Raw genomic sequence first — 57,671 nt, 5'->3', positions numbered from 1 at the left:
TGCTCAAGCTGCGTCACGCCTTGATGCCAGCCGGTCAGGCTTTCTGGCGCCAGGGCAGAAGCATCCTTCTGCTGTTGCCACTGATGCGCCAGAGCTTTGCCCTCTTCGGGCGATAGCCTGAGTGCCTGCTGCACCAGGCTATCGCCATAGCTGAGAGCCCAGTCTGGCTTTAACTGCAATAACTGCTCTAACTGCTGCTGTGTCTGGCGAATATCTGTTTCAGATGTTGCGTGAAGCCGCCGATCGACAGAACGCGTTGCTGGCAAGGGAGAAAGAGTTACAGCAACCAGCTCCTGCGACGGGTCAGATTGGTGCATCGCCAGCCATCCCCCTGCGAGGATCCCGGCCAGCAGCAACATGGTCGCCATACCGCCAGCGAAAGGCTTCCAGGGATTCAAGGGCGGTGGGGATCCCTTCACTGCCTTCAGCAGCGGCTCAGGCTCATGCGCCCTTTTTACGCACCCGGCTGCCTCACCGGGATTCCCGCTGGCAGGGGTTTCCGCTTCAGCTGTTGCGGTAACCGGCTTCTCACCGATTTTATCGCTCTTACCCAGCCGCACCGTCGCGCTATTGATATGGCTGCGCAACGTGTCGAGTTGGCTGACAGGCGTTAATTCCAGACGTCTTAACGTCTCGTCCAGAACGAGCAGCTGTTCCCGGGCCTGGTTCAGTTGGCTGAGATCGGCAGACGTCAGGGGCCAGGATCGTAGAGCCTGTTTCAGCCGTTTACTGAGCGTAGCGAGGATTTCCATCCGGACAGGTACCTGTTGCGGCCACAGATTGCCCCAGTCCCGGGTGACCAGCGAGTTCATGATCGACAGTCCCTCGTTCAGGCCCGTCAGCCCGGACAGATGTGTGCGAGCAAGGGTGTACCAGGCGGCAGTCTGGAGTTCCGTGCCGTTTTGTTCAAAAGCGACAGGCAAAATTTTTCTGCCTGTTGCCAGTTCACATCCGGACGTGCCGGATGAATGAGTTTGTTCATTTCATTACGCAGAGCGACATAATCTGCGAGCGTGCGCGGGTCGCCGCCGGTTTTATGGTGGCGTTCAGAGAGTATTGTCATGAGGGTTCAGCCAGAATTAAAACTAAATCGCGGAACGGGCGTCCAGGTACTGCTGCTGTTTCAGGTGACGGATAAGCACCCGGCCTTCGGGCATAAATTCAGTGCCGTAGCGCACAAGGCCAATGCCTTTAAGTTCCGCATCGATAGCGTAACGCAGTTCGCCAGGCGTTTGCTGTTCAAGTAAGGTGACATTGAGTGACTGCAAACGGGGTTCGTATTTGAGCAGAACACCGGCCAGCGTATCGATCAGCTTGTGGGCTGTCCCAGGTATGCCTTGCAGAATTTTGGTCATATCGGGCAAACCATAATCTGGTAAATGGCTTATAGTTCCAGCACGGGCGTTCAAAATACGCTGGATATTATCTAGTACAGATAAAATGACCTGGTCTTCTTCGTTTACAACCTCAAGGGGAAGGTCTCCTGTAAAGTTGCCAGTAAGTATTTCATATAAGGAGGGCGCTTTTTGATTCATAATATATCGAATTATTTTAAATGATAGAGGCTTAGGTCCTAAGGGATAGAATTTATTCTATATTTCTTTTAAGTTTTTTTGCAAAAATAATTATTGCGTAACCGGACAATGAGTAACCAAACATCAATATTACTCGAAGTGGATTTGTTCCATACCATGTATAAAACATAAATACAAAAGCCAAGCCAAGCCAAGCCAAGCCAAGGAAGGACATTGAATATTTTAATTTAATGAAGATTGAAAGTAATATTATTAGGATTATAATATATCGCATATATAACATTACAAATCCAAGTCCGACACCTCTACTTCGAGGAGTGAAATATTCCATATAACATTTGTAGCCGAAATAATGAACAGTGACAACAAGAATGCACCCAAGGACTGCAATTAAAATATTCATTGCAACGATTGTATTTTTTCCAAATCCCATGTTTTTCCAACTCATTGTTTTTATTTGGGCACCAAGCGTTTCTGCTTTTACTGAGTTAATTGTTTCTTCAACTTCAACTGCTGGATAAGGTTTTCCCGTTGATGTTACTTTATATGTAAAATTCTTACTGCGCCTGTCAAAATTAAAACTCCGTCATCAATGGCAACAAGCCAAGATCCAGAAGCTTAATTTCAATATCGTTAGCTTTGCCTATGTGGTCTTTGTTATTTCCATCAAATACTTCTTCAGTTGAAACAACAATTGTTCCAATCTGTTTGTTATCCTTTAGAACAGGAATAACTTTGACTGCTTCTAGAATCAAGTCAGGTAAAATAATGGCAGGTATGAATAACATCCATCCGCAAGATATTCTATCGGGAAATACTTTTTTATATACTTCGTCATATCCATTCTCTTTAGGGATTATTTCGGAAAAACTATAACCGCCAGATTCCACACAAAAATAAGTACAGCCATCGGTTGAATGCAACAAAAAAGCTAAAAAAGCAACCATTTTTTCAACGCTAATACTTGTTTGATTCAACTCTATAGAAAAACTGACAACCAAGCTCAGAGGATTTTTCCTGCGGTGAGTATTAGAATATGACTGATAACAATCCACTCCTGCACTATCTTCATCAGACCCACCATCCCAAATACCAGCGGTCCAATTCGGATAGTCTTTTTTATACTCCTTCTCCCAACGGGCAAGAACATCTTCGGATAGCCCATCCTCAGTAAATATTATGTATTGCAGGGCCTGCTTTCTTGAATATCCTTGTTCATACCATGAACTTTTAGTCTCTAAAAGTTAATCCAATTGTTTTGCAACTCCTTGAAAAAGAGTTGCAAGTTCTACTGGTTTTATTGATTCACAGCGGTCAAACTCATGTTCTATTCGGTAATCTAACTTCATGGCTGATACCTTACAATTATGTCTTTAAATCCAATAAACATCCTTTGAAAGTAGGCAAAACTAATCGGATGCATAAAAACCCAAACCACTTTTAGTGGTTGATTTATTGTTGCAACAGCCTGATGTCGGCCAGCCTGTTTCACAGCATTCCTGTCCCCTTTCCACCAATGTTTTTTTGTCGAGAGCTGATCAAAAATTGATCATATCGCACCTTAGCCTCCCAGAACTGACACAACTTATCCTTCCAGCCATCAAACGATACGCCACAGTACTTATATTCCTGTAGCTACTTTCTTTTTGGGTTATAAAACGTGCCGCAGATACGCGTCTGGTAGTTGATTGTAACCATACTCCATCGCGAACAACGCCTGACCATCTGCATCACCTTCCCTTCCGGAGAACAGTTCTCACAGGTTTTTTCGTCCGTCTTCGCCTGTGCTCCTGCTCTGGTCTCGACGCCCTCATAACTTACCGTTTCTGAGTAATCCATATCATCTTCCCAGAAATCACCGAGCGTCTCTGCACTGGCCACCATGGGGTCATTCAGCATCGGATCATAAGGTTTTCCCTGATAGTCAAACCCTCCGGTCCCCTGACGCGACCCATTGCCTGAATTAGGATAAGACATATCCTCATCTTCCCAGCCGCCATGGCTGCCTACTGCTACGGGAAATGTTGCTGTTGCGGTTGAACCACCGGCCACACCGACACTTCCGGTTGCAGCCCCGCCCACTCCCCCTGTCACCACTGGTGGGATCATGACCATCAGAGTCCCCTCCTTTCCCTGTTTATCATCACATGCATATAATCTTCAACCCGCTGATCAACTGAATAACCATTTGGGGTTCTCAGCCATTTATCCACTTCGGGCTTCAGATAAAAACCCGGCCAGAACGCTTCCAGAAACAAAAAATCTCGCTTCACATTATCAGCGTCTGGTAATCGGCGGCATCAACCGCTTTACGATCCCTGAGCTGATAAACCCGCACCATTGTCGCCAGCGGCGTCTGTGCGCCATCGGCGTTAATGGCCGTGCGCGGGATAAGATCCAGATGCAGTATTTTAATTTTCTTGTAGAAGATGGATTTCGTGATGCTGACCGTACCGTCCGTGACGGTCTGAGTCAGTCCGCAGCCAGCGAGCAGGCTACAGGCAATAAGCGTCAGCGCCCACCTTTGGTCATGTCATTTTGCGGGAATGATGTTAGTTATGGAGAAGCAGGAATTCCTTAAGGTCGTTAGATATATTTCTTTGTTCAACATAATGTTTTTTCTCTTCTAGCGACAACCGCCCCCAGAAAGGAAACCAATATATATTCCACCACGTCTCTATATCTCCTTGTAAACTGCCGTAGGATTCAATATCCCGGTTAGGGAATACAGCGCCTGGTAATGGTGGTTCTAAAGCCAAAGCAGAAATATCATCAATGATGTTGTTATCATTGGTGATTATATCCACTATTATTTGTCCAAACTCTTTAAACTGGTAATAGTGAAGGGTTCTGTTTTTGAGCGACAAAATAGCCTCGTTGTCGTTTATTTTTTTGTTAAACCTTCCCTCTATTTTTTCAACTAGCTTTGGTAAATCATCGGATTTAATCATAAACCTAGTTGAGTATGCAAACACCTCACCCCCAACAAAAACAAATGAGGGATATCTTTTTTCTGATTCGGAGTTTGTGATAAAGATATTCTCAGGATAGATATCCTGAAGACTATTCTTTCTACTAAATAAACGACCAAAATTAATTTTCATCAATATAATCCGCAACCCAGTCCGCTCCATAATATCCAGCTGCTCCGAATATTATTCCCCCAACAAGTCCAGTTAGAAACGCTCCAGGACCAGTTTCTATGCCTACTGCTGCTCCTGCAACTGTTCCTATCTTCGCCCCTGCAACAAATCCTCCCCAGCCTCCCGCCTGACGTATAACTTCTGCGCTGACAGGCTTAACGCTTGCTGTAGCCACTGATTTTTCGGTTGCCTGCTCAAGATCATAAGCTGTCAATGCTATCCCAACAACCTTTACAACGCGCCCTACCTTTGACAGGCTTTTTACAATCGTTAACGACTCTGGGGTAAAAATTGCTTTTGCAGGTATTTTTTCACCTTTAACCAAGATCTCTTTGTCTATGTCTCTGACATATGAAGCAATTTTATCTACGCGTTTTGCTAAGTGAGGATTGTGCGATTTATATTCATCAAGGGTTTTAAGTATTTCATCAGTGGTTACCAGTTTGGCTCCTGATTTCAATGCTTTGTCTACATCAATATAAATAGTCTTGCCATCGAATCTTGGAGAGCCCCCGGGAAATATTGAACTAGTAGATATGTATGGTGACTTGTTATTCCCCATGACATGCTCAGCCACACTAGTTGATGAGTTAAAGTCTTTTGGGATTAATCCGTATCTTTCCGGGTCTGTTTCAGAAAGCATTCTGAAAGGTGATAAGTTCATTTTTGATAGGTATGGATTTGATGGTGAAGCATATATTTTCCTTACTAGAAAACCATCTTTTCCCGGTTCATCAACAATGATAAAGAAAAATGCGCGAGCAGGCATTAAAGAGCCTGTCACATCATAAATGGAATTTTGATTTTCATTTGTTACTGCTGTATGTTCACTCATTTACCATTTCTCCAGCGCATGCACTCCCAACCAAACAGTTAATTTTGATGGTTCGTTAGTGAACACTCGCTTACATAATCCTTGAGAATCTGTAAAACCTTTAAATATTTCCCCGCTTTCATTGCGAATAAAATATGGTATTTTACATATTGGTTTACCTTTATCATCAATTACGCGGAATTGTTCATCGTATAAACCCTCTTTTATTAAATCATCAACAAGTGGCATTGTTTTTGTGCTTAAAGGCGAACTACTAGAACTTGCTGCCATAGTCCGCTTCACCTTCCGTATATACGACGCTGTCGTGCCATACTCGACCTTCCCAGCCTCAAGTCGCAGATAGCTTTCCCCTCCGATGAGCGTTATACGTTTTTTCCCGGCAAACGAGATGTCACTCGCTGAGCTCAGCGTCAGCTTCTTCTCTGCAAACAGCCGCATACTGGCGTTCTGCGCCTGGACCTCCACCGGCCCCTCCCCGGATTTCAGGTTCAGTTGTCCGGTGCGGGCAAAGAGCCCCAGTTTCTCCCCGGTAAGCAGGGTCGCATTGCCCATTATTCTGGCGCTGATATCGCCCCCGGCGTTAATGGCAACGTTTTTTGTGGCCGTCATTTGCAGATGCTCACCGCTGGTCAGCGCCATCCCTTTCGGAGCGGACATCAGCAGCGCCTCATTGAGAGGCTTCAGCCGCTGCTCAAACATCTCTATCTGGCTGTCAACATCCGCCTTCAGCGCCTGAGCCTGCTCCGCCGCGATTTCCAGCTGCTGCAGTTGCTGGTTAAGCCTGTCGATTTCCTTCAGCGCGGCCTCCATGTCCAGTGCGTCGCCCTGCGCTTTGGCCTGGGCATCCGCGCTGACAAAGAGCCCCTTACCGGCACGCAGGGTTCCCCACTCATCGGTACGCAGCTCAGTTCCCTGACCGCGACGTTGCCCCTGGCTGTCCACCAGCAGCCCGCTGTTGAGCTGCGTTTTACCGTATTCTGTGGCGAGTTTGATGTGCTCCTCACCACGCCGGTCTTCCATCCGCAGCTTGTTGTTCGCCGGGGTACGCAGTATGTTGCGGGTGTGGTTGTCCCGGTTCACGAGGTCGGGATGTTCCGAGTCGTGCAGCGCATACGCGATGTACGGCAGGTCAATATCACCGTTGCTGTACGCAATCGCCACTTCGGTGCCATCGATGAGCGGCGTATGCCAGCCCAGCGTTTCTCCGGCATAAGGTTTCGCCATCCGCAGCCACAGGTAGCCGTAACCCGACTCTGTCCCTTCCCGGTCGAAGTCTAGTTTCACCCGGTAGCGCCCATGCTCGTCCAGGTGAGCGTAGATATCGTTCTTTTCTCTGCTCTCAATCCGGGCCGGAAGCGTGCCGTGAATTTCAGGACGCGGGATTTCCGCCGGGCGAAAACAGTAACGTTCGGTGTAGGGCATTCCCCAGACCGACACATGCAGACGGGAATCACGGGCTCCCCGGAAGGTCACCAGTGTAAGGATGACGCCCTCTTTCAGGGCCGTAATGACATCGCCCTGCGGCTCCAGCACCTGCCCGGGGGTAAGGTGTGAGGCGTTGCTGAACAGATGAATGCGGGCTGATTTATTGAGCTCCCGCTCATGGTGAAGCCGGGCATAAAATGCGCCGGATTCGGTTTCCGGCTCCGGGCTGGCGTCATTACCTGCGTCACGGTAAGGCGCTGCGTAGCGATAGTGCTCCCCGGTGGTGACCGCATCACTGCGCACGCTGACCATTGCATCCATCAGCGTGCTGGCTGTCCGGTAATTGTAATCCCGCGTGGCGACGCTCCCGGTGGCGATGTTGTGCCAGGTCCGCACATCCCACACCGATTCTGCCGCGCCGTCGAACAGGCCCGATGGCTCGCGGTACGGCAGACGAACATCAAACTGATAGTTAAGCTGGCTGTCGGCAAATATGTACGTATCCAGACCGCGCACATCGTCCATCTCCGTGCGCCAGTAAATTCCCACCTCAGACAAAATTCGCTGGATGAATTGCAGATCAGTTTCCTGCCACTGGGTGATAATTTCACGTGCCGGGTAGGTGCGCTCCAGTCTGAATTCAAAATCAGGTCCCTCCAGCCTGTGTTTGCGCAGCACCTGCTCCACCACTTCAGGGACGGACTGGTTCTGAAATACGGCGCACTGCCGGGTGTATCCCAGGAGCGCCAGGCGGGAACTGAGCGTGAGCCGGTAGTGGGACTGGTCTTTTGATGTGGACAGCCATTCCAGGCGGGTCACAATGCCGTGGACATTTTTACCGCTCCGCATCCGGAAAGAGGCATATTTCATCAGCACCTGTTCCGGGGGAATGTTCGCATGCAGGGAGGTGAACTCAATGTCCCATATGAATGGTTCGCTCAGGGCTTCCCTGCCGCGAAAGCGCAAGACATCCGGCTTCACTGTACTGTCATTAATATCCAGAAAGTAACGGGTCTGTCCGTCAAAAAGCGCTGACCAGTTATCCATCACGTCACTCCTTTACCGGCACAAGGCTGAGCCAGCCATCACCCAGTTCAATTGTGCGGGGTTTGTCCGGGTCAAGGTCGTCACGGGTCAGCACCAGGCGCCAGCGGTTGTCCTTCATATCGGGTCGGTTAAACAGTCCCACCACAGCCACAAACTGAGCGTCTTCGTCCATGGGCATATTGAGCGTCACGCTGCCGCCGGGCATCACCAGCAGCTCTTTCGATGCCAGCACGTCATCCTTAAGTACCGTATCGGCCCTGCGCAGCAGTGTCTGGTAATCAGCGGCATCAACCGCTTTACGATCCCTGAGCTGATAAACCCGCACCATTGTCGCCAGCGGCATCTGTGCGCCATCGGCGTTAATGGCCGTGCGCGGGGTAAGATCCAGATGCAGTATTTTAATTTTCTTGTAGAAGATGGATTTCGTGATGCTGACCGTACCGTCCGTGACGGTCTGAGTCAGTCCGCAGCCAGCGAGCAGGCTACAGGCAATAAGTGTCAGCGCCCACCAGCGGGTTACTGTTGCCATTCAAATGTTCCTTTAGTGAAAGTGGGAATATGTGATTATCGAAGCGATAAATTCCGTCTTCAGCGGACGGTAGCGCAGAACATTGCAGCCCTTCATAGCAGCCCAGACTGACGGTCAGAGTCTCCCGGTTATTGCTGAGTTTGCCCGATTTCAGACCCAGCAAACCGGTACGGCCCAGTTGGATACGCCTGCCTTTGCCAAGGCGGGGCTCAGGCAACAACCGCACGGGTACGGTGAGGCGCAATCGGGCGTCACTGCGGTAGCCGAGATAGACGCGCAACAGGACCAGCAAATCGGTATGGAGGACACCACCGGGTAACCAGCCTTCCGCCTCGTCCGGATCCGCTGTCTCCAGCGTCACCAGTACCCGGCTGCATGCTTCCTTTGCCGTTTTACCCAGGGTAGCCCGCTGCGAAAGATGGATGCGGTTTCTGGCCCCCAGTCCACTGCGATTATCGATATGGACCTTAACCGGATCGGGTTCGGTGATACTTGCCCGGGTATTCGGTACCAGCAGGCTCACCAGGGCCCGGATACCTTCGGCATTGCGGGTGGGTAATCGCATGGTGCCTAGCAGGGCCAGAAAACGGGAAACAGGTGTAGCCACCTGTTCCGCCGTGCCTGGTATACCGAGTCCGACCAGCCCCAGCAGACACTGTGATGTGGCGTCACGGCCACCTGCCTCGAAGGTCGCCGGATAGGCGTATTTTCGCCAGATCCGGTAATACTGCGTGATGATCCGGTGGCTGAAAATGTCCAGGAATGAGGTGACCGCCTCATGTCCTTCGCGGCGCTGCGCAATGTCATCCAGGTAAGATGTCGGCAGAGGGGAGTCCACGCCATACACCCCGAGAAATGTCGTGCGAACCGTTGGGGGTAATGTCGGATGGTCTTCGTCGGTCTCAACCGCTTTCAGGGTATTGACCGGGAATCCCATACCAGGCCATGGTCTGAATCGTACCGGATCGTCGCCCGGATTGCTGGTGGTGCCCAGTTTCGGCGCGTCCGGATTTTCCTGTTCCAGCAGCTGGCAAAAACGATAGAAATTGGCCCGCCAGATATCTTTGTTAAGGGCCAGCGTTAGCCCGGTACATGCTGGCTGTGATTCTCGCGCCATCTCAGTCGTTTCCCTGTCGGTTGCAGTACCAGCGTAAGCTGGTTAAAGAGGTGAATATCGGCATAGAGCGCGAAGAACCGATGCAGCATCTCCCCGAAGAGATTCACATCGCCCTCGCCTGCAAAATTATCCATATTCAGCGTGACCTCAATGTCCACGCCCCGGAGCATAAAGCCCTTTTCAAAACGCCGGATCAGTGTGTGCTTCACGGCAACGATTGCTTCAAGCCGACGGCGGTTCATTTCATCGTTGGTCCAGTCATAGAGCGCCAGCGTACCCCGCAGCACTTCCGGATTGTCCATCATGCTGAGGAAGTTTGATCCGAGGTGACTCATCACCCGCCAGTGAAATCGGTCGTTTGCCGGGGGATATAGCGGCATCGTCGGTGCTGTGACGTTCAGTACTCTGACGGGCACTTTGCCGGATTTGACCACCCTGTCCAGGAGCGTACTTTCCAGCGCTTTGCGCGGAAGCTGGCCATTGGTCCCGGTTATTCGCATCGAGAGGGATTCCGGTTTATCGGACAGCTGCTCCAGCTCGAACGAACGTCCCCCGAGAATTAACCAGGTGTCATACAGGCCAGAGGGGCCGCGTTTCACGCGGGTGTGGTAATAACGTTCAGGGGCATCGTGGCGCATCATACCGCCCCGGTGCCGGAAGCTGGTGAACGGTACATAGGGATGTTTGCCATTCTTCACCGCGCCATGAATATTATCGACGCTGTAAATCTCGGTATGTCCATCCTGAAGACGCAGCGGCCTGAGCAGGTATTCGTTATCCAGCGGGTTAAGGGTCAGCGGGTCGGCTTCCAGGGTAAAGAGATTGATGACCGGTGCACAGTGCAGCCGGAAGTTTTCTGTCTCAAAAGGCAGATCGGATGACCAGGCTTCACTGAGCACAATGTCGATTTCAAACCAGGTGCTGGCCGCAGTGAGCCCGATGGTATCGAGACCGCGCAGCTCAACAAACATAAACTTCGGACGGAAGCTGAAGTACTCTAGCAGCAGCTGGTAACCACTGAAGGCTGTATCGGCTTTTTTCCAAAGGCCGTCATTGTCGTCAAAGCCCATGGGTTTGCACCAGCCGTCAAACTGATGACGTTCAGAATGTGTACCGGCATGACGGGCATACATGGCGTGTACACGACGGGTCAATGCCAGATGTAGCGCTGAGCTAACTGGACTCTCTGCGTTAAGAAAAATGGCGACTTTGTCGATCCCGGCTTTAAGCCAATCCACTTTTTCTGGGCATTCGAAGCGCAGACGGATAGCAGAGCGGCCATCAGTTTCCGTGTGCAGGCGAGCATCTGCAAGGTACAGCGGCTGTAGCAGCACATCGCGGGTTGTCCGGTACTGACAGGCTGTTTTATGTGGCCCGACAGGACGTGACAGCACGGAGAAGCCTTCAGTCAGCATTTCGGCCTGACGAAGACTACGCCAGTCAGGCGAAAACTCGACGATGGCCAGCGACGGGATGGTCCGCATATAGTGTGGCCACAGCAGACTGACCAGCCCTTCAGTAAGCTCCGGCAGGTCATCATCCAGCTTTTCACGCAGACGGCCCATCAGGAAGGCAAAACCTTCGAACAGGCGTTCCACATAAGGATCGCGAGCGCCGGGTTTATCCAGATTAAGCATTGCTGCCCGGTCCGGGTGAGCCCGGGCAAATTCTTTACCGGCTTCACGCAGGTAGCGCATCTCTGCTTCGTAATAGCGCAGGGTTAAATCATCCATGCACGGCATTCCTGAAAATTATTAAAGAGAACATTATCCACAGAGCACCATGGCACGGGCCGGGTCAATGGCGATCAGCCCCGCCAGCAGCGTATCCATTTCGGGCATCAGACGGGCTTTATCAGATTCGCTGCGACTGGCTTTCATCCGCAGAAGCTTCAGGCGTCGGGCCTGGACCTCAAACAACAGAGCGGGTTCCCAGTCTCCCAGCGTCAGCTGTGGTGCACAGGTAGTCAGTTCGCCAAGCAGATGAAGCGCCATTTCGTTTCGGCCATACTGCTCAGCCACCCGGGCCATCAGCAGGCGTATCAGCCAGCGATGGCGTGGTGTGTCCATTCCCGGTCGGGACTGGAGCCAGGCAAGCGCCGCTTCGGGACCTTCCGTGTCTCCCTTTTCCATGGCTTCGGACTCAAGGAGCAGCACATCATCAGCCTGACCATTAACGACGGTAGCGGGTTCATCGCCGTACATCAGGCCCTCTTGATTCACTTTTTCAGCAATCCAGGCGGTGGTGACTTCGTCGGCAAAGGGGGTACCGTCATTCCAAGCCAGCCCTTCAAGACCTGGGAGGCGTTTAAGGAGCAACCGTAGATCGAACAGGATGCAGTCTGTCCAGGTATCCCATGGCTGACCGGCATAGCTGAGCCCCTGCCAGAGGTACCACTGAAGATCGAGCCAGAAATGGTTGACCCCTTCGCAATACATCTGGCTGGCCTGCTCAACCAGCTCGGTCCAATTTTTCTGAAGATATAGTCGCTTCAGTTGTGCGCGATACTCGGGTTTCGGCGGTACCAGACGGGTGCGACCGCTACTGTCGAGAGCGGGGATCTGATCGACCGTATCCCACCGCACAGTCTTAATCAGCCGGTGAGAAGCCAGCCAGCCCTGAGGTTGTTCGCTCAGCCAGCGGGAAAGTAGCTTTGCCTGGTCGAGTAAATCGCGGCCCGATTTCACTGCTGACAGTTGCGGTGAATCTGAATGGGCAGTTTCACGCCTGTGCTCCTGGACGCTGCTGTTCTGGGGAACCAGTGCTTCCATGCCACCTGAGCGTGCCAGGCGGTTTTCAAGAGCGGTACAGAGGCCTGCAAATGACGGTTTTTCAGATTCCGGCCAGTCTGCCAAGGCGGATTCAAGCAGGTTTATGGCGCCAGCCGTCAAACCGGCATCGTTGCTGTCCACCTCGGGCCATAACAGTAGTGCATCAATAACTTTTGCACTGTTCAGCCACTCCAGCGCAGCTTTACGGGCAGCGGGACGCTGGGGATGACATGCCTGCCCGTAGCGAGTCAACATCGCGACAAGAAGCAGTAAGCCTTCGGACAACCCTTTTTCGCCGTCGCGGCTGAGTCGGGCTTGTACGTACCAGGTCACCACACGAATATCTTTAGCGCATTCGCAAAGACACTTCTGGGCCAACTCGCACAACAGCGCTGAATCGGTCCCTGAAAGCTTATTAATCTCTTCACGCATCAGCTGAAAATTATCATCGTATGCGGGGTCGTCCCCGGTTTCAGCCCCGGAGGTGAACGGGTGCAGCCAGTTATCCCAGAGCGACAGGGCGTCATTTGCGCAAGAAATGAGGCGTTGCCTTTCTTCCTGGCTTGTGGCGCAGGCGGTTAACAGATCTTCCGGTGAACTCATTCTTTTTCCCGTTTGTTAGTCTCTTTCATAAATCTCACGACCGCTTCCAGAGAATCGTCGTCCTTGCCATTGACGATTTGCGGTGGCTTCCATTTCAGCAACATACTTTTCTCCTCCCCCTGGGTGGGTTTGCCCTTCCAGTAGCTTTGCCAGTGGGCTTTTCTGACATGGGGGCGAAGGCGCCGATGGGGCGTGGAGGGGTTGTCCCCTGAGGGACTGGCTTCCGGCGCTCGCGGTGCCTGCCTGAGCGCGGAACCGGCCCGGACGCATGCAAAAATCTGCACAGGCTTGTCCGGCGGGATGAGACGTTGATGCTTTCCGACACGTCTGGGTGCGGGTCTCACCGGTTTCCCCTCCCTTCCCCATTCGCCGCTCTCCGAGCAAAGCCAGAACAGCACCGGCAATACGGCGTGCTAAAGCCCACGGCTCCCCTCTTCCTGCTGGCTGATGGCCATGGAGGCAGGATTGGTTAACGCAAGATAATCTATCTCCATCGGATCGTACTCCCGGGAAAGCGGATCCTGAGCGAGCGTCAGGGCGAGCAGCGCATCCGTCTGGTTATCACGATCGACAAGGGTGGAAAATGCGTCCATCAGCGCACCCTGGCCTTCAGCAAAGGTTGTGTCAGCCGTAAAATCGAGCCAGAATTCCCAAAATGACAGGCGGTGAAACATTTATCCTGTCAGTGCGTTGGTCTGGCGGGTTTCTCCCGTGATCCGAAAGAGAGATTCATCGCAATGGAGGAGCGTTATACCGGTTCGCCAGGCCGCAAGCGTCATATAAAAGATATGTGGCGGGAAACGTTTTATGATCACGGGACAAAAGAATCCTTCCACTGGCGCTGGGTTATGCTTCAGCCAGTCACTGAGCCATGCCCGACACTGCCGAAAGGTCATAAATTGCCTGGGAGCCGATGATTCAGCCTCCCGCCATTTATCTACCTCGCTGAAAATACCTGGTGACCAGCCTTCAACCTGTTTTGCAAAAGCCAGTGCAGGGTGAGTTTTCCCGCACACCGTTACTGGCGCTCTTCTGCGCCAGCGGCGACGCTGAAGATAGTGTCGGGCAGCGTAAACCCCTTAAGCTTCAGTAAAGCAAGCGGACCGTCGCCCAGTTCGCTGCGTATAACAAACTTCAGTGGATTACCTTCAGGGGTGATCCATACCAACTGCGTGCGGCTCGCATCAAGAGATGTGTTCTGGGCCATATCCAGCAGACGAATGAAACCCCAGTTCCCTTGGTTGTTTGCGTAAAGCTGCATCCCGCTGCTGACACTACGCCAGCGGAGACTCACCCCTGGATAGTACGTGTTTCCCGGCCAGGTAAAGCTTTGCCAGCTTTCCATCTGGTTAAAGAAGTCCAGATTTTGCTCATCAAGCGTTAACTGCATACGGGCCACATCACGGGAAGGACGCGCCATTAATTCGAAATGTACGTTCGCATCCCCCTCTGCAAAAACGATATCCGACAATTCAGCCAGTTGGTTGATTGCCCGCAGGAAATCCGGGTTCACCTCCATCCCTTGGCTTGCTGAAGGGTCAACTACCCAGCGATTCCCTTCCTGATGAAGAATGCCGCCGAGGTTGGTTTGCAGGAACATAGCGATACGTCCTGAATCACTGCGCAGGAACTGAGCTAGCAAAGGTAGTGAGGCATCACTTCCGGTGGGTTTAAACGGATAGCGACCGGCAAAGGCTTTGTTCCATTGTTCGACAATGGTCGTCTGCCACCGGGTATTAAGGCTTCCCGCTGCCGGAGCCAGTATTTGTTGCCAGGCCAGATCCAACGGTTGCACAAACAGGGACTGACCGAAACCGTTCCACTCCTGCCCCAGGCTGGCTGCGACCAGACTGCTGTAATCACGCGTGTCGGTCAGATCGATAGCCTTACCCTGAAATACGGTCTGAGCTAGCATCTGAGACATGGCTTGCGGATCCGGCGCACTGGTAACCTGCTGAAGTTTAAGGCGTACTTGGGTGACGCGGGCAAGCCAGGACTGGAAACTCAGGTTACCGTTACGTCCCGTACCCTCTTTTCCTTCCATGAATCCCTTCAGCGGCCCAAAAACATCCTCCAGCGGTCCTTTTGGCCCCTGCGCCTGCTCAATGAACTGTCGGGCATATCTTTTTCGGCCAACCAGTTTTTTTGCTGAATCCACTATTGAATCCGCCAGAGCCTTGTCCTTATCTCCTGTTTTTCCCTGGTAGTTTAGGGTATTCATCAGCGCAACAAGTGGCGAACGGCGCACATCCCCGATCAGGTTGAGCTGGGCTATAGCTTCTGACAGCGAAGTCGCCTCCTGCCACTGAATGCTGTTAACCATATTCAGCCAGGCATTGCCAAAATCAGTAAAGTAACGCTCAGTCAGACGGGTCTTCAGTGCTTCAGGGGAGATATCGCTTCCCGGCTGGTGGGTCTTATCCGTCAGTACCCAGTCGATTTCATCCCGGCGGGTTTTAACCACCTCGTTAATGGCATCCTGTACCTGCTCTTCCCAGGCCTGGCGGGTAAACATTCCCGGCACCACTTCTTCCGTCCTGAACACTGTTGAGGCATCAGTATCGCCGGTCATATCCGCTAGCGTTAAATCCGGCCAATTGCTGGCTACACGCTTAAGCATGTCCTGATACAGACCGGATTCGGCGTTACGCTGGCCAATCTGTTTAAGCAGGATCTGGCGCACGGTCGCGACAAGTTCAGCATCCGGCTTAATTTTCCAGTCCGAATGCGAAGGGAGGTTCTGAGCATAAAAACCCAGCAGTTTCGGCGCCAGCGCCTGCCAGATGCCATCCGGCACGCCCTGTCGTTTCGGCCAGACCTTTAGCATATTTTTCGCCAGCCATCCGGCATCGGCTTTGTCCGGCCGGGCCATCATCAGATAACTTTTCAGCACATCGTAAGTACGCTGTGTACCCTGTGTGCGGGCATCACTTGCTGGAGGAAGTTGCACGAAGGCGTTCAGTTGATGCTGCAGGTTAGCTGCAACGGCATCACGCATTAGCAGGATATTGTTGCGGGCATACAACGGCCAGAGCGCCGCGAGCGTATCGCTGTCCTGATTGAGTCCAAAACGGGTATACCATGGCGCACCGGTCGCCTCGCGGTTTTGAAGACGGGCAATGACCTGCTGGAGTACAAGCTGGTTGTGCAGGCGTTCAGCCAGTGGTTTTGCAGTATCTGCTGCCTTCCTCGCCATTTCCTGCGCCTGATAAATTTGGGTACGGTTAACAATAAGGGACAGCAGTGTACCGGCCCCCCACAGGACAATCAGTGAAAGCAGAATTAACCGCAGCATCTTCAGCCAGTCGAAGCCTAGCTTCCTGCCGCTGACGGCATTACAGTCATCAATGACGGCTTTCCAAGTCGGTGTGTCGGCGTGTGTGTTTGGTACCGTTCCGGCAACGGTCAGTTCAGGGCTGAACATGACCCCACGTAAATGCAAGGCCGCAGATCCCTGCATCAGCTCGCAGAGCAAAACACCCAGACTGGCTTTCAGCTCCTGCCGCAGTCGGAAGGACAAGTGAAGTAGACCGTTATGAGCCGGATTATTCAGTATCTGTGCCATACCAGCTTTTTGCAGGTGTAGAGCCAGAGTAGAAAAGGCTTCACCCGCGCCTTTCACGGTGCCTTCCGGCCCGAATATGATCCCTGTCGCAGCCGTTTCCTCGTCCTGCTGAGCGCCAGTAGCGTTGTCAGTCAGCCACAGCCAGACAGGCGCCTGCCAGCCCAACTGGTGGTCGGCTTTCTGGCGACAACGCAAGAAGGCATCCCGTTCGCTATCCGTCGGGAGGGCTGAGGTACTGATTACATGAATGATGCCATCAACCGGTTGCCCGGATCGCAGGCGTTTCAGTTTTGAAAGGAAGACCTCATCCGGGAGGGACTGTGCATTACCTCCATAAATCAGCACGTTGCCGTCGCCTTCCTGCCAGAGATCATGGCACAGGCCCGGGGCTGCTTTATGGACGTCGTCCGGATTCCCCATTACCAGCAGGATTCGCACCTTACGCTGCCAGCGGCGCCCATAGCGAAAGCGCAGGTGTTCGGACACGGCGTCTTCGCTGAAGACCGGTTCTTCGTCATCTTCTTCACTGAGAATGGTGTTCGTCACCGGAGTGATACTCTCAGCCTTTTTCTGGCCCCACTGGAAATACAACCCGGATTTACCGGCGAAGTCGAAAGCCTTCTCTGTCAGCCAGCCGAGTAAAAACATCGCGGCAACCATAATGGCGCAGAATGTGAGTATTCGTTGACCGTCATACGGTCCGAAGCCGGTGGCTGAGGCCACATTTTCCGGAAAGGCATAAAACAAAAATGCCACGATGGCTGTCAGGAAAAAGGCGACAGTCACAACCGAGCCGATGAGTGTTTTGACTTTTACCTTAGACATTCTTAGGCGATTCCTTGCGAACTTCTTCTTTGGTGATGACGGCGACCCAGATGTCGTCCTTATCAGCGGCGGGTTGTGCGGCGATAACCTGCGCCCCTCGTTGTTCAACGTCAGCATTAGCAAGCGTGATGGCCAGCCATGGAGCAGCATGGCCGGTATATCCCAGCACGGGATCGATACTGGAATTGTCTTCTGAAAGACTAAATTCCACTTCGCTCTCTTCGCAGGCATTATTCCAGCCGCTGCCCGACGTCAATGTGGGACCGGAGATCCAGCTTCCTTTGAGTTCATTGGGCAGGATCTTCGACCAGAGCAGCGCCCGGGTGAGCGTCTTTGTGAGCGTTGTTTCTGTTCCCCTTTCGGGGCGATGGAGGCGGAGCGCATCCGGCAAGGCATTGGCTTTGCGGTTGCTCAATACCACCATTGAGACAGCATCAGCATATTCTTCCCGGGGAGACGCCGGTAACGACAGCGTGATGGCAACCAGAATGCCAGGGTTGTCCCATCGCTTGTCCAGCCAGGCATCAAACGCCCCCAGCCCTTTTCCGGCCATCAGGCGAAAAATCCTGCCCGTCTTGAGTGAGAGATCGGCTTTAAGCTGCTCTTCAATCAGGGGATACAGATCGTTATCACAATCCAGCATCAGCCAGCATGGCAGCTCGGGCGGAAGCGGCTTAACTATCCCCTCTACACGCGTGGTCAATTTATTAACCGCTGCTTTCAGGGCCTTCGTTAAATCTGTCTGATATTCTGGTAATGCCGCGTATCTGACCGGTTTGTCACATCCTCTTGGGCGATAGAAATCGATAACGGGAGCTGCGACTTTCATTGCCTTCAGCAGGTCATCGGCATTGTTTCCGGCCGGACTCTGAATATAAGTACCGAGGATCCAGGCGCAGCGCTGACCGCGCAGAATTTCACTGTTGATGAGTGCTTCCCGCTCGACATTCCGGGACTCGGCCCCCACCTGTTCGGCTTTATAGGCAAACCGGCGTAAACCGAAAATAAGCCCCCAGGTGCAAAATGGAAGACCCAGTGCGGTGAACCAGAAGACAAATCCGGTTCGCTCTGATGTCCAGTACCATAGCGTGAGTGTTATACCCCCCAGCATGATAAACGCCAGGAACAGCAGCCAGCGACGGGGGCCGGGACGCGCTATTTTTTGGGCCTTTTCAGGGATGGCATCCAGCCAGACGGGCATAATCAGGCAACCTTTGCTGCGGCAAATGAACTGATCAATGTGCAACCACAGGCACATTTGTGACCGTGAAAGGCAACCGGGATACCATGATCAAGGTAATCAGGGTTGCCTTCTACGATGGTTGTAGGGCCATGTCCCGGAACCGGGCAGGACACTTTGTCGCCTTTGCGGGCAACGCCGATACCACCGAATTTCATCGTTTCCGAAGCGGTCAGTACTGAGCCGCCGTGAGTGGTTTTATCGCCTTTGCGAATAATTTGAAGCATAAATTTACCTCATATCTGTGAGTTCCATGGAAAGATGCCTATGCCTTACATTTGCAATATGCGTTTCTTACCAGGTGCTCTTAAAGTCAATCTGTCTCAATGAGGCCAACTCAACCCAGCCTGTAACTGTAGTTCCTGACTTTGTTTGATAAGAAACTTGGGTATACGAGCCCTGCGTTTCTAATCGCTTAACATAATCTCCATTGACAATGAAAGTGTTTGTTTTTTCATGCCAGAGTCAGTTCTCGCAAAAAATTACACACGTTTCTTACTTTGAACCTGATAAATAACCTCACCTGAAAGACAATATTTTTGAGCTTTTTCGTATTCATTATTATAGGTCAGTTTAATTGGACTTTCCGGATCGATAGTTGTGTTAAGCAACTCTGCTTTGTTTTTGTCAAATAAAACCCATCCTATTGCGCCTGTGCCATCGGTATCAACCACTAATTTTGCCCTTATAATTGAATCATCATCTTCATCAATTATTAATTTTACTTTGTTGGGCTTTAGATTCCATTCATTAAATGGATAGTTGCTACTCCTCACTAACTCAGTAAAATATGAGTAGTACTGTTCCGGGCTTGCAGCAAAGGACATGGACAACGGCAACAACGAAAGTAATAGAGCCGTTATTCTTTTATAAGCCTTCATTTACTCTCCCTTTTGATTTCATCTACAAAAGTATGCCTCATTTTCGAAACGGCAGCTCTGTGGTTTTCTTGTGCAGTGAAGTTTTGTAAGCTCCAGGTTGCCCGTTTGCCTAAATGATCTATCGTAAATTCCATCATATCTAAGACTCATACAGGCGTATTATCTTCTCTCTATGAAAATCAGCATTTTATTCAATTGGGTGAAACTTATCTATTTCATCCCCTTGGTTTGTGTAAGTTTCTTGAGTCCCTTTTTTTACCAAGATGATAAAAGGAGTGAGTTGCACGTCTTTACATTCTTCAAGTACTTTTTTGGTTATAGCGAATTTGTAGTATTTATTGTCAGTGTCATCTCCACTGATGTTGATACATTCTTCAGGTGCTGTAGTTAGTTTGTTCTTCTTTATGATATCTGGAATAATATTAAAAACAGTTTGTTCGTCACTTGATGGACCACTTGTATATCCGGTATTTTTTAAATCTGATAGTTTGAGCCATCCATCGACCGAATCGCCATTTTTCTTGAAATATGATGCAAACAAATATCCATTGAGAGTGGTGTATCCTGAAACAACATCACCATTAACTAAAAATAAATTATTAATCTTGCATTGTTCACTTGGTGCGCTGTGGAAGTAAAGTCTTGTTTTCGATACAACCTTAAACATATTCATGGCATGATCTACATATGCTTGTTCCTTCTCGGCTGTTTTGGACAGTTCCGAACAAAAGTCGGTAGCATAGGAATAGCAACAAAAACCATATAATAAGATGGATAGCATGATCTTAATCATTTCAAACCTCTGCTTTTCATATAACTACCTTTCATTATAGCAATCAACTTTGAAGCATAATTAGGGTCTGTGGCATAGCCTTTATCCTGAAGACCATGAGCCCATTTTTCAGGATCATCGCTTTCAAATAGTGAGGCATATCTCTTGTTTTCAGTTAAGAATCTAGTTCTGTCGGAAATACTGTCTTCAAAAGAGTTATATGCTGCAAATTTATCCTTAATTTTAATGTTGCTTCCATTGATATGTTCAGTGGTCCATATCTCAACAAATTCCTGTCCGCTTTTAGCCTTTATTCCAAAGAGATTGAAACTATATGTCTTATTGTTTAAATCAACTGGGACCTTACGCCCATACCCCGATTCATCAATGGCCTGAGCAGTTGTTATTGCCGCAGGAATACCTGATTTTTCTTGTTCTTTAAGAGCGGCCTCATAAACAGCATCAGTAAACTGTTGTTTGGTCATCTTGCTCCAATCTATATCATTTCGTGGTTTTAGAGCACCAAGGAACATTATTGGATGCATATGCCATAACGAGGGGCCTAGCTTCTCCGTGGTGACATCCTGCATCCATGCCATTTTATCAAGAAAATCTTCGCTGTATTTCTTCCATTCCGGAGCGTCTTTCTTCAGAGCATTCAGGAATGGTTGCCAGATGGAATCACCTTTTTTGAAGTACCAGTCGCTGGGATGTTTTACGATTGTTTTCTGAATGACGTCACGATAGTCAGGATTATGAAGTGCTCTCCAGTATTCCATTGGAGAGTAACGGTCGCTTCCACTGTCAATTTTATCAAGAAGGCCCTGATAATTATGCTTCACCAGTGCATGGCTGGTTCGGGTATCACCGGTCGCTGCCTCGTAAAGTGCGTTGATAAGACTGCGGAAGAACCCAATAGGCTGGTTTTTCCCATCCAGGTAATCAAAGCTGGTTGGTTCAGCGGTTTCAGTCCTGAAACCCAACTTTGCCAGATCATACTGTGACAACAGTTGAGGCTCTGCCTGGCCTTTGGGGACGTAGGCATTCTCTGGCCGTAGCTGCCAGTATTCTTGTTTTGTTGATTTATCCGTTTCAGTTGTGACTTTGCTCAACGGAAGAATGCCTGTCCGCGTTGTCGACGTCGAGCCCTTTGAGAAGGTGCCTTTCGCGACATCTTTTGTGTACAGAGCAAGGCCAGGAGAATACTTCAGCCAGAGCGGGTTTTTCTCCCCCACTTTTTCTGGGTTGGTCAGGAATTTCTCCAGATTATCATCCATGCTGGTACATTCGATATGTACCTGGTATCGTGCCTCATAACCACCATCCTTTGGTGCCTGATAGTAGCCCATGTGCCCAATCGCGTCACCAGCCTTAATAGGGAGCGGTGAACTGAGACTAACTGTTTTATCGAGTACCATGACTTCTTTTGCTGGTGGAGCCAAATAATCCCACCAGCCAGGGCCACTTCCTGGCGCTGGTTTAATATTGTTATTGTCGACCAGCATCCAGACTCTTTGGCCCGATTTCAGTTTTCCGCTATCCGCGTTCAGGGTCGCCAGTACATAAGTACGTCCCCCTTGGGTGGCGGTGAGGGAAGTATTTGAGGCATCCCAGGTAACAGGAGTCCCTTTGTTTACATTGCCTGCACTCGCTGGCCTCTGGTCGCTGCGGCTCAAATCCATAATCAACCAGTCGGCTTCTGAATATCCAGAGAGCGTATCCTGAGTTATCCAGTGGATTTTTTTCGCACTTTCATAGGCTGAATACGGTGCAAGATGCATATAGAAGGTGTAGAAATGTAGTCCGCTGGACTCTTTCTCACCTGGTTGAATATAGTGTTTTACCAGGACAAATGACCCCGAAAAACTTAGTGGACCAGATTCCCAGCCTAGCGTCAGATAATCCTTGCAGACACGATAAGCAACGACTTCCCCATCAGCCATGCAACGTATAGCCTGCTCGCCTTTAAAAGCAACCGGGAAATCAAATGCCTCCAGAGGTGCTTTGCCACTGAGAGCACACCATGGCGTCGTTGCATGTGTGATATGTATACCGCCATGCCACATCCCGCTACGGCCAATCGCGTATTGTCCGGTTGACTCCCCCGCTAAATGGGAGAGAATGTCTTCCAGGTTACTAAATTCATTTCCCCGGTTATTAGAGGGGATCGGCCAGACAATTTTGATAGGCTGTTTTTTCCTGTCAATATTACTATCAGAAGCAGTATCTTCAGAGTAACGATAAAGAATATATGCGGGTTTTATATTTCGATATTGCTGCCCAGGATAAAATCCTCTAAGTTGTATGAAGTCTGAAATCCAGTGCGTACCATTAAATAAAGCAATGTGTCCATGAGGATGCCCGTCAATAGGTTGGATGACAACAACATCACCTACTTGTTGTCCGGGTATAGCTGCTGTGTCTGTAGGGCCTGAACCTGTATAAGAATAAACAGGTTTAAAACCTACGGCTTCAAAAGATGGGCCGTAATCACATGCTGACGCGGAGCCGCCGATCCTTGGCGGCGGAATCTTAATTTTGACACCTCCAGCCTCTACAGCCCTTCTAACATATGCAGCGCATTTCCCATGACTTTTTGATTCAACATGACTATTTATATAACTAACTGATGCACGATTATTCCACATGGATTCAGCCTTTTTATTCCGTTACGCTGATGATTTTCCAGCCAGTGTTGATTTTATTAAGGGAAACTCTGAGTATTTTTTTAGGTTCAGAATCATCCCCCAGAACAACCCCAACCACCGACTTGCTTCCATTTTCCGTAATAGTGTGGGTCTTAATGTTCAACTTCCAGGAGGGGTATATATCTTGAGACTTTGTAAAATAATTAACGTCAGACTCAATCCAAACACCGTACCAGTCACAAACATAGTTCCCTTTATACTGTTTGCACTTGTGTTTATGTGAGCATTTTTTTTGTAATTCTGATAAAGACATCGAATCGTCTGAATCATAATTACACATTGTAGAATCGCTAATGCTGTGTATTAGTTGGTTAGAGACGTATTTTTTGATCAAAGCATCATTATTCTTCGAGTCATCTTTAAGATACTCTGAGTAAAAGTCATGTACAATATCTTCCGGGCTTGTTGGTTCAGCAGCAAAAGCTAAATGAGAGCAAGTAAAGAGGAGTGCATAAATAAATTTATAAAATATATTATTGTTTGATAATTTCATTTTAAATTCTCAGCCGTTAAAATTTGCAGCTTTCAAAATCCATTTCATTTCCCATCGCAACAACTGCAGCATGTGCTTGTTTGAAAAAATCGCAAAAACTCAAAGCAATAACAGCAATAAATTTTTGAAATTCTATATCACAGTACATATTCTCTGTTTACTATCTTTTATTTCAATCATTAAAAGACTTGCTGCTCATTTTGTTTTCCTGAATGATATCCGTAAGGCTGAAATTGGGTGTTTCAATGGGTAGATTTGCACCGGCACTCGGTACAAGATAGTCCGAAGTTTTCATAATGAACTCACCAAATGAACCATGCTCAATACCGTTCTTACTCAGCCGCAGGTAAGACCCGCCACCGTTCAGCGTCAGCGTTTCGGGGGTGCTGATAACAATTTCGTCTTCACTGCTGGTCACCGTCAGTTGCTTTTCAGAAAACAGGGCCATCGTGTTGTGCTGAGCCTGAATTTCGATGTCACCCTGGTTGGCGACCAGTTTCGCCCCTTCTTTATGTACAAACAGACCGAGGGCCTTTTCTACCGTCACGGACAAATTCTTCATCGCACCGATATCAAGATGCTGACCTGCATTGATCATGGTGTTGCGGGTACTGCTGATCTGAAGGTGTTCACCTGAGGTCAGTGCAATCCCCTGTGGAGCGCTACCCAGCAGGACCGCAGACTGGAGATGTTTGATTTTGTCGGTTACAAGACTAATCTGGGTATTGATGTCACAGACCAGCGCTCCGGCGGCTTCGGCAGCGCTGTTCAGCGCCTGCATCTGGCGGTTGGCCTGGTTAATCTGGTTAATCGCTGGAGCCATTTCCAGCACCGGTTCCTGCGCTTTGGCCTGTCCATGCGCGGTCAGAAAAATTCCTTTTGCTGCACGGATCGCACCAAATTCATCCGTGCGCAGTTCAAAGCCGGTACCTCGGCGTTCCCGCTGCGCATCAACCAGATGGCCTAAATTGAGCTGGCTTTTGCCGTACTCCGTGGCGAGCTTAATATGCTCCTCACCACGCTTATCTTCCAGCCGCAGTTTGTTATTGGCCGGGGTACGCAGGACATTGCGCGTGTGGTTGTCGCTGGTGACATGGTCAGGATGTTCAGAATCATGCAAAGCATATGCGATATACGGCCGGTCAGGGTCACCGCTATCAAACATCACCGCCACTTCCGTGCCGTCAAGCAGCGGCGCATGCCAGCCGTAGGTATCTCCGGCATACGGTTTTGCCAACCGCAGCCACAAATAGGCATAGCCCTGTTCGGTGCTGTTACGGTCAAAGTCCAGCTTCACCCGGTAACGCCCCTGTGAGTCGAGCCAGGCGTAGGTGTCATCTTTTTGTGTGCTCTCAACCCGCGCCGGTAGCGAGCCGGAAATAACCGGACGGTTAAACTGCTGCGGACGGAAACAGACATTTTCGCTGTACGGGATACCCTGGAATGTCATCCTGAAGCTGTCCTCACGCGAGCCGCTGGCATTTACCGCGGTGATAACAATCCCATCCTTCACCACTGCTGGTAACCGTGCATCGCTTTCCAGCACCTGGCCTGGCGCCAGATGGGGACTGGAGGTATGCCCGCTCACGGTATACTGCTCATTCAAAATGCGCTCGTGGCGCAGTCGGGCAAAGAACGCGCCGGTCTCCGGACTATCCGTATCACCTGCTGTTAGAAATGGCTCTGCGTAGTGGTAAGTTTCACCCGTTGTGATACCTTCCTGCCCGCTGATGCTTACCGTGCTATCCTGTGGCGTCAGCGCTTCCCGGTAGTTGTAATCTCGGGTTGTTACCCCGCCGCTGACAACGTGGTACGCGGTGTGAATGTCCCAGACACTCTCCTTACCACTGTCACTCATTCCGGCTGGATTACGTAACGGGATGGTCACGCCAAACTGGTACTGTTCCTGAGAGTCCTGAAAGATGATGACATCCTGCTCAAGGCGGCTGTCCATTTCGAAACGCCAGAAAATACCCACTTCGGCCAGCAAACGCTGGATAAACTCCAGATCGGTTTCCCGCCACTGGGTGATCAGTTCCCGCGCCGGATACTCCCGGGACAGACGGAACTCAAAGTCTGCCCCTTCCAGCCCATGCTTACGTAGCACCTTTTCCACAACTTCCGTCACGGACTGGTTAAGGAAAATATCGCAGCCCTTCGTATGGCCTAACAGGGCGATACGCGGCACCAGCGCCAGGGCGTAAACGGTGTCCTCTTTCGAGGTGGAAATGCGTTCAAACGATGTCACCACACCATAAACATTACGAACAGGAACAGCCGGCATGCCGTCATACACAGGGGTCTGAAACGTAAAGGATGCGGGTTTTAACAGTACAGAATCACATGCGATATCCGGTGATGCGCAAGTCACGGAGATATCATACCGCCAGGGTTTGCTGAGGGACTCGACCGAACTGAATTTCAGCACATCAAGAAATTCAGCGCAGTTATGAATATCCAGCCGGTAACGGGACTGACCTGAGAGTTGCTGTACCAGGTTCGCCGAATCGTTTATCAATAAATCACTCATGGCTGCATTCCTTTATTCGTACTGTCAAACTCCAGCACAATCCCCCCCTCTTCATCCCAGCCCATCGTCAGGTGCTGCGGCTTTTGTCCTACCGCTATATGCGTCAGCAACTGCTGGCTCAGTACCGGCAGGATTTGCTGGTTAAGCAGGCTGTCGATATTGCGCGCCCCGGTGTCCGGCAGCAGGCAGGCGGCGGTCAACGCGTCATACAGGCTTTCGCCGATCTCTGTCGTCATTCCGTAGTGTCGTTGCAGACGTGTGCTCACCTGTGCCAGCTTCATACCGACGATGCTGCGCATGGCGGCTTGTGCCAGCGGACGGTAAATCACGGTCTGGAAGCGGGCCAGTAGGGCTGGCTGAAAGTGGTCGCGTAAAATCGGGCGCAGCAGTTCGTGCAGGTCACCTTCGGTGGCTTCCGGCTGTTCGTCCAGCATCTGCATGATGTGGTCGCTGCCGAGGTTGGAGGTCATCAGTATCACCGTGTTGCGGAAGTCAATTTCCCGCCCCTCGCCGTCGCGCATAAAGCCGCGGTCGAACACCTGGTAGAACAGGTTCATCACATCCCGGTGCGCCTTTTCCACTTCATCCAGCAGCACCACGCTGTATGGGCGCTTGCGTACCGCTTCGGTGAGAATGCCGCCCTGGCCGTAGCCGACGTAGCCCGGAGGCGACCCCTTGAGCTGGGAGACGGTGTGCGGCTCCTGGTATTCGGAAAGATTGATGGTGATAAGAGATTTCTCGCCGCCGAACAGTTCATCGGCAAGCGCCAGCGCGGTTTCGGTTTTGCCGGTGCCGCTTGGTCCGGTCAGCAGGAACACCCCCTGCGGGCCGTTCTCCGGCGCAAGACCTGTTTTTGAGGCGCGCAGGCGCTGCGCAATAGCGTTCAGCGCCGCATCCTGGCCCACCACACGTTTGCTCAAACTGGCTTCCAGACTCAGCAGTTCGGTCTGCTCGTCCTTCATTAATGATGAAAGCGGCACCCCGGTCCAGTCGGCAATCACCGTGGCGACAGTACGCGTGTCCACGTCCAGCCCAAGCAACGGGTTACCCTGCTGAACCTCTCTCAGTTGCTGTTGCAGGTCTGCAATCTCCGCCTGTCGCGAGATATCCGCGCGGCAGGCGAGCAGTTCTTCTGTAAGTTTCAGCTCCTGGCCGTACTGCGTTTCCAGCGCGTCGAGTTGCAGGATAATGTTGATTTCGTCCTGTTCGATGGCGGCCAGGCGCTCTCCGTGGGTGGCGTTACCCACCGCCATATCCTCCAGCAGCGCCTGCTTTTCCATCGCCAGGGCCGTGAGCTGCGCCTTCATCCGGGTTAGCGGTTCCGGCACAGTGTCAAGGCTCATGCGAATACGCGCCGAGGCGGTGTCCAGCAGGTCCACCGCCTTGTCCGGCAGTTGACGGCCGGTGAGGTAACGCCTGGAGAGAGTGACAGCAGCCTTCACCGCCTCATCCGTAATGTGCACCCCGTGGTGCTGTGCATAGCGGGATTTTAGCCCCCGAAGCATCAGGCAGGCGGTGTCGTCGTCCGGTTCGTCAACCTTAACCATCTGGAAGCGGCGCTCCAGTGCAGCGTCGCGCTCGAAGTACTGCTTGTACTCGCTCCAGGTGGTGGCGGCGATGGTGCGCAGTTCACCGCGAGCCAGGGCCGGTTTCAGCAGGTTGGCTGCATCCGCCCCGCCCGCCTGATTGCCTGCGCCGATAATGGTGTGGGCCTCGTCAATGAAAAGGAGAACCGGCAGTGGCGACTGCTGCACCGCGTCTATGATGTTTTTCAGACGCTGTTCGAACTCACCCTTCACACTCGCCCCCGCCTGCAGCAGGCCAAGGTCAAGGGTGCGCACGGAGACAGGTTTAAGCGCATCCGGCACATTGCCTTCCGCAATGCGCAGCGCCAGCCCCTCCACCAGCGCGGTCTTCCCGACACCCGGCTCGCCCACCAGAATCGGGTTGTTCTTGCGGCGTCTTGAGAGAATGTCCACCATCTGGCGGATTTCATTATCCCGGCCAAACACCGGGTCGATTTTACCCTCGCGAGCGCGGGCGGTGACGTCGAGGGTGAACTTATCCAGCGCGTTCTGCAGGGCCGGATTCAGTTCCCCTTCTTTTACACCGGCATCAACCGGCCGGCCGACAAATTCCACCTCACCGCCCTGCGTCATCTCAGCCTCCTGCTGCACCTCCGGACGCTCGTCCGACTGCGCATCCAGCAACGGACGTAAACGCTCCAGCTGGCTCTGGGCCAGCGTTAACAGCGGCCACAGACCATCGCAGCGGGCCAGGCTCTGTTTTTCCACCAGCGCCATCAGCAGGTGAATGCTGCGAATGTGTTCCTCCCCTGCCAGCGAGGCGCGCAGCCAGGCATCCTGCATTAACGACTGCACCGCGTCCGAAAGCTGCGGACGGCTGCGCACTGAGCGTGGCAGCGAATCCATGAACCCCAGCAAATCCTGCCAGATGGCGTCCATATCCCACTCATAACGGCGCGCCAGTACCGTGAGATCGCCCTCGCCCTGCTCCAGCAGTTTCAGCAGCCAGTGCTCCGGCAGGATTTCCGCGTGCGCGCGCGTCTGGCACAGGGAGGCAGCGCCCTCCATCGCACGGGCACAATAAGGATTAAGACGGCGTAACAGGATGGCTGGATTTTCCATGAGATTCTCTCTTTATCAGTTCCGGACACGCTACCGCCCGTCGCTTTTCCTCATTTAAGGAACCCAAAGCGCACAAGGTCAGGCAGGCAGATTGTGTTTTTTTGCTGAATACCCGGAGGGCCAGGTATTCAGCAAAAAAAGCAGACGGATAGCCGTCTGCTCAGGGAATCAGGCGGTAGCGCGTTCATTCCAGGAATCGGAATGAATGATGTTGCCGTCTTTATAGGTCCAGGTGATTTTTTCGTAGCGCAGCTCAATCTGTTCCAGATGGTTGTGCTTCTCTTTGGAGGGATCCTTGATGTCATGCATCAGCGGGTTGACCTTCACCACCTTCACGTTCTCAAGTTTCGTGTTGAAGTACTCCACTTCCTGACCCGCATCGTTGATTTTGTACCACTTGAATTCCGCAGACTTTAGGGTCTGACCAGTGGTCACCGCCTTGTACAGGTACGGGCTGGAGGAGTCGATTTCCTTGGTGAACAGGAACGGGGTGTGGATACGCGTGCCGGTCAGCTTGCCAGTGTTGTTATCGGTCGGGATGTACAGGTTGTGCTCCTGCGCCACCACCTCGATGCTGCCTTCACGTTCCTTCACGTCTACGGAACCTTTAATGTCCGCGCCGCCGTCATCCTTCAGCCACAGATAAACTGGAATTGCCATATTAATTACTCCATTTCATTTTTTGATACGTCATCATCCTGAGATGACGCAGGGGTGTTGCCCGGTAACTGACAGGCATTTGCCTGCGGTACCAGACTGATTTCGACACGGCGGTTAAGCGCGCGGCCTTCCGTAGTGTCGTTGGTGGCGACGGGTCGGCTTTCGCCGTAGCCCTGCACCGCAAAACAGCTCTCCGGCACGTCGCCGGTGTCGCGCATCCAGTCGCGAACAGATTCGGCGCGTTTCATTGAAAGCGCCTGATTGGATTTTTCATCGCCCACGCTGTCGGTATGGCCCGCCACCACGATCAGCCAGCCGGGCTTCGCCTTAATACCGACCAGCGAGTTCACTAGTAGCCTGGTAGAGCCGGGTTTCAGCGCCCATTTGCCAGTGTCAAACAGAGACATGCTGTCGAGGCGGATGATTTTTGGTTGTGGCTCTGGCTCAGGTGCCAAAGGGGGCACATACGTGTCAATGGCCTTCTGTAACGCCAGCCATAAACGCTGGCCAGGGTAATAACCCAGTGCATACCGGAGGGGTTCCCCCTGTCGCTGCCAGCGCTCCAGCAGAAGAGCATCCTGTTTCAGCGCCGCGAGGGACTGCGCCTTGGGCTCATAATGATTCATAGGAATGTCATACCAGCGCTGCAAATCCGTTCCGACGTGGCGAATCAACGCCGCGTTATTCAGAGCAGAAAAAGCCAATGCAATCAGAACACATACCAGAATCCATAAGGCGAGACGACGAGTGCGCTGCCCACCCTGCATGGGAGCACAGTAAGGCGCCAGCATCGGTAACACCGCATCAGGAAAACGTCCTGATGCTTTCGCAGCTCCGACTGCCTGCGGTAAAATCAGATGCGTCATGCGATACAAGTGGTGCGACCACAGTGAAGCCGCGTCAGCAGATGCCTTACCACTTCTTAAAAGGACAGCAAACGGATGAACCGCCGGAAACAGCCGATCGTCTTTTGCCAGTTCATCCATCAGAATGATGCGCATAAAAGTAAAAGCTTCCCGAATGACTGGCATCAGCACCAAAGGATTTTCTTGTTGCCAGTCATCCAAAGCCTGTGGCGTATCATCAACCGGATAAACAACTGATTTGTCGCCGCGCACAACAATCCATGGGGTTTCTGGGCCGGAAAACTCACCATTCAGCATCACCGGCACAGAAAATCCGGCAATCTGATTAAGTTGCTTCATTTGCTGGCGCAACGTTTTCAGTGACGCGCGCAACACGGCTTCATCCTGATGTTTGTCGGGCTGGCAGGAATACATAACAGAAAGTTGTCCGAGCTGACGCGGCTGTTGTTCATGAATGCCGCGAACAACGTCGCTTAGCCTGTTGACGTCATTAACCCGAAACCACCAGCCCTGTGCGGTTTTGCGCATTGTTTGTCCAGAAAATAATGCGTCCAGTTCATCCCCGCAGACGAGAACAACAGGACCTCCGGCATCAAACACAGGCAGCTCACAGAGAAATGCTTCATCCTCGGCTATCATCTTGCCAGTGCTGCTTTTTAAGCAGACCAGCCAGATCGCCAGCGCAGCAATGCACAGCGTTATCACGCCTTTAAACAGCGTACCTACAGGAATAAATCCCCACAGCAGCCATAAAAGTGCCGCGACACCCACCAGAACGTGAAAGGTCAGAGATACCAGGGCTGATTTACGCATTAGTGAGACAACTCCGGTAATTGCTCTGACAACAGAGCCTGGAGCCAGAGGTTCCCTCCCCACCACACAATGCCAGTGACCACAATAGCCGCAGCAATCCAGAACCAAACGGAGCGCAGCAGGCTATAGCGATGCTTGCCGGCCCCACGCACCACCAGCGAGATGTCTGCATCCAGAGGCGGGACTCGCTCAGCAAGCGCGTTAATCACTTCTTCACGCTGTAACTGGCTGACTGAACGGCTATACAATCCGCGGAACCCCAGTGCTATTACCCGGTGGTAACAGATCAGAACAGCCATAACCGGCGCAGGCTGGCGTAATATTTCAGCGATACGATCCCAGAGAGCTTCCCCTGCGTATAGCGAACCAAAATATCGCGCCTGCAGCGGCGCTTTTCGCCAGGCAGCCTGACCTGCCTCGACATCGTCGCCCTCACGCGGCGTTCTGCTCATTACCACTTCGTCAAGCAACGCACATTGTGCATAGGAAATATGCTCAATACTGACCTCGTCGTATCCGGCACGATCCAGCGCCTCGCGCACGCTTTCCACGTGTTTGCAGCAGGTGTCGTAGAGCACATTACCGTCGGACGTTATTGCGCCGTTTTTGAGCATAGTGACGGTCAGCCAGGTTTCCGCCATCAGTTCATCAATATCAATGTCTTTTCTCATGATCGCAGTACCGCAAACAGTTCAAGCTCAAGCCGACCCAACAAAGCTGGCACGTAGAACATGCAAACGCCCTGCTCCAGCATGTTTCCGGCCGCAGCACTCTCCATGTCCAGCGCGAAATACTGGTTTTCCATCCGCACCGGCAGCGCTGCCGGAACGCGGTTGACGGCAATAAGCGGGATCCCCCGCAGTGCGACGGTGGAAATAGCATTCACATCATCCGGTGAACCTGCCTTACATAATGCAGGGAATCTCTCCGCCAGCTGCCAAGCGGGAACGTCAGACCTGACAGACAAATAGAGATCAGCTTCTTCGCGCAGACGAATATCGTGCAGCGAGGCTTTCCAGGTCTGCTCGTCCGGTCGAAGCATGTCCAGCGCGATAACACGGGACGGCAGACTGGCTTCCAGCAATCCAGTAATTAGTTCAAACAGTGGGGGAAACGTTTTTTCTGGTTCGGTATGGTCATAGCCGGGAATGGCGTCCAGGTCGCTGTCGAGAGAAAACGTCAACATGCTGCCAGCCAGCCTCGCGAGTTCCGCCCAAACCTGTTCCGGAGGGCGGGCTGGAAAACGTTCGAATTCTGTCAGTACCCGCGCATGAGAGTTCAGCGCATTGAGCAGCCAGAAAAGAGAGACGTCTGCCACAGCAAAATCGGCCAGTCGCTCATTGCTTTCACGTCGCATGGACATCAAACGCTGACGACGGGAACGAAGCTGACGGTTCAATAACACCAGTCTTTCACGCATCGTCGGGCTTGCAGAGAACAATGCCATTGGCGGTATAAATGACGGGTCCTGACGCCATCCTTGTCCATCGCGAATCAAACGCGCAACGGGGCAGCACTGCCACGACGCGTTATCTTCGTGTTCAAAACGTATCGCCAGATTAAAGCGGGCGACAGCGACGGATTCTTCCTCGCTGCCAAAAGCATCCTGAACATTGACCCACTCTTCGCGGTAGCGAAGCGGCCGATCGGCCATCGCCGAGTCCTGCTGCACGTTATTCAGCCCGGACTGCATGAGTGGCAGGGCAATCACTACCGTGACCGCCTCGGCCTGCTGCGCCAGCTCCAGCTCGCGCGGTTCAGGTGGCAGATCGCTGACGGCTGTATCTACCAACGTACCATCGGGCAGCCAGAGCCGCAGTTGTGTAATCTGGATCAGGCCTGTGCCCAGCAGCCTGTCATCAAATTCAACCCGCTCCACGCCCCACGAAAACGTCGTGGCGAGCGCCGCAACGCCTGTGCTGCGGAAAGTTTCCCATTCTGACTGTTGCTGGAATTGCTGAGGGGACAACAGCGCCCCCTCGTTCCACAGCGGACGATAAATTTTCATCCCTGCTCCCGCCTTATGCTTTCGCTTTCGGCATCTGGCTCACCAGCGACAGATTCACGTCCATGCCTTCCACCTGGAAGTGTGGCACGGCGTACAGCCGCACGCGGAAGAAGCCCGGGTTGTCCTCGATGTCTTCCACCACTACCTTCGCGTCGCGCAGAGGATGCGATGCCTGCAGCTCGTCGCCCGGATCGGTCATTTCGGTTACCAGACCGCGTACCCAGGTGTTGAGTTCCAGCTCAAGCAGACGGCGATCTTTCGTCGTACCGATGTTTTCGCGCTGAATCAGCTTCAGGTAGTGAGCAATGCGTGACAACAGGAAGATATAGGGCAGTCGTGCGTTGATGCGGCTGTTGGCGGTCGCATCGGCGGTGTCGTACAGGGCCGGTTTCTGGGTGGAGTTCGCCGAGAAGAAGCAGGCGTAGTCGCGGTTTTTGTAGTACGACAGTGGGATAAAACCGAGATTCGCAAACTCAAATTCGCGGGTCTCGGGGATCATCACTTCAGACGGGATCTTCACCTGGTTGCCGGTGCCAAGATCGTACAGGTGGATCGGCAGATCTTTCACCGCCCCGCCCGCCTGTGGGCCACGGATCTGTACGCACCAGCCGTTGTTGATGAAGCTTTTCACCATATTGGAGGCGAAGGAGAATGACGCGCTGGTCCACAGGTATTTCTCGTGATCCGGGCCTTTCACCTGCTCAACATAGTTGAAACTGCGCACCGGCACGGTGTCCGGACCATACGGCAGACGCCCCAGCACCCGCGGCATTACCAGGCCGATATAGCGGGCATCGTCGGTGTCGCGAAACGATTTCCACTTGATGTACTCGGCGCGGTCGAAGTAGTTGCCGATATCTTTAATCGCAGCAACCTCTTCCATCGACTCTTTCAGGAAGAACTTCGGACCGACGGAGCCGATAAACGGCATATGCGCCGCGGCAGACACTGTGGAGATGTTGCGTAACAGCGCCACGTCCTGCGGGCTGGCGTCAAACTCATAAGCCGATATCACCGAGCCAATCGGTTCACCGCCCGGGGTGTCGTATTCGGCGGTATAGGTGTGCCAGTAAAGCCCGCTCTGAATGAGCTCCGGCGCGTCTTCAAAGTCCTGGCGCAGAGCGTCTTTTGAAACATCCAGAATTTCGGTTTTCACATTCTGGCGATAGTCGGTGTTATCCACCAGCTGCTTCAGGCCACGCCACAGGGATTCCACTTTCTGGAATTCTGTATGGTGCATCACAGCATCGAGCTGGCGGCTGATCTGAAAATCGAGTTCAGCGATATGGTGGTCAATCAGCGTTTTGTCGAGCTTTTCCACCTGTTGTCCGGAACGGCGGATGCAGTCCATAAACACCTGCATCGCCGCAGTCAGACGTTCACCTGCTGACGCATCAGCCAGCGCGGCGTCATCCAGAAACGCATTAATATCGCCCAGGCTGGAGGCTGGGGTCAGATTGATTTTTTCAAACAGAGAGGCATACACACCCTCTTTTTCCAGTACAGTAGTTTGCCCCTGAGCAGAGCCATTTTCAGTATTTAAAGACATCAGCATATTCCCGGTTAATCCATTAAAAGAGACATCCACACATTATTTCGGGGCAAGCACACTCATTTCGTTACGTAATTCCTGAGTCAGCGCCGGATCCTTAAGAATTTTCTCGAGCTCTTTTCTGAAAGTGGCGTTATCCAGCAGATTGGATTTGAGATCGCGTAATAAATTACGCATGGCCAGCATAGCGCGGAGTTGAGGAATCTGACGGGCGACCTGTTCAGGTTCGAAGTCTTTCATGCAGGAAAACTGCAGGCGGATATTTTCTTCTTCACCGTCGCCAGTGAGCGTATTTTGTATGGAGAGATTAATCTCCGGGTTAAATTCCGAAAGTAAGCTGTCAAAGTTGTTTTTATTGACGTTAATTTTTTCACGTTCAGATAACACACGGGTTTCTTTACCGTTACTGAAATCTCCAACCGTCAGAATCTTAAGGGGTAATTCAACTTTCTTCTGTGCGCCACCGGTGTGGAGAGCCAATTTTAAATTTATTCGTGCCTTCGGCACTTCATTCTGGAAAGAATCAGCCATAGCGGTCCCTTTTCCTTAAGGAATAGTTATAGAGTTAAATCATGTTTATTCGCGAGTGCGATAGTAGAACAAATAATTACAATGGATCAACTAACTATTACTCCAAAATTAGCGTTTATCTACAGAATTACAGGTACCGCTAATTGCAAGTACCATTATCTGACCACTGTATATTAAAAACAACACTTGCCGCCAGCCAATAAATAAAAACCATCCCCTAAGAGGATTGTATATTATATTTATATTCCATTATTCTTTTTTAGCAAATCAACGAGAATTATGAATCCCGCCGTTTTATAAGAATAGCAGGCAGACATTTCTATATGGCTTTAAATATCCATCAATATCAGAAATAACCATAATGAATAAAACTGAGACAGAGGCAGGCAGAATATGAAATTGCGGGCAAAAAAAATGGCGCCAGATGTCGCGCCATTTACTGAGAGAGCACTATCGTACGGTAACACTTAGTGCTTCACGATATACATCGTGCGGCTGTACGCCACATCTTCCGGGTTGTTAATCGGATAGCCTTTCACCCAGGGCTTGATTAACCGCCCGTTGGTGTACTGGTAGATCGGCGCAATCGGGGCTTTTTCCGCAATGATTTTTTCTGCGGTATTGTAATCCGCATTGCGGGCCTGCTCGGTGGTCTCCAGGGATGCCTGGTTAATCACCTTGTCATACGCCGGATCGTTGAAACGCGAAATGTTGCCAGTATGTGTTGAGGTCAGCAGGGAGAGGAAGGTCGACGGCTCATTGTAGTCACCTACCCACGAGGCTCGGATCACGTCGAAATTACCGGTATTACGGCTGTCGATATAGGTTTTCCACTCCTGGTTCTGCAGCTTCACATCCACTCCCAGGTTCTTTTTCCACATCGACGCCACCGCGATAGCAATCTTCTGGTGGTTCTCTGAGGTGTTATACAGCAGCGTCAGCTTCAGCGGTTTCTGCGCATTGTAGCCAGCCGCCTGCAACAGCGTTTTGGCCTGCGCGTTCATCTCTTCCTGGCTCATCTGCTCAAACGGCGATGGCTCAGGGGTAAACCCTGCGGTCACGTCCGGCGTGAAGTGCCATGCGGGTTTTTCGCCGGTACCCAGTACTTTTTCAGCCATGATGCGCCGGTCGATGGTCATGCTGAGTGCCAGACGCACTCTCGCATCCGCCGTCGGGCCTTTCTGGGTATTAAAGGCGTAATAGTAGGTGCCCAGTTGCGGCGGGGTATACACCTGGCCCGGAATGTCCTTCATTAGTTTCTGATAAAGATTTTTCGGGAATGACTCGGTGATGTCGATATCGTTCGCCAGATAGCGCTTGGTGGCAGACGACTCCTGGTTGATCGGGATAAAGATCACTTTCTGCAGAACGGTTTTGTCGTTATCCCAGTAATGGCTGTTGCGCTCAACCACCAGCTTCTCGTTGACCACCCGGTCTTTCAGGATATACGCACCGTTACCTACCAGCGCCCCAGGACGGGTCCACTCCGGGCTGCTCTCCACATTCGCTTTTTGTACCGGATAGAAGGCGAAGCTCGCCGTCAGATTGGCAAACCACGGCAGGGGTTTATCGAGCTGCACGCGCAGGGTTCGGTTATCCACTGCCGTTACGCCCAGTTTATCCGGCGTTGCCTTACCGTCGATGATCGCCTGCGCGTTAACGATTCCGGCCAGGGTCGCAAACCAGGCGAACGGCGAGGTGGTTTTCGGATCGACCAGGCGCTGCCAGCTGTAGACAAAATCCTGCGCGGTGACGGGGGTGCCGTCAGACCACCGGGCGTTCTCGCGCAGAGTGAAGGTCCAGGCGCGGTTATCATTACTCTGCCAGCGGGTCGCTACGCCTGGCACCAGTTCGCCCTTTTCGTTTTGATTCACGAGCCCCTCGAACAGATCGCGAATCACCTGAATTTCAGGCAGACCCACCGCTTTAGCGGGATCAAGCGAGGCAGGTTCATCTTTGATATGACGCACCAGCTCCTGTTTGGATGCCAGGGTTGTCCCGGGGGGAACATCCGCCGCGAAGGCGTAAGAAGAGAGGCCACACAACAATAAGGCAGAACAGATCAACGAAACCGGATGCTTCATGAGATCCCCTTTGAAATGATGGGTACGAGCAGATGGGTAATTATTTGTTTCAGAACAGTGAAATGCAAACAACTTCCGTTGGAAAGTTGATTTCTGCCGGTTTTATCCCCTGTGTGAAACTGTTTGATTAACCGTGTTTTTTGCACAACACTGCCAGTAATACAATCTGATTCAGGAACGTCTATGTCACTTACCCGCCCAAGAACGGAACGTGGCGCTTTCCCGCCCGGGACCGAACATTATGGCCGCTCATACCTCGGCGCCCCCTTAATCTGGTTCCCTGCCCCGCAGGCCGATCGCAACAGCGGCCTGATCATTGCCGGAACCCACGGAGATGAAAATTCATCGATTGTGACTCTCTCATGTGCCCTGCGCACCCTGTCCTCGGCGCTGCGCCGCCACCATGTGGTATTAACCGTTAACCCGGACGGCTGTCAGTTGGGATTACGTGCCAATGCCCGTGGCGTGGATTTAAACCGTAACTTCCCGGCGGCCAACTGGCGGGAAGGCGAGACGGTCTACCGCTGGAACAGCTCAGCCGAAGATCGGGACGTGGTGTTGCTGACGGGGGACAAGCCCGGTTCAGAGCCGGAAACCCAGGCACTGTGTCATCTGATCCACAAACTGCATCCGGCCTGGGTTGTCTCGTTTCACGATCCGCTGGCCTGCATTGAAGATCCCGCCCACACGGTACTTGGGCGCTGGCTGGCAGATGCCTTTTCACTGCCGCTGGTCACCAGCGTCGGCTATGAGACGCCAGGCTCATTCGGCAGCTGGTGTGCCGATTTAAGCCTGCACTGCATCACCGCTGAATTCCCGCCGATCTCCTCCGACGAGGCCAGCGAGAAATACCTGAAAGCGATGACCGATCTGTTGCGCTGGGAACCTCAGAGATGAACGACGCCGGTACTGTATTGCAGCGCCGGAGAGACATCCACGGCGAGCCAGGTAGGGCCATCGAGATCGGCAAACTTCACCTCATTCGCCAGCGGCAGTGCGGCACCGATCGCTCGCGAGGTGCAGAGCATACAGCCGAGCATCAGTGAAAAACCACGTTGACGCGCCTCGGCGGCAAGGGAGAGCGCTTCGGTGATGCCACCGGTTTTATCCAGCTTGATATTGACCATATCGTAACGCCCTTGCAGGTCCGCCAGACTCTCCCGGGTGTGGCAGCTCTCATCGGCGCAGATGGGCAGCGGATGAATAAAGTTCGCCAGTGCGGCGTCCTTACCCGCGGGCAAAGGTTGTTCAAGCATGGCGACATCCAGATCCGCCAGCAGCTGGCAGCGGGCTGCCAGTCCTTCGCTGCGCCAGGATTCGTTGGCGTCGACGATAAGCGTCGCCTGCGGCACGGCGCCGCGGATGGCGACCATCCGCTCGCTGATCAGACGATCGTCCAGCTTCACCTTCAGCAGACACGCCCCGGCGTCATAGAGCGCTTTGGCACTGGCGGCCATCTGCGCGGGCTCACCGATGACCACCGTTTGCGCGGTGACCAGCGTCTGCGGCAGCGTCACGCCCGCCAGCGCCGCCAGAGAGATCCCCTGTTGACGGGCGGCTAAATCCCACAGGGCGCTGTCCACCGCGTTGCGTGCGGCACCGGCAGGCAATAACGTCTGTAGCGCTTCCCGGGTAAGGCCGCGCTCCAGTTCAGGCGCCAGCGCCATGATCTGCGCCATTACCGAGGCGATGCTTTCGCCATACCGGGGATAAGGCGTGCACTCCCCCACCCCTTTGACACCCTCTTCCTCTATCTCAACCACCACCACACACGCCTCGCTCCGGGTTCCCCGGGAGATCACAAACGGCGTATGCAGTGGCCAGGCTTCTTCGTAAACCTTGAGGGTTCTCATCACTCACTCCTGTATAGCGGCTTCGCGCAAATAGGGTTTGCTGTGCTATCGGCTGATGACATACACTAACGGCGACGTTAACTATATGTAAACAGGAAGATAACTATGTCACAACTCGTTCATTTCCAGGGCAACCCGGTTTCTGTTGCAGGATCCATTCCTCAGAAAGGCAGCAAAGCGCAGGCGTTTACGCTCGTGGCAAAAGATCTGTCTGACGTCGTGCTGAGCCAGTTTGCCGGCAAGCGTAAAGTGCTGAACATTTTCCCAAGCATTGATACCGGCGTGTGCGCCGCGTCTGTACGTAAATTCAACCAGCTGGCGACCGAAGTGGACAACACCGTTGTGCTGTGCATCTCTGCCGACCTGCCGTTCGCTCAGTCCCGTTTCTGCGGTGCTGAAGGTCTGAGCAACGTTATCACTCTGTCTACCCTGCGCAACCCGGAATTCCTGGAGCAGTATGGCGTGGGCATCTCTGAAGGCGCACTGAAAGGCCTGGCTGCACGTGCAGTTGTGGTGATCGACGAAAATGACACCGTCGTATTCAGCCACCTGGTGAATGAAATCACCACCGAACCAGACTATGCTGCCGCGCTGGAATCGCTGAAGGCGTAACGGCAAAAATGACATGAGCCTGTACAGCATCGGCTCATGTCATTCATTTGACAAGTTCTCATATACCTCGTCACCTTCCTTTCGATACTCTACCGGCGTACACCCCATCTCCCGACGATAGACAGAATACATATACTGAAGTGACGTAAATCCGCTCTGCATAGCCACATCGGCATAACTCAGTTGCGTCTCCCGTAACAAATTTTTTGAGCGCTCGAGTCTGAAGCTCAGTAATTCGTCGTGCAACGTCTTTCCGAGGGTACGCATAAAGTGCATGTCCAGGGTCGCGCGGGAACAGCCTACGTGCTCAGCAACCTGGGCGGCCTTGATCCCCTGGGTTCCGAACTGACGGATGAAGTAGCGGGCGCGCAAAATATAGGTATTCATTATAACGCTGTGTCGGGTAGACGCCTGGGCATTCACGCCTTCAGGCCCGACCATGACATGTTTTTCACGCAGCGGTGTACCCGTCAGCTGCCGGTGCAGCATCTCCGCGGCGGTGCGTCCCATCTGATGAGTACCCTGCGCAACCGAACTGATTGCGATGCGACTGAGGCTGCGCAACAACGGATCATCATCTATGCCGATAATAGCGATCTCTTCCGGCACGGCATAACCCGCAATGGAACACGCCTGCAGCACTTGTCTGGCGCGTGAATCCGTTACTGCGATGATACCAACAGGCTTAGGAAGCGTACCCAACCACCGGGCCAGATCCTCAAGGATGTTTTGCCACACCAAAGCGTGTGTCGGAATGCCTTCAAAGATCTCGGCCTGATGCCCGTCCGCCTCTACAAACTGGCGAAAGGCGTTTGCCCGTTCCACCGCCCAGGGATTCATAATTGTCGGCTCAATGGAGTAACAGGCAAAGCGCGGAAGGCCCATGTCGATGAGATGTTGATACGCCAGCCTCACCAGCTCAACGTTATCCGACGCCACGTAAGGAAGAGAGCGGATCGTTGGGCTGCTCAACTGCCAGGAGCCGCCAATTCCCACCACCGGCATCTCTACCTTCGTCAGTAGCGATGTCAACAAAGGATCGTCGAAATCCGCAATGACGCCATCCCCTTTCCATTCGAGCAGGCTGCCCGGGGATGAGCGGAAATCCTCTTCCAGCAGGAAATCCCAGTGGATGCGGGTCGATTTCATGTACTCGCATATTCCTTCAATGATGCTCCTGCCATAGCGCCCTTTGGCCTTCAGCATCAGTGCCACCCGAAACATGTCATGCTTTCGCGACGCCATATCGTGATCCCTGAATATAGAGAGGAAATATCACCCTATCATAAGCCGAACGATGGCTGTAAAGATATTACTGCCCTTAACCTAATGTTATTAAAGAGTAATTTGACCATTTAGAAAAATCATAAACCGATTTTGCAGCAGAGTTATGCCAGGCTGTTTTCCGTTCCTGAAGTGCAAAAAAATAAAAACCTCTGGAGGAAATGACTCTGCTATGAAATTGCAAATAAACGGAAAACCTCTTTTCCTGTCGCTGACGTTGCTCTTACTGGTTGTCACGCATGTATCGTTCAACCAGGTCCGCGCCGCAGTCAGCCCGGAAAATAACATTGTGGCCGCTAAACCGCGGGTGATTGTCTCAACGGACATCGGCGGGACCGATTTTGACGATTACCAGTCGCTGGTCCACCTGCTGCTGTACGCAGATGCGATGCAGCTCGAAGGCCTACTCTCCTCGCCGTGGGGGCCTGTACGAAACCGTGCGACGGAAATTCTGAAGACTATCGAGCGGTATGAACAGGATTATCCGAATCTGAAAAGCTGGTCCAGTGATTACCCGACCCCGGATTACCTGCGTTCCATTACCCGACAAGGCGGGATGGATTCCGCGCCGCCCGAAGGCTTTAGTCAGCCCACTGATGCCTCAAAACTGATCATTGAAGCGGCAAAACGTCCCGATCCCCGGCCGCTGTGGATCCTGATCTGGGGAGGGATTGACGACCTGGCGCAGGCGCTTCACGACGACCCAACCATCAAGCAAAAAATCCGCGTCTACTATATCGGTGGCCCGAACAAGAAGTGGTCGACATCCGCATACAATTATATTGTTCGCCATCATCCGGACCTGCACATCATTGAAAACAACTCCACCTATCGGGGCTGGTTCACGGGAGGTGATCAAACCAACGGTCTCGACGGCGCGACCTTTGTGGCTACGCATGTAAAAGGCCACGGCGCGCTGGGCGATTTCTTTAATTCTTACGGAGAGGGTCAATTAAAGATGGGGGATACGCCGTCGGTGGCTTATATCCTTGGGCCCAATCCCGACGATCCTCAACAAGAAAGCAAAGGCGGTGGACGGTTTGTGCGGGCATGGGATCGCCCCCTGTACACCTTCAAAGGCAGGCCAACCGCCTCCGACGTGGTGGAAACCTATGGCCTGGTTGAGCTGATCGTTCATCCCAAAGGGCAGGCGCCGGCGGGGACCACCGCAAATCTGGTCGTGCCTGCCTCCGGGAACAAAAGCGATCGTTTCCCGGGCTTCGCAGCCGCTGACGGGACGTGGCACTTCCGTTTCGTCCCGAAAGCATCCCAGACGTGGAAGTACACCATTGAATCTAACTGGGCCGGTCTGCAAGACCCGGTTGGCGGCAGCTTTACCTCAGCGTCCCCTGCGGCTTTACGGGCCACGCAGCCCTCTGGCCGCTATCCAAACTGGTGGACCGACAATCCTGATCCCGCGTTAAGCGAGGACGTACCGCCTTTTGGCCCGCAGCAGGGTATCAAAACCATCAATCAGTGGCGCGCGACCTATCTGGCTGACTTTGCGTCTCGTATCGAACGGCTGAAGCCATCAACACCTGATGTAAAAGAGAGCAAACAACGTCTGTTCGTGTTAACCGATATCGGTGACGATCCCGATGACCAGATGTCAATGGTGCGCCTGATGACCTACGCTAACCAGGTGAACATTGAAGGCCTTGTCGCCACCTCTACCGGCAAAAATAAAGACCAGGTAGAACCACAACGCATCATCGATATCATCAAAGGTTACGGATTAGTCCGCGACAACCTGGAAAAACATGAGCCCGGTTTTCCGCTAGCGGACGATCTGCTTAAGGTCGTGGCTCAGGGCTTGCCAGTCCACAATATGGCCGCAGTGGGTGAAGGCAAAGACTCGACAGGATCGGAACTGCTCATTAAGGCCGTTGACCGTCAGGACGATCGTCCATTATGGGTGACGGTCTGGGGTGGTCCGAATGTGCTTGCGCAGGCGCTATGGAAAGTGCGTCAAACCCGTACGCCTGAAGAGCTTGAAAAGTTTGTTTCCAGACTTCGCGTCTACGCCATCTCCGATCAGGACGACAGCGGTCCGTGGATCCGCAAAATGTTCCCGTCGCTGTTTTACATCGTCTCCCCGGGGCAAAACGCCGGGGGCGGTTTTCACCACGCTACCTGGATTGGCATCGGCGGTGACTATTTCCATGGCCGTTTCGCCGGGGCGGATTATCAGCTGGTAACCAACGAATGGCTGGATAAAAATGTACGCAGCAAAGGCCCTTTAGGGGCAGAGTACCCGCGCTGGAAGTTTATGATGGAGGGGGACACGCCATCATTTTTGAATCTGATTCATAATGGTTTGTCCGATCCTGAACATCCTGACTGGGGTGGCTGGGGCGGTCGTTACGAGCTCTATACGCCGCATAAAGAGCGTTGGTTTATGGCCCAGGAGACGCGCCCGATTTGGACCAATGCGCAGGATGAAGTGCTGGGCTTTGATAATCGCTGGCACACCACTAACCATGCAACAATCTGGCGCTGGCGTGGGGCTTATCAAAATGATTTTGCCGCCCGAATGGACTGGACCATCAAGCCCTACAGTGAGGCCAATCATCCGCCGGTACCAAAACTCGATCACCCTGCCACCCTGACGGTGAAGAAAGGGCAACGGGTGGAGCTCAGCGCAATGGGCTCCACCGATCCCGACGGTGATGCCCTCTCCTATGAATGGTTTGTCTATGCAGAGGCGGGAACGCGCGTATTATCAAATGCGGCCACCGGGGTCATGTTAGACATTAAAAACGCTGACCAGCCAAAGGCCTGGTTCGATGTCACCGATGCCCGGGTGATGCCACCTGGAACAGGTACGATGCATATCATTCTGGCCGTGACCGATCATGGCACGCCGCGCTTAACCCGCTACAAGCGCGTGATTGTCAACGTGGTGCCATAACCCCTCAAGCGGCGGGCCGAATGCCTGCCGCTTCACTTATGTACTGACAGGCGCTACTCGTCACCTTTCTTCTGGCTCAGACCATATTCGCGCAGCTTGTTGGCGATGGCGGTATGAGACACGCCCAACCGTTTCGCCAGCTTGCGGGTGCTGGGATAGTTACGATACAGCTGTGTCAGCACCGAGCGTTCAAAGCGGCTGGTAATGTCATCCAGCGATCCTTCCATCGCCTCTTCCCCTACCGCCACCGTTCCGGCGTCGTAGTCCGGCAATAAGATATCCTGCGGCCGCAGCTCATAGCCTTCAAGCTGGGTCAGGGCACGATAGATCGCATTTTTCAGCTGACGAATATTCCCCGGCCAGCCGTAACGGGTAAGAACCGTATTCAGATCGGCTGAGAACTTCGGTCTTGGGATACCCTGCTCATCGGCAAAGCGCGCCACAAACAGCTCGGTCAACGGCATGATGTCCTGCGGACAATCGCGCAGCGGCGGAATATTGAGGGTCAGAACGTTCAGGCGATAATAGAGATCTTCCCGGAACATCCCCTTCTGCACCAGCTCCACCAGGTTCTTCTGGGTGGCGCAGATGACGCGCACGTCCACATGCACCTCATGATCTTCCCCTACCCGGCGGAAGGTGCCGTCATTGAGGAAACGCAGCAGTTTGGCCTGCATCCGCGGCGACATTTCGCCAATTTCATCCAGCAGCACCGAGCCGCCGTTGGCCTGCTCAAAGAAGCCTTTCTTGCCTTCCGGCGCGTGGCCAAACAGCTCGCTTTCGACGGCATCTTCAGGGATAGAGGCGCAGTTCAACGCCAGGTAAGGTTTGCTCGCCCGCGGCCCCGCCTGATGTACCGCATGGGCCAGCAGATCTTTGCCAGTGCCGGTGTCGCCGGTGATCAGCAGCGGCGCGGCAAGGTTTGCCAGCTTACGCGCCTGCTCCACCACGTGACGCATTTTCGGGCTGACGGCAATAATCTGGCTGAAGGCGCCAACATCCTGGCTCGACAGGTTTTGCAGCTGACGTCCCATGCGGACCGTGGAGCGCAGCATGATCACCGAGCCGGTCAGGGTGCGGTCATCGTTGTCGCCCTGCAGATAGACCGGAGTGATCTCCATCAGGAAGTTTTGCCCGTTGATGATCACATGCTCGCTGTGGGTCGATCGCGGGTTGCTCTCCAGCCAGCGCTGAAAGTTAAAGCCGGGGATCAGCTGGGCGGCATTTTGGCTGCTCAGCTTATCCTGCTCCTGGGCAAAGAGCTGGCAGCTCGCCTGGTTAGCGCGGTCAATTTTGCCCTTCAGATCCAGAGATAAGAACGGCTCGGGCATCGCTTCCAGCAGCGCGCTCAGGGCCAGATGCTCGCGCTCGGAGGGCATCCAGGGCACGGTACGCACGTCCGTAACGCCAGCGATACGGCGGATTTCAGCCATTAAGCTGCTGAATGTTTCAAAGGCAATTTCAGCAAAATTCAGGTAAATCTTCCCGATTGGGTCAATCTCAATTCCGCGCAGGTCAATACTCCGCAAAACAAGGAGATCGAGCAGCTCGCGAGTCAGGCCGAGACGGTCCTTACAAAACACTTCCAGACGCATGGGAAAATCACTCTATAAGCCATTAACTCTGAAATGATAAGCCAGATATCTGCAATCGGGAAGATGGCTGTCAACAAATATTGACAGCCTGTGACCATAGTGACGGAATTTTGTGCGAGGAAGCGAGCTTACTGCGGTTTTTTATTGAGGGTATCTTTCAACTGGCCGATTAATTCCCGACGGAAATCCCCCAGCCGAGGTTTATCATCAGCCGTCCACGGCAGTGGACGGCACAATTCCATCGCTTTGATCCCCAGCCGCGCGGTGAGTAATCCTGCACCAATCCCCTGCGCCGCACGGGCCGAAAGGCGAGCGGCCAGATCCTGCGACATCCAGTCCATCCCCACCTCGCGCACCAGCTCACTGGCCCCGGCGAAAGCCATGTTCAGCAGCACCAGGCGGAACAGACGCAAGCGGCTGTAATAGCCCAGTTCAATGCCGTACAGGGTGGCGATGCGGTTAATCAGGCGCAGGTTGCGCCAGGCAATAAAAGCCATATCCACCAGCGCCAGCGGGCTGACGGCAATCATCAGCGTTGATTCGGCTGCCGAGCGGCTGATCTCCCGCCGGGCCTGGCTGTCCAGCACTGGCTGAACCAGGTGGGCATACAGCGACACTACTTCGCGATCATTTTGCGTTTCGTGAATGGCGGCGTACCAGCGCTGCAGCGCCGGATGAGATTGATCGAGCCCGGCCTGTTTCGCCAGTTTTTCACAAAACGCCCGTCCGTTACCGGTGCCGTGGCTGTGCAGCAGATCCCGGGCTTCATCACGCTCGTGAGCACGCTGGCGCAGTCGCCATAAACGGCGCCATTCGGTGGCAACAGAGCCCACGCCCGCGCCAACGATAAGCGCACCTGCCGCGCATCCCCCCAGCGCCACCCAGTCCTGGGTTTGCCAGGCGTTGATTGCCCACTGCACGCCTTGCCCTACTACCGCAGCGCCCGCCAGCATCAGGCCCGCGCTGACCATTTTGCGCCACAGGCTACGTTTAGGTCGCAAAGCGGCCTCGACGACGGCTTCGGCTTGTCCTTCTTCGGCGGGGACCATATCGGTCATCACCGGCGCGAAGTTTCCGGCCTGAGCGTCATCAAACGTTTGTGCCGCTTTGAAGGCCTCGCGATCCTCCTCTTCCAGAGTGCCGGTAAAATCCATTCGCGGTTTTAAGGGTTCGGTCATCGCAATTTATCTCCGATTAAAAACTCCAGCGCGGCATCCAGGCGAATATGCGGCAGCGGCTGGTCTACATTCATCGTCTGCGGGCGGAAGGCTTCAAACTGAAACCCCTGCTTCTGCCAGAATGCCTGGCCCGGCAGCCGGGCGGGAACCTCGCCAGGGTAGACCGTCAGCGGGGCACCATCGCTCAGACGGTGGCCGCGCAGCGCCGGGATCTTATCGCCATTAACGTCAATCAGGCCACTCTGGGTGGCCTGTACCGAGGCCAGCCCCAGGCAGTCCATGCTAATCCCCTCAAAGGCGGCGTTCTGCCAGGCATCCTGCACCAGCTGCTGGAGGAGCGACACCATATTGGCATGCTGATCCACCGTCACGTGATCCGCCTTGGTGGCGGCAAACAGCAGTTTGTCGATCACCGGGGAGAAGAGACGCCGGAACAGCGTGCGCTGCCCATAGTGGAAGCTCTGCATCAGTTGGGTGAGCGCGAGGCGCATGTCATTGAAGGCCTGAGGGCCGCTGTTGAGCGGCTGGAGGCAATCCACCAGCACAATCTGGCGGTCAAAGCGTAAAAAGTGGTTGGTGTAAAACCCCTTCACCACTTTTTCGCAGTAGTAGTTGAAGCGCTCGCGCAACATCCCGGCGTTGGTCTGTTTGTCCGCCTGGGCAAGCTTCGATTCACCAAAAGCCTCCACGTCCGGCCAGGGGAAAAATTGCAGCGCCGGGGCACCCGCCATATCTCCCGGCAGCACAAAGCGACCCGGCTGGATAAAGTGCAGACCCTCTTTCTTACATTGATGCAGATAATCGGTCCAGGCTTCTGAAATGGCCGCCAGCCGGTTTTCATCGGCGGGTGCCAGCGGATCCAGCCCCTCACACAGGGAGCGCCAGCGGGCGGACCACGCCGCGCGGGGCCCCTGTAACAGGCCGGTCATCTGCCGCGACCAGCTGAGATAGTCCTGGGTCAGCATCGGCAGGTCGAGCAGCCATTCGCCGGGATAGTCGACAATCTCCAGATAGAGGGTGGAGGTCTCTTTAAAGTGACGAAGCAGCGAGTCGTTGGAGCGGTACCGTAACGCCAGGCGGATTTCACTCACCCCGCGGGTGGGCGTTGGCCAGGTTGGCGGCGTGCCGTAAAGCTGGGCCAGCCCTTCGTCGTAGGTGAAGCGAGGAATACCAAAATCACGCTGAGGAACGCGCTTTACGCCAAGCAGGCGCTCTTCGCGCACCGCGCTCAACAGCGGCAAGCGCGCCCCGGCATGCAGGTTAAGGAGTTGATTCACCATCGCCGTAATAAAGGCGGTTTTGCCGCTGCGGCTCAGTCCGGTGACCGCCAGGCGCAGATGACGGTCAACCCCACGATTCACCAGAGAATTAAGTTCATTTTTAAGTCGCTTCATCGCCGTCCTTCATTGCGTGGTCCGCTGAATTAGCTTGCTTCAGAATACAGTAAATGGGGGCAGATCGTTGATTATCAATTCATAATTATTGCTATTGCCGTTTTCTCTCCAGTAAGATGAGCCAAATTGCTGTCTTTCAGGAGCGAGTAAGGCGTATGTCACCCACCATTTATGATATTGCGCGAGTTGCTGGCGTTTCGAAATCAACCGTGTCCAGGGTTCTGAATAAGCAAACAAATATTTCGCCCGAAGCGCGCGAAAAGGTGCTCAAGGCGATTGCAGAATTAAATTATCAACCCAATAAACTTGCCCGCGCCCTCACCTCTTCTGGCTTCGATGCCATTATGGTTATTTCCACCCGTTCAACCAAAACCACTGCCGGTAATCCTTTTTTCTCTGATGTGCTACATGCCATTACGGCGAAAGCGGAGCAGGAAGGTTTTGACGTTATTTTGCAAACATCAAAAAGCAGTGAAGACGATCTGCTGAAATGTGAAAACAAAATAAAACAGAAAATGATTAAAGGCGTCATCATGCTGAGCTCGCCGGCAAATGAATCCTTTTTCTCCAGACTGGATACTTACGGTATTCCGGTTGTGGTCATTGGGAAAGTAGAGGGCGATTTCGAGAACATTTACTCTGTCGACACCGATAACTATCATGACAGCGCCATATTAACAGAGACCTTTATTAAAAAAGGTCGGCGTAATATTGCCTGCCTGCATGCGCCACTTGATTATCACGTCTCTATCGACCGACTTGCGGGATATAAAGCCAGCCTGGAAAAATATCAGATCGCCATTAACCCGGAGTGGATCATCGACGGCGGTTATACCCATGAGAGTGCGATCGCAGCGGCCATTCAATTATTGTCCTGCGCCACCCCGCCGGATGCGGTATTTGCTACCGACAGCATGAAGTTACTTAGTCTCTATCGCGCAGCGGATGTGTTAAACATCACGATCCCTGAACAGGTTGCGGTAGCAGGTTACAGCGACCCAATGTTATCTCTCATTTTGACCCCTGCGCCTGATGGATTCGATATCCCGACGCGTGAACTGGGTGAAGAGAGCTGCGATCTCTTGTTCAGGCGCATCGCGGGTAAGCCCGCCCCGCATAAGGTGCTGGTTGATACCCATTTAACCCGAGCGAATGCGCTTCGTTAAAACCAGGGGCGTTAACCCCTGGTGTACCACTCATCAGAAGGCGTAATTTACCCCTACGCCCGCGTAGTGGAAGCGGTCGTTCTCACCTTCGTCATGGTTTTCCCATTCATAAGCATATTCCAGCGTCATGGACAAACCATTACTGAAATCATAGGCATAGAGAAGACCCAGGCGGTTAAAATCGTGACCTTCACGCTCAGGATCGTCCTGCCAGTCCCAGTTTGACCAGCGATCAAGACCCAGGCGGGTATAAGGTGTCAGCGTGGTACTGCCTAAAGAAATCGGCAAATAAGCACGTATTTCCTGCGTAGAAAATTCGCCATTATTACGCGAACCATCCATATTAAAACCGCGCTCTAAATAGTAGTTAATTTTTGCAGAGATCGTTTCGTTGAGGATCCAGGTAAAGCCCGTTTCGGTTTCGACACGGCTGTCAGCATAACCGGTTTTTTCCAGATCGTTGGCAAATTGATACATGGCAAACCAGCCGCTAAAACGCCAGTCATCGGTTAATTTAAGATCCCAGTCCGGCTGAATTTTATAGCGCTGCATATTTGCGCTTCCGTCTTTGGCGCCATGTTCATCTTTAAAATGATATCCATAATTACGGAAGCCGCCGGTGAGTCCGAACGTGAAATCATCAGTACCAATAAAGCGATAGCGTAATTCAAATTCTGGACGATCGAAATAGGTTCCCCGGGTCATGCTGCTGTAATCAACCGGCCCCTCCTGATACATAGCCAGTGAGAGGGTCCAGGCGTCCCAGGTAGCATTAAACCACACCGAGGGTTCATATAATCCATCTTTATCGTCGCCCTGGCCTTCGACGTTTTCAATTTCATACATTGCCCCAATATTAAAATCCCAGTGTTGTGCGGTTTCCGTTGCCTGTACGCAGCTGACCCCTGCGCACAGAACAAGCGCAGCACTTTTTAGTAGAGTACTCATTAAAATATTCCCTATATAAGTTACAAACAAAAAAACCGGGAATGTCTATTCCCAGCGAACGCTCTTATTATCGGATGGCCACTTCAGTTTCCGCGTCGAAGAAATGGCACTTATTCATATCGAAGCGGATGCCGATATTGTCTCCTGCCGCATAGTCATTTGCCGCCCCGGCTCGAACCACCAGCTCATGCCCCCCAACGCTGGCGTAGAGCATAAATTCGGCGCCTGTCAGCTCCGCGACGCTGACTTTCGCAGCGATGTTTTCCTCCTCGCCCTGCGGAGTAATTATATCTTCCGGCCGGATCCCGAATACCACGGCTTTACGCTGGTAACCCCTGGAATTGAGGACCGCGAGCTGGTCTTGAGGGATCTCAAGACGCAGCGTTTCGGTGACAAAATAGCGGTCGTCTATCGCGCCGCGAATGAAATTCATCGCTGGCGAGCCGATAAATCCCGCGACAAACATATTGGCCGGTTCGTTATAGACCTGTTTTGGTGCCCCCACCTGCTGAATGATGCCGTCTTTGAGGATCACAATCCGGGTCGCCATGGTCATGGCTTCGGTCTGATCGTGCGTCACGTAGATCATAGTGGTGTTGAGCTTCTGATGCAGCTTGCTGATTTCAGCGCGCATCTGCACGCGAAGTTTGGCGTCGAGATTTGAGAGAGGTTCATCCATCAGGAATACACCCGCTTCCCGCACAATCGCTCTGCCTAACGCCACGCGCTGGCGCTGGCCGCCGGATAAGGCGCCCGGTTTGCGCTTGAGGTAGTCGCGCAGGCCCAGGATTTGCGCCGCCCAGTTAACGCGCTCTTCGATGACCGCTGGCGCAATTTTTTGCATCTTCAGCCCAAAGGCCATGTTGTCGTAGACCGTCATATGCGGATAGAGCGCATAGTTCTGGAACACCATGGCGATATCCCGGGATTTGGCCGGCACATCATTCATGCAGACACCGTCTATCACCAGTTCACCGGCACTGATCTCCTCCAGCCCGGCAATCATGCGCAGCGTCGTCGATTTACCGCACCCGGAAGGCCCCACAAAAACAATAAACTCTTTGTCCTCTATTTCAAGATTGAAATCCTTCACCACATGAACGTGGTTATCATAGATTTTCTGAATGTGTTTCAGAGACAGTTGCGCCATTGTTAGTTCCTTATCAATACCGTCCGGGAGGCCCAGAAATCGGTCAGGCATTTCCAGGTCAGCTCCCGCGTTGAATGAAGTTGTAGTCCCGCACGATCAAGGCCAGGCCCAATCCCCACCGACAACATCCCCGCTGCGTTGATGGCTTCGACACCTGCGGCCGCATCTTCAATGCCAATGGCCTCATCAGGATGGACCTGCAGGCCAGCGCAGGCCGCAAGGAAGATCTCCGGATGCGGTTTGGAACAGGTAATGCGGGAAGCATCGGCGCAAAAATCAAACGCCTGCTCTATCCCCAGGGCGTGCAAAATGCCTGGCGCATTAAGTGATACGGATGCCAGCCCAATCCTGACGTCCGCCGCACGGATGTCCTCCAGCACCTCGCGGATACCCGGAAGCAGGGATTCATGCGTCAGCGAGGCCAGAGACTGCACGTAGAGGTCGTTTTTTTTACTCGCCAGCGCCAGGCGCTGCTGATGGTCAAACGTCTGCTCTTTGCCACCGTGGCGCAGGATCCGCAGCAGGGAGTCCATGCGGCTTATCCCTTTCAACTCTTCATTGAAGGATTCGTCGATGGTGATGCCAATCTCCTGCGCCACCGCACGCCAGGCCAGAAAATGAAGATGCGCGGTATCAGTGATGACGCCATCAAGGTCGAAAATTATGGCTTTAAGCATCACTCCCCTCCGTGGTAGCGCTCCCAGATACAGGCGTAATAAAATCTGAGTAAGACCATACCTGCCGCCCCGAAACGTTTAACCTTCTCCCCAACAGGGTCAGGATGACGGGAGCGGAGGTTTCGATTGTTAAGCGATCATGCTCACAGGTGACGTTCATATGCGCGTTCCGCCAGCGCAGCGGGAAAGTGAGCTTACGCCAGTGGGCGGGCAGTTTTGGCGCCAGATGCAATTCACCGTCTATCACCTGCAGACCGGCAAATCCCTGGATAACCCCGGACCAGATAGCGCCCGTCGCGGCAGCATGGATCCCCTCATCACTGCTGTGAGGATCGTCGCCAAGGTCGATGGCAATACCATCACGCCAGAAGGTGTAAGCCCGTTCTGTATCGCCGCAACGCGCAAAAACAATCCCGTGAATGGCTTTACTGAGCGACGAGTCATGAATAGTGCGTGGCTCATAGAACGCCAGATTGGCGGAACATTGCTGATGCGTAAACCGTTCCGGCAGCAGGTAGTTGAGCATGACCACATCCGCCTGCTTAAGGATCTGCATCTCGTTCACTTCTGCGCGAGAGTAATCCAGCAGGATGGTCTGTTTGCCCGCTTTCGCTTTATAGCGACTCAGATCGATTGCCGGTTTCGCCATGAAGGTATCATCCTGAGGCAACACCCCTTCGGCGTTCGCTTCCGGTAGCCATAAACGTGTCAGGAAACGTGTGGCGTTTTCGGTAAAGCGCGCATCTTCCCGCCCGAACATCAACATAAACTGGCGTGCGCTGGCGACATTATGCCAGGCCAGATAGTTGGTATAGGCGTTGTTATTGACGTGCTCGGTATATTCATCCGGGCCAATCACATCATGGATTTCCAGTCGCCCGTTGGCTTCCGTGGCGCGCCCCATCCAGAACGATGCCGTTTCCATCAACAGCGTCAGCCCTTCATTACGCATAAAGGCGTCATCGTGCGTTGCCTGCCAGTAAGCAACCACAGCCCAGGCGATATCCGCCACGATGTGGTGCTCCGCCAGTGCGGAAGCCACCTTCTGGCGTACGCCGGTGCGAATGTTGATCGCCGCGAACTCCGGTGTCTCTTCCTGCCCGCTTGCCGCGCTCTCCCACGGAAATAGCGCGCCGGGCCAGCCGTTACGACGTGCCTTTTCTCGTGCTCCCGGCAGGTTCAGCCAACGATAACGCAGAAGCGTGCGGGCTACCTGCGGGCGGGTAAAGAGATGGAAAGGCAGCATGAATATTTCGGTATCCCAGAAGACATGCCCTTTATAGCCCTCCCCGGTAAGCCCCTTGGCCGCAATACTGCTTCGCTCATCATGGGCGGGCGTCATGGCGGTGAGATGCCAGACGGCATAATCCAGCGCCATCTGATCCTGCTCTTCCGTAGAAGAGACCTCCACCCGACAGTCACGCCAGATGTGCTCCCAGGCGCGAGCGGAACGCGCCAGCAAAGCGGCGTAACCGCTTGCTGCGCAGGCCTCGAGTTCGGCCAGGGCACGACGGGCAAAGGTCTCCCTGGAGAGAGCTCTGTCCCTGCGGTGAGTCACCCACACCAGCTTCTCCAGAGTGACGGTTTCCTCTTTCGAAACCGTCAGCGCATGGTGAACCATGATGCGGCGATTTTTGGCCGTAAAGCAGCTGTCGCTCTCCATCGAGAGGCGACAGCATGCAGAGATCGCCACATCCGCAGCGCGATCCTGGGTCTCATACACCCCCTGCAGATAGTGCGGGTCGAAAACTCTGACAGAAATTTCATCCAGATGCTGTCTGCCGCTGTTGGTCTGGGTCGCATCAATCCCCGTTTTCAAAACCATCTGCGAGGATGCGTCCAGCGGCGTGATGGAAAGCTGCATCGCCACCAGCGGCAACGCATCCAGCGATACAAAACGACGGCTCTCCAGACGGTAGCGCTTCCCTTCAGGGGAGCGCCAGAGCACACAGCGACGCAACTCCCCGTTAGAAAAGAGCAGTTCGCGCTGCCAGCTCAGGATCTCTCCTGACAGCAGGGTAAAATTCTCGCCGTCGAGCTCGATATCAATGCCAATGATATCCGGGAGATTAACCAGCTCGCTGGTTTCGTTAGGTCCGGCCCGGTGATAGAGGCCAGCCAGATACATCCCCCGGGTCTGCTGGGTGTAATCTTCTTCGTGCGCGGCGCGAATGCCCATATAGCCGTTACCGCAGGCCATAATCGAGCCATATTTATTCAGACTGTGGGGGCAAAACGCCGGATCGGTTAATACAGAGAGGTTCAGCATAACGTCACGCTTTCCCCTTTTTCCGCCGCTTCATACAGCGCGGCGACTAATTGCTGGATCACCCACCCTTGTTCGGCATCGGCGATCATCACTGGCTCCCCCATCACGTGGCGCACAAAGGCTTCCATGCTGCGTAAATGCCGCTGGTCGTCAGCCTCTTCTCGCTGCGTGATGGTGCGTAAAATGCCGCCCTCGTCGTTGTAGATATGCGCCGGGAACAGCGTGGCGCCTGCCTTTTCACCGCAGAACGACACGTTCATGATGGATTGCTCGCGGATATTGAGCACAAAGGAGGTATCCAGGCGCAGCACCCCGCCATTGCAGAACTCAATCGTGCCAAACAGGGCATCTTCGACGGTAAATTGAGCAGGATCCCACTCTCCGAACTGGCCCCGGTTTTTACGGTGTCCCAGCTTTTGAAAGCTGTGCGCCGTTACCCGTTTTACGGCCGGGAAACCCAGAACATACATCGCGGCATCAAGCATATGGATGCCGATATCGATCAGCGGTCCACCGCCCTGGAGCGATTTGTTGGTAAACACCCCCCATCCGGGCACGCCGCAGCGGCGCAGCGCCTGCGCTGTCGTGAAGTAAATTTCGCCAAATGTCCCTTTCAGCACGGCCTCACGCAGCAGTTGCGTATCACGTGCAAAACGATGGTGAAAATCATACGCCAGCACTTTTTCCGTCCTGCGGGCAGCAATGCGCATCTGATCGGCCTGTTGCGGCGTCATGGCGGGAGGTTTTTCGCACATCACATGACACCCTGCCGCCAGCGCCGCAAGGACATGGTCAACATGGAAACGATTCGGTGAACAGACGCTCACCACATCCGCTTTTACCGCCCGCAGCATATCGTGGACATCCTGCCACGCCGAAGGAATCGCATGGCGTTGTGCAAATGCCTGCGCTTGTTCGAGGCGGCTGTCCATGACAGCCACCATCTGAACATCACTGCGCGTGGCGTAATAGGAGGCGTGCACTTTGTCCGCCACCTGCCCGGCGCCGATGATGGCGACGCGCAGCGGCGAAGGTGTTGAGGCACTCATCACGCTCGTCATCCTTAGCATTCACGCAAATAAGTGAGTGAGTCCCGGTAAGCCTTAGCAGGATCGTCGGCACGAACCCGGCATTCGTAGACCACATACCCCTGATAATTGTCGGCACGGAGCCGATCGAACAGAGTGGCAAAGTCCAGGCTGCCGCTGCCAGGCTGATAACGATGGTTATCGGCGATATGTACGTGCCCAAGCAGATCGCGGCTTTGGTGCAGCGCATCCGTTATCGAATCTTCTTCAATGTTCATATGGTAAAAATCGCCAATGATCTGCACATGCTTCAGGGCATTCTCTTCGATGTAACGACGTGCATCGGCCAGGGTGTTAATCATATGATCCTGATAGCGGTTCAGCGGCTCCAGGTAGACTGTGGTACCGGTGCGCGCCGCCACCTCATCCAGCCAACGCAGGGAGGCGCTTACCGCTTTACGGTCGCCTTCCAGGCTGCGAGGAGAGGTCATCGGCGGCAGACGGAAGGTAAACATGCCCCAGGCGGCAGGCACGATGATCCCCTTCCCGCCCACCTCTGCGAGCGCTTCAAGAATACGTTCAATCTGCTGTAAGCCGTTCAGGCGGCGCTCTTCGATAAAGTCGCCAATCCAGCCGTCGTAGCCGCCGCAGGCGGTGGTCACCGGTAACCCCGTGGCGTTGATGGCCGCTTTTACCTCGTCCAGATTGTCCACCAGCAATTTGCCGTCGATCTCGTAGCCATCAAAACCCATGGCTTTGATGTACTGGAATTTCTCCAGGATATTGGTCGGGAAAAAGGCCTGGTTTTGCGTTGCGATTTTCATGAATGGCTCTCCTTAGCTTAAAACGTGACGCCCATTTTGATGCTCAGCTCCGGGTGCTGATCGACATACTTCATGTAGCTTTCCGGGCTGGTGGTGAAGGTCACGACCGGGTCAATCAGATCCTCGCAGTTGAGATATCCGTTCATCAGCAGCTCCCAGCAGGTCTCTTCGATACGCTTGCGGCTCCAGCGCGGATAATCCGGGTTTGGCTCGCTGCAGGCGCGGGAGAAGACTATCTTCGCGTTGTTGAAATGCGCTTCGCGGCCCAGGTTGAAGCCCGCTGCAAACGGCTTGGCGAAAGCCACATAGGAGATGGTTCCGCCGTAGGCGAGCCCGCGCAGCGCAGACTGCAGGGCATCCGCAAAACCGCTGGTTTCAATGATCACATCCGCGCCCTGCTTGCCGGTCAGTTTTTTAATTTCCAGACCGACATCGGTACCGATTGGGTTCAGGCAATGGTCTGCACCATGGCGACGAGCGATTTCACAGCGGTGTTCGATAGGATCGACACCGATAACAATGGAAGCCCCGGCTTTTTTCGCCAGTTGAATGGCGATCTGCCCGATGGCGCCCAGACCAACCACCACCACGAAATCCCCTACCCGCACGTTAGCATCCCGTACCCCGCTCATGGCGAACTGCGCCGGGTCGTAGCAGACGGCATTTTTCCAGGACGCCCCCTGCGGCATTTTGCGCAGCTTGTAGTTATTGACGGCATTGACAATCACCGTCTCCTGCAGCGGCCCGTAACAGCAGACGCTGTCGCCGATCTGGTACTCCGTCACGTCAGCGCCGCATTCGATGATGTCGCCCACAATCATATTGCCCAGCTGAAACTTGCCGAACTCGATCCCACGGGCGGCCCCTTCTTCACGTGGGGTGAACATCTGCCACTCCGCGTTGAAATCCTCATCAATAAAAGGGCTTGCCGCACGAAAATCCACCACCTCAGTGCCGTGCTTCGGCGCGCCAAAACGGGCGCGAATTTTCACTTCATGCGCAGCAACAGCACGATCTTCATACTCCACCAGCGCCGCCACACGCGGCGCTGTCGCAACTAACTTCTTCATGACTTACTCCTTGTTAAACTGGCCGCCTCAGCCCTTAACGCCACCGGCGGTCAAACCACTTTTGATAAAACGTTCAGACAGCGCATACATGATCACCACCGGCAGTGCCGTCACCAGCGATGCCGCCATCATGCGACCCCAGATATAATCCGGCGTACTGAAGAGCGTGTTCAGCCCTACCGGCAAGGTGAAGTTGCTGGCGCTGGAGAGGAAAATGGAGGCGAACAGATAGTCGTTCCACGCCACCATGAAGCAGTAGACGAAGACCGACACCAGCCCGGAAATAGCCAGCGGCACGGTGATGCGAAAGATAATTTGCAGGCGGTTAAGGCCATCCATCATCGCGGCCTCTTCGATCTCGTCCGGGATGGTGTCGAAATAGCTGCGCAGCCTGAAGACCGCCCTCGGCAGCGTCGGGGTCACCCTGGTGATAACCCACGCCCGCCCGGTATCCTCAACACCTCGCGACGTGATGATTTTGGACAGCGGTACTCCCACCAGGCTCCCCGTGCCCCTGGCGCCGGCTTCCGA

45 protein-coding genes and 4 pseudogenes (1 of these 49 running past the window's edge) are annotated in these 57,671 nt (G+C 53.3%); 4 read left to right on the top strand and 45 right to left on the bottom strand.

Annotated features, from left to right (window positions below):
- From C3406_RS08760 to C3406_RS08615, 32 genes and pseudogenes are all read right to left on the bottom strand, one after another.
- Nucleotides 1-1,063 (bottom strand): annotated as a pseudogene (locus C3406_RS08760) (VasL domain-containing protein); it reaches 250 nt to the left of the window's first position.
- A gap of 22 nt (nt 1,064-1,085) precedes the next feature.
- Nucleotides 1,086-1,535, bottom strand: coding sequence for a type VI secretion system baseplate subunit TssE (gene tssE / locus C3406_RS08755; protein WP_103822186.1), 450 nt, complete (start codon nt 1,533-1,535; stop codon nt 1,086-1,088).
- A gap of 52 nt (nt 1,536-1,587) precedes the next feature.
- Complete coding sequence (locus C3406_RS08750; RefSeq protein WP_146052334.1) at nt 1,588-1,968, bottom strand: hypothetical protein; 381 nt, start codon at nt 1,966-1,968, stop codon at nt 1,588-1,590.
- A 142-nt stretch (nt 1,969-2,110) separates the two neighbouring features.
- On the bottom strand, nt 2,111-2,536 hold the full coding sequence (locus C3406_RS08745; protein WP_233210547.1) for an Imm52 family immunity protein: 426 nt from the start codon (nt 2,534-2,536) through the stop codon (nt 2,111-2,113).
- 487 nt (nt 2,537-3,023) lie between these two features.
- On the bottom strand, nt 3,024-3,119 hold the full coding sequence (locus C3406_RS26460; RefSeq protein ID WP_233210546.1) for a hypothetical protein: 96 nt from the start codon (nt 3,117-3,119) through the stop codon (nt 3,024-3,026).
- Nucleotides 3,120-3,170: 51 nt separating this feature from the next.
- Nucleotides 3,171-3,650: a hypothetical protein gene (locus tag C3406_RS26455; RefSeq protein WP_233210545.1), complete on the bottom strand. Its 480-nt coding sequence runs from the start codon at nt 3,648-3,650 to the stop codon at nt 3,171-3,173.
- A 160-nt stretch (nt 3,651-3,810) separates the two neighbouring features.
- A pseudogene (tssJ, locus tag C3406_RS08735) lies at nt 3,811-4,050 on the bottom strand (type VI secretion system lipoprotein TssJ); the annotation flags it as partial.
- 37 nt (nt 4,051-4,087) lie between these two features.
- Nucleotides 4,088-4,639, bottom strand: coding sequence for a hypothetical protein (locus tag C3406_RS08730; RefSeq protein WP_103822189.1), 552 nt, complete (start codon nt 4,637-4,639; stop codon nt 4,088-4,090).
- Nucleotides 4,629-5,513 carry a hypothetical protein gene (locus C3406_RS08725; RefSeq protein ID WP_103822190.1) on the bottom strand — a complete coding sequence of 295 codons (885 nt, stop codon included), beginning with the start codon at nt 5,511-5,513 and terminating at the stop codon, nt 4,629-4,631. The genes C3406_RS08730 and C3406_RS08725 overlap by 11 nt, the downstream gene beginning before the upstream one ends.
- Entirely contained in the window at nt 5,514-7,985 is a 2,472-nt protein-coding gene (locus C3406_RS08720) for a type VI secretion system Vgr family protein (RefSeq protein ID WP_103822191.1), read from the bottom strand.
- 4 nt (nt 7,986-7,989) lie between these two features.
- Nucleotides 7,990-8,514, bottom strand: a complete 525-nt coding sequence (gene tssJ / locus C3406_RS08715; protein ID WP_103822192.1) for a type VI secretion system lipoprotein TssJ — start codon at nt 8,512-8,514, stop codon at nt 7,990-7,992.
- Between the two features lie 37 nt (nt 8,515-8,551).
- Nucleotides 8,552-9,631: pseudogene (gene tssG, locus C3406_RS08710) on the bottom strand (type VI secretion system baseplate subunit TssG); the annotation flags it as partial.
- The gene (gene tssF, locus C3406_RS08705) at nt 9,595-11,364 is read right to left on the bottom strand and encodes a type VI secretion system baseplate subunit TssF (RefSeq protein WP_103822193.1); all 1,770 of its coding nucleotides are present in this window, start codon (nt 11,362-11,364) and stop codon (nt 9,595-9,597) included. The pseudogene tssG and the gene tssF, both read right to left, overlap by 37 nt.
- A gap of 33 nt (nt 11,365-11,397) precedes the next feature.
- The gene (gene tssA / locus C3406_RS08700; RefSeq protein ID WP_103822194.1) at nt 11,398-13,005 is read right to left on the bottom strand and encodes a type VI secretion system protein TssA; all 1,608 of its coding nucleotides are present in this window, start codon (nt 13,003-13,005) and stop codon (nt 11,398-11,400) included.
- Between the two features lie 125 nt (nt 13,006-13,130).
- Nucleotides 13,131-13,403: pseudogene (locus C3406_RS26810) on the bottom strand (AcrVA2 family anti-CRISPR protein); the annotation flags it as partial.
- A gap of 15 nt (nt 13,404-13,418) precedes the next feature.
- Nucleotides 13,419-13,679 (bottom strand): hypothetical protein, encoded by a 261-nt coding sequence (locus C3406_RS08695; protein WP_103822195.1) that lies wholly within the window; start codon nt 13,677-13,679, stop codon nt 13,419-13,421.
- 344 nt (nt 13,680-14,023) lie between these two features.
- A complete protein-coding gene (locus C3406_RS08690; RefSeq protein WP_103822196.1) occupies nt 14,024-17,395 on the bottom strand; it encodes an ImcF-related family protein in 3,372 nt (1,123 codons plus the stop codon).
- Nucleotides 17,388-18,596 carry a hypothetical protein gene (locus C3406_RS08685; RefSeq protein ID WP_103822197.1) on the bottom strand — a complete coding sequence of 403 codons (1,209 nt, stop codon included), beginning with the start codon at nt 18,594-18,596 and terminating at the stop codon, nt 17,388-17,390. The genes C3406_RS08690 and C3406_RS08685 overlap by 8 nt, the downstream gene beginning before the upstream one ends.
- Before the next feature lie 2 nt (nt 18,597-18,598).
- Nucleotides 18,599-18,862 carry a PAAR domain-containing protein gene (locus tag C3406_RS08680; protein ID WP_032418592.1) on the bottom strand — a complete coding sequence of 88 codons (264 nt, stop codon included), beginning with the start codon at nt 18,860-18,862 and terminating at the stop codon, nt 18,599-18,601.
- A 255-nt stretch (nt 18,863-19,117) separates the two neighbouring features.
- On the bottom strand, nt 19,118-19,516 hold the full coding sequence (locus tag C3406_RS08675) for a hypothetical protein (protein WP_103822198.1): 399 nt from the start codon (nt 19,514-19,516) through the stop codon (nt 19,118-19,120).
- 187 nt (nt 19,517-19,703) lie between these two features.
- Nucleotides 19,704-20,309 carry a hypothetical protein gene (locus C3406_RS08670; protein ID WP_103822199.1) on the bottom strand — a complete coding sequence of 202 codons (606 nt, stop codon included), beginning with the start codon at nt 20,307-20,309 and terminating at the stop codon, nt 19,704-19,706.
- Nucleotides 20,306-22,936: a glycoside hydrolase family 73 protein gene (locus C3406_RS08665; RefSeq protein WP_103822200.1), complete on the bottom strand. Its 2,631-nt coding sequence runs from the start codon at nt 22,934-22,936 to the stop codon at nt 20,306-20,308. Before C3406_RS08665 ends, C3406_RS08670 begins: the two co-directional genes overlap by 4 nt.
- 13 nt (nt 22,937-22,949) lie before the next feature.
- Nucleotides 22,950-23,489: a DUF3828 domain-containing protein gene (locus C3406_RS08660; RefSeq protein WP_103822201.1), complete on the bottom strand. Its 540-nt coding sequence runs from the start codon at nt 23,487-23,489 to the stop codon at nt 22,950-22,952.
- 172 nt (nt 23,490-23,661) lie between these two features.
- Nucleotides 23,662-26,019, bottom strand: a complete 2,358-nt coding sequence (locus C3406_RS08655) for a type VI secretion system Vgr family protein (protein ID WP_103822202.1) — start codon at nt 26,017-26,019, stop codon at nt 23,662-23,664.
- Nucleotides 26,016-28,667, bottom strand: a complete 2,652-nt coding sequence (gene tssH / locus C3406_RS08650) for a type VI secretion system ATPase TssH (protein WP_103822203.1) — start codon at nt 28,665-28,667, stop codon at nt 26,016-26,018. Before tssH ends, C3406_RS08655 begins: the two co-directional genes overlap by 4 nt.
- A 168-nt stretch (nt 28,668-28,835) precedes the next feature.
- On the bottom strand, nt 28,836-29,327 hold the full coding sequence (gene hcp, locus C3406_RS08645) for a type VI secretion system effector Hcp (RefSeq protein WP_103822204.1): 492 nt from the start codon (nt 29,325-29,327) through the stop codon (nt 28,836-28,838).
- Nucleotides 29,328-29,332: 5 nt separating this feature from the next.
- Nucleotides 29,333-31,006 carry an OmpA family protein gene (locus tag C3406_RS08640; protein WP_103822205.1) on the bottom strand — a complete coding sequence of 558 codons (1,674 nt, stop codon included), beginning with the start codon at nt 31,004-31,006 and terminating at the stop codon, nt 29,333-29,335.
- On the bottom strand, nt 31,006-31,677 hold the full coding sequence (gene tssL / locus C3406_RS08635) for a type VI secretion system protein TssL, short form (RefSeq protein WP_103822206.1): 672 nt from the start codon (nt 31,675-31,677) through the stop codon (nt 31,006-31,008). Before tssL ends, C3406_RS08640 begins: the two co-directional genes overlap by 1 nt.
- On the bottom strand, nt 31,674-33,014 hold the full coding sequence (tssK, locus tag C3406_RS08630) for a type VI secretion system baseplate subunit TssK (RefSeq protein WP_103822207.1): 1,341 nt from the start codon (nt 33,012-33,014) through the stop codon (nt 31,674-31,676). The genes tssL and tssK overlap by 4 nt, the downstream gene beginning before the upstream one ends.
- Before the next feature lie 13 nt (nt 33,015-33,027).
- Complete coding sequence (tssC, locus tag C3406_RS08625) at nt 33,028-34,563, bottom strand: type VI secretion system contractile sheath large subunit (RefSeq protein ID WP_103822501.1); 1,536 nt, start codon at nt 34,561-34,563, stop codon at nt 33,028-33,030.
- Nucleotides 34,564-34,605: 42 nt separating this feature from the next.
- Nucleotides 34,606-35,097, bottom strand: coding sequence for a type VI secretion system contractile sheath small subunit (tssB, locus tag C3406_RS08620; protein WP_103822208.1), 492 nt, complete (start codon nt 35,095-35,097; stop codon nt 34,606-34,608).
- Nucleotides 35,098-35,564: 467 nt separating this feature from the next.
- Nucleotides 35,565-37,181, bottom strand: coding sequence for a peptide ABC transporter substrate-binding protein (locus C3406_RS08615; RefSeq protein WP_103822209.1), 1,617 nt, complete (start codon nt 37,179-37,181; stop codon nt 35,565-35,567).
- Nucleotides 37,182-37,364: 183 nt separating this feature from the next.
- Here C3406_RS08615 and mpaA point away from each other — a divergent pair, with 183 nt between their 5' ends.
- Nucleotides 37,365-38,078, top strand: coding sequence for a murein tripeptide amidase MpaA (gene mpaA / locus C3406_RS08610; RefSeq protein WP_103822210.1), 714 nt, complete (start codon nt 37,365-37,367; stop codon nt 38,076-38,078).
- On the opposite strand, the gene ycjG is transcribed toward mpaA, so the two are convergent.
- Nucleotides 38,069-39,034 carry an L-Ala-D/L-Glu epimerase gene (gene ycjG, locus C3406_RS08605; protein WP_103822211.1) on the bottom strand — a complete coding sequence of 322 codons (966 nt, stop codon included), beginning with the start codon at nt 39,032-39,034 and terminating at the stop codon, nt 38,069-38,071. The genes mpaA and ycjG overlap by 10 nt on opposite strands.
- Before the next feature lie 105 nt (nt 39,035-39,139).
- Between ycjG and tpx the strand changes: the two genes are divergently transcribed.
- Entirely contained in the window at nt 39,140-39,646 is a 507-nt protein-coding gene (gene tpx, locus C3406_RS08600; protein WP_103179860.1) for a thiol peroxidase, read from the top strand.
- Between the two features lie 39 nt (nt 39,647-39,685).
- Here tpx and C3406_RS08595 read toward each other — a convergent pair whose 3' ends face one another.
- Nucleotides 39,686-40,891, bottom strand: coding sequence for a XylR family transcriptional regulator (locus C3406_RS08595; protein WP_199182707.1), 1,206 nt, complete (start codon nt 40,889-40,891; stop codon nt 39,686-39,688).
- Nucleotides 40,892-41,102: 211 nt separating this feature from the next.
- Here C3406_RS08595 and C3406_RS26265 point away from each other — a divergent pair, with 211 nt between their 5' ends.
- Nucleotides 41,103-43,841, top strand: a complete 2,739-nt coding sequence (locus tag C3406_RS26265; protein WP_199182708.1) for a nucleoside hydrolase-like domain-containing protein — start codon at nt 41,103-41,105, stop codon at nt 43,839-43,841.
- Between the two features lie 53 nt (nt 43,842-43,894).
- Here C3406_RS26265 and tyrR read toward each other — a convergent pair whose 3' ends face one another.
- The 3 genes from tyrR to C3406_RS08570 form a co-directional block, all read right to left on the bottom strand.
- Nucleotides 43,895-45,436, bottom strand: coding sequence for a transcriptional regulator TyrR (tyrR, locus tag C3406_RS08580; RefSeq protein ID WP_103822212.1), 1,542 nt, complete (start codon nt 45,434-45,436; stop codon nt 43,895-43,897).
- 128 nt (nt 45,437-45,564) lie between these two features.
- Nucleotides 45,565-46,614, bottom strand: coding sequence for a YcjF family protein (locus C3406_RS08575; RefSeq protein ID WP_103822213.1), 1,050 nt, complete (start codon nt 46,612-46,614; stop codon nt 45,565-45,567).
- Nucleotides 46,611-48,008, bottom strand: a complete 1,398-nt coding sequence (locus tag C3406_RS08570; RefSeq protein WP_103822214.1) for a YcjX family GTP-binding protein — start codon at nt 48,006-48,008, stop codon at nt 46,611-46,613. Before C3406_RS08570 ends, C3406_RS08575 begins: the two co-directional genes overlap by 4 nt.
- 155 nt (nt 48,009-48,163) lie before the next feature.
- Here C3406_RS08570 and C3406_RS08565 point away from each other — a divergent pair, with 155 nt between their 5' ends.
- Nucleotides 48,164-49,174, top strand: coding sequence for a LacI family DNA-binding transcriptional regulator (locus tag C3406_RS08565; RefSeq protein ID WP_103822215.1), 1,011 nt, complete (start codon nt 48,164-48,166; stop codon nt 49,172-49,174).
- Between the two features lie 33 nt (nt 49,175-49,207).
- On the opposite strand, the gene C3406_RS08560 is transcribed toward C3406_RS08565, so the two are convergent.
- The 8 genes from C3406_RS08560 to C3406_RS08525 all read right to left on the bottom strand — a co-directional run.
- Nucleotides 49,208-50,122: an OmpG family monomeric porin gene (locus C3406_RS08560; RefSeq protein ID WP_103822216.1), complete on the bottom strand. Its 915-nt coding sequence runs from the start codon at nt 50,120-50,122 to the stop codon at nt 49,208-49,210.
- A 67-nt stretch (nt 50,123-50,189) separates the two neighbouring features.
- Entirely contained in the window at nt 50,190-51,272 is a 1,083-nt protein-coding gene (locus C3406_RS08555) for an ABC transporter ATP-binding protein (RefSeq protein ID WP_103822217.1), read from the bottom strand.
- A gap of 2 nt (nt 51,273-51,274) precedes the next feature.
- A complete protein-coding gene (gene pgmB, locus C3406_RS08550) occupies nt 51,275-51,949 on the bottom strand; it encodes a beta-phosphoglucomutase (protein WP_476629931.1) in 675 nt (224 codons plus the stop codon).
- Nucleotides 51,942-54,218: a glycoside hydrolase family 65 protein gene (locus tag C3406_RS08545; protein ID WP_103822219.1), complete on the bottom strand. Its 2,277-nt coding sequence runs from the start codon at nt 54,216-54,218 to the stop codon at nt 51,942-51,944. The genes pgmB and C3406_RS08545 overlap by 8 nt, the downstream gene beginning before the upstream one ends.
- The gene (locus C3406_RS08540) at nt 54,212-55,270 is read right to left on the bottom strand and encodes a D-glucoside 3-dehydrogenase (protein WP_103822504.1); all 1,059 of its coding nucleotides are present in this window, start codon (nt 55,268-55,270) and stop codon (nt 54,212-54,214) included. Before C3406_RS08540 ends, C3406_RS08545 begins: the two co-directional genes overlap by 7 nt.
- 11 nt (nt 55,271-55,281) lie before the next feature.
- Nucleotides 55,282-56,070 (bottom strand): 3-dehydro-D-guloside 4-epimerase, encoded by a 789-nt coding sequence (locus C3406_RS08535; protein ID WP_103822220.1) that lies wholly within the window; start codon nt 56,068-56,070, stop codon nt 55,282-55,284.
- A gap of 17 nt (nt 56,071-56,087) precedes the next feature.
- Complete coding sequence (locus C3406_RS08530) at nt 56,088-57,140, bottom strand: D-guloside 3-dehydrogenase (RefSeq protein WP_103822221.1); 1,053 nt, start codon at nt 57,138-57,140, stop codon at nt 56,088-56,090.
- A 27-nt stretch (nt 57,141-57,167) separates the two neighbouring features.
- Nucleotides 57,168-57,671: carbohydrate ABC transporter permease (locus C3406_RS08525; RefSeq protein ID WP_146052662.1), on the bottom strand; the 504-nt coding region annotated here is incomplete at its 5' end.

The organism is Leclercia sp. LSNIH8 (genome assembly GCF_002920195.1).
Lineage (GTDB): Bacteria > Pseudomonadota > Gammaproteobacteria > Enterobacterales > Enterobacteriaceae > Enterobacter.
The sequence above is the reverse complement of the archived record's forward strand: the minus strand, read 5'-3'. Positions and strand labels throughout refer to the sequence as shown.

Bases quoted from the DNA above. Each gene is read 5' to 3' on its own strand.
- C3406_RS08695 (WP_103822195.1), bottom strand. From the start codon at position 13,679: ATGTTTCACCGCCTGTCATTTTGGGAATTCTGGCTCGATTTTACGGCT.
- pgmB (WP_476629931.1), bottom strand. From the start codon at position 51,949: ATGCTTAAAGCCATAATTTTCGACCTTGATGGCGTCATCACTGATACC.
- C3406_RS08680 (WP_032418592.1), bottom strand. From the start codon at position 18,862: ATGCTTCAAATTATTCGCAAAGGCGATAAAACCACTCACGGCGGCTCA.
- C3406_RS08690 (WP_103822196.1), bottom strand. From the start codon at position 17,395: ATGTCTAAGGTAAAAGTCAAAACACTCATCGGCTCGGTTGTGACTGTC.
- C3406_RS08615 (WP_103822209.1), bottom strand. From the start codon at position 37,181: ATGAAGCATCCGGTTTCGTTGATCTGTTCTGCCTTATTGTTGTGTGGC.
- C3406_RS08750 (WP_146052334.1), bottom strand. From the start codon at position 1,968: ATGGGATTTGGAAAAAATACAATCGTTGCAATGAATATTTTAATTGCA.
- C3406_RS08575 (WP_103822213.1), bottom strand. From the start codon at position 46,614: ATGACCGAACCCTTAAAACCGCGAATGGATTTTACCGGCACTCTGGAA.
- C3406_RS26455 (WP_233210545.1), bottom strand. From the start codon at position 3,650: ATGGTCATGATCCCACCAGTGGTGACAGGGGGAGTGGGCGGGGCTGCA.
- C3406_RS08720 (WP_103822191.1), bottom strand. From the start codon at position 7,985: ATGGATAACTGGTCAGCGCTTTTTGACGGACAGACCCGTTACTTTCTG.
- tssA (WP_103822194.1), bottom strand. From the start codon at position 13,005: ATGAGTTCACCGGAAGATCTGTTAACCGCCTGCGCCACAAGCCAGGAA.
- C3406_RS08670 (WP_103822199.1), bottom strand. From the start codon at position 20,309: ATGATTAAGATCATGCTATCCATCTTATTATATGGTTTTTGTTGCTAT.
- C3406_RS08655 (WP_103822202.1), bottom strand. From the start codon at position 26,019: ATGAGTGATTTATTGATAAACGATTCGGCGAACCTGGTACAGCAACTC.
- ycjG (WP_103822211.1), bottom strand. From the start codon at position 39,034: ATGAGAACCCTCAAGGTTTACGAAGAAGCCTGGCCACTGCATACGCCG.
- mpaA (WP_103822210.1), top strand. From the start codon at position 37,365: ATGTCACTTACCCGCCCAAGAACGGAACGTGGCGCTTTCCCGCCCGGG.
- hcp (WP_103822204.1), bottom strand. From the start codon at position 29,327: ATGGCAATTCCAGTTTATCTGTGGCTGAAGGATGACGGCGGCGCGGAC.
- tssL (WP_103822206.1), bottom strand. From the start codon at position 31,677: ATGAGAAAAGACATTGATATTGATGAACTGATGGCGGAAACCTGGCTG.
- C3406_RS08640 (WP_103822205.1), bottom strand. From the start codon at position 31,006: ATGCGTAAATCAGCCCTGGTATCTCTGACCTTTCACGTTCTGGTGGGT.
- C3406_RS26265 (WP_199182708.1), top strand. From the start codon at position 41,103: ATGAAATTGCAAATAAACGGAAAACCTCTTTTCCTGTCGCTGACGTTG.
- tyrR (WP_103822212.1), bottom strand. From the start codon at position 45,436: ATGCGTCTGGAAGTGTTTTGTAAGGACCGTCTCGGCCTGACTCGCGAG.
- C3406_RS08660 (WP_103822201.1), bottom strand. From the start codon at position 23,489: ATGAAATTATCAAACAATAATATATTTTATAAATTTATTTATGCACTC.
- C3406_RS08570 (WP_103822214.1), bottom strand. From the start codon at position 48,008: ATGAAGCGACTTAAAAATGAACTTAATTCTCTGGTGAATCGTGGGGTT.
- tssE (WP_103822186.1), bottom strand. From the start codon at position 1,535: ATGAATCAAAAAGCGCCCTCCTTATATGAAATACTTACTGGCAACTTT.
- C3406_RS08560 (WP_103822216.1), bottom strand. From the start codon at position 50,122: ATGAGTACTCTACTAAAAAGTGCTGCGCTTGTTCTGTGCGCAGGGGTC.
- C3406_RS08545 (WP_103822219.1), bottom strand. From the start codon at position 54,218: ATGCTGAACCTCTCTGTATTAACCGATCCGGCGTTTTGCCCCCACAGT.
- tssF (WP_103822193.1), bottom strand. From the start codon at position 11,364: ATGGATGATTTAACCCTGCGCTATTACGAAGCAGAGATGCGCTACCTG.
- tssJ (WP_103822192.1), bottom strand. From the start codon at position 8,514: ATGGCAACAGTAACCCGCTGGTGGGCGCTGACACTTATTGCCTGTAGC.
- tssH (WP_103822203.1), bottom strand. From the start codon at position 28,667: ATGGAAAATCCAGCCATCCTGTTACGCCGTCTTAATCCTTATTGTGCC.
- tssK (WP_103822207.1), bottom strand. From the start codon at position 33,014: ATGAAAATTTATCGTCCGCTGTGGAACGAGGGGGCGCTGTTGTCCCCT.
- tpx (WP_103179860.1), top strand. From the start codon at position 39,140: ATGTCACAACTCGTTCATTTCCAGGGCAACCCGGTTTCTGTTGCAGGA.
- C3406_RS08730 (WP_103822189.1), bottom strand. From the start codon at position 4,639: ATGAAAATTAATTTTGGTCGTTTATTTAGTAGAAAGAATAGTCTTCAG.
- C3406_RS08665 (WP_103822200.1), bottom strand. From the start codon at position 22,936: ATGTGGAATAATCGTGCATCAGTTAGTTATATAAATAGTCATGTTGAA.
- C3406_RS08725 (WP_103822190.1), bottom strand. From the start codon at position 5,513: ATGAGTGAACATACAGCAGTAACAAATGAAAATCAAAATTCCATTTAT.
- C3406_RS08555 (WP_103822217.1), bottom strand. From the start codon at position 51,272: ATGGCGCAACTGTCTCTGAAACACATTCAGAAAATCTATGATAACCAC.
- C3406_RS08685 (WP_103822197.1), bottom strand. From the start codon at position 18,596: ATGCCCGTCTGGCTGGATGCCATCCCTGAAAAGGCCCAAAAAATAGCG.
- C3406_RS08595 (WP_199182707.1), bottom strand. From the start codon at position 40,891: ATGGCGTCGCGAAAGCATGACATGTTTCGGGTGGCACTGATGCTGAAG.
- C3406_RS08535 (WP_103822220.1), bottom strand. From the start codon at position 56,070: ATGAAAATCGCAACGCAAAACCAGGCCTTTTTCCCGACCAATATCCTG.
- tssB (WP_103822208.1), bottom strand. From the start codon at position 35,097: ATGGCTGATTCTTTCCAGAATGAAGTGCCGAAGGCACGAATAAATTTA.
- C3406_RS08675 (WP_103822198.1), bottom strand. From the start codon at position 19,516: ATGAAGGCTTATAAAAGAATAACGGCTCTATTACTTTCGTTGTTGCCG.
- C3406_RS08530 (WP_103822221.1), bottom strand. From the start codon at position 57,140: ATGAAGAAGTTAGTTGCGACAGCGCCGCGTGTGGCGGCGCTGGTGGAG.
- C3406_RS08565 (WP_103822215.1), top strand. From the start codon at position 48,164: ATGTCACCCACCATTTATGATATTGCGCGAGTTGCTGGCGTTTCGAAA.
- tssC (WP_103822501.1), bottom strand. From the start codon at position 34,563: ATGTCTTTAAATACTGAAAATGGCTCTGCTCAGGGGCAAACTACTGTA.